Origin of the sequence: Sphingomonas sp. BT-65 (genome assembly GCF_026107375.2) — a bacterium.
Lineage (GTDB): Bacteria > Pseudomonadota > Alphaproteobacteria > Sphingomonadales > Sphingomonadaceae > Sphingomonas.
Genome location: NZ_JAPCIA010000001.1, coordinates 112,275 through 169,945 on the forward strand (window position 1 = coordinate 112,275; position 57,671 = coordinate 169,945).

Annotated in this window: 47 protein-coding genes, 1 tRNA gene, 1 pseudogene and 1 riboswitch (2 of these 50 cut by a window edge); of the genes and pseudogenes, 27 read left to right on the forward strand and 22 right to left on the reverse strand. The window is 67.7% G+C overall.

Annotation, left to right across the window (positions count from 1 at the left end):
- Both addA and trxA read left to right on the forward strand, forming a co-directional pair.
- Positions 1-2,051: the 3' portion of a double-strand break repair helicase AddA gene (addA, locus tag OK349_RS00555; protein WP_265115890.1), read on the forward strand. The gene continues 1,357 nt to the left of window position 1, outside the view; the window shows 2,051 of its 3,408 coding nt (coding positions 1,358-3,408); the start codon falls outside the window, past its left edge; its stop codon occupies positions 2,049-2,051.
- Between the two features lie 52 nt (positions 2,052-2,103).
- Complete coding sequence (gene trxA / locus OK349_RS00560) at positions 2,104-2,430, forward strand: thioredoxin (protein ID WP_265115891.1); 327 nt, start codon at positions 2,104-2,106, stop codon at positions 2,428-2,430.
- A gap of 73 nt (positions 2,431-2,503) precedes the next feature.
- Here the strand turns inward: trxA and OK349_RS00565 are convergent, their stop codons facing one another.
- The 5 genes from OK349_RS00565 to OK349_RS00585 all read right to left on the reverse strand — a co-directional run bounded on the left by OK349_RS00565 (position 2,504) and on the right by OK349_RS00585 (position 7,816).
- A complete protein-coding gene (locus tag OK349_RS00565) occupies positions 2,504-2,788 on the reverse strand; it encodes a hypothetical protein (protein WP_265115892.1) in 285 nt (94 codons plus the stop codon).
- Positions 2,789-2,950: 162 nt separating this feature from the next.
- Positions 2,951-4,174: a bifunctional glutamate N-acetyltransferase/amino-acid acetyltransferase ArgJ gene (argJ, locus tag OK349_RS00570; protein WP_265115893.1), complete on the reverse strand. Its 1,224-nt coding sequence runs from the start codon at positions 4,172-4,174 to the stop codon at positions 2,951-2,953.
- Between the two features lie 134 nt (positions 4,175-4,308).
- Entirely contained in the window at positions 4,309-5,973 is a 1,665-nt protein-coding gene (leuA, locus tag OK349_RS00575; RefSeq protein WP_265115894.1) for a 2-isopropylmalate synthase, read from the reverse strand.
- Between the two features lie 266 nt (positions 5,974-6,239).
- Positions 6,240-7,202, reverse strand: a complete 963-nt coding sequence (locus OK349_RS00580; RefSeq protein WP_265115895.1) for a formylglycine-generating enzyme family protein — start codon at positions 7,200-7,202, stop codon at positions 6,240-6,242.
- A gap of 110 nt (positions 7,203-7,312) precedes the next feature.
- Positions 7,313-7,816, reverse strand: a complete 504-nt coding sequence (locus OK349_RS00585; RefSeq protein WP_265115896.1) for a hypothetical protein — start codon at positions 7,814-7,816, stop codon at positions 7,313-7,315.
- An 85-nt stretch (positions 7,817-7,901) separates the two neighbouring features.
- Here OK349_RS00585 and OK349_RS00590 point away from each other — a divergent pair.
- Positions 7,902-7,978 (forward strand) — tRNA-Arg (locus tag OK349_RS00590).
- 71 nt (positions 7,979-8,049) lie between these two features.
- Here OK349_RS00590 and OK349_RS00595 read toward each other — a convergent pair.
- Positions 8,050-9,531: a glucoamylase family protein gene (locus OK349_RS00595; protein WP_265115897.1), complete on the reverse strand. Its 1,482-nt coding sequence runs from the start codon at positions 9,529-9,531 to the stop codon at positions 8,050-8,052.
- A 68-nt stretch (positions 9,532-9,599) separates the two neighbouring features.
- On the reverse strand, positions 9,600-12,659 hold the full coding sequence (locus OK349_RS00600) for a TonB-dependent receptor (RefSeq protein WP_265115898.1): 3,060 nt from the start codon (positions 12,657-12,659) through the stop codon (positions 9,600-9,602).
- Between the two features lie 357 nt (positions 12,660-13,016).
- On the opposite strand from OK349_RS00600, the gene OK349_RS00605 reads away from it, so the two are divergent.
- Positions 13,017-14,879, forward strand: a complete 1,863-nt coding sequence (locus OK349_RS00605; RefSeq protein ID WP_372340563.1) for a putative bifunctional diguanylate cyclase/phosphodiesterase — start codon at positions 13,017-13,019, stop codon at positions 14,877-14,879.
- On the forward strand, positions 14,879-16,744 hold the full coding sequence (locus OK349_RS00610; RefSeq protein ID WP_265115900.1) for a sensor histidine kinase: 1,866 nt from the start codon (positions 14,879-14,881) through the stop codon (positions 16,742-16,744). Before OK349_RS00605 ends, OK349_RS00610 begins: the two co-directional genes overlap by 1 nt.
- Here the strand turns inward: OK349_RS00610 and OK349_RS00615 are convergent.
- The 6 genes from OK349_RS00615 to OK349_RS00640 form a co-directional block, all read right to left on the reverse strand.
- Positions 16,741-17,901, reverse strand: coding sequence for an SET domain-containing protein-lysine N-methyltransferase (locus OK349_RS00615; RefSeq protein WP_265115901.1), 1,161 nt, complete (start codon positions 17,899-17,901; stop codon positions 16,741-16,743). The two genes, OK349_RS00610 and OK349_RS00615, sit on opposite strands and share 4 nt — an antisense overlap.
- Before the next feature lie 87 nt (positions 17,902-17,988).
- Positions 17,989-18,708 (reverse strand): 3'(2'),5'-bisphosphate nucleotidase CysQ, encoded by a 720-nt coding sequence (locus OK349_RS00620; protein ID WP_372340525.1) that lies wholly within the window; start codon positions 18,706-18,708, stop codon positions 17,989-17,991.
- Between the two features lie 48 nt (positions 18,709-18,756).
- Positions 18,757-18,924, reverse strand: a complete 168-nt coding sequence (locus OK349_RS00625; RefSeq protein WP_265115903.1) for a hypothetical protein — start codon at positions 18,922-18,924, stop codon at positions 18,757-18,759.
- A gap of 37 nt (positions 18,925-18,961) precedes the next feature.
- Positions 18,962-20,890 carry a sulfate adenylyltransferase subunit CysN gene (cysN, locus tag OK349_RS00630; RefSeq protein WP_265115904.1) on the reverse strand — a complete coding sequence of 643 codons (1,929 nt, stop codon included), beginning with the start codon at positions 20,888-20,890 and terminating at the stop codon, positions 18,962-18,964.
- Positions 20,890-21,786, reverse strand: coding sequence for a sulfate adenylyltransferase subunit CysD (cysD, locus tag OK349_RS00635; protein WP_265115905.1), 897 nt, complete (start codon positions 21,784-21,786; stop codon positions 20,890-20,892). The genes cysN and cysD overlap by 1 nt, the downstream gene beginning before the upstream one ends.
- 366 nt (positions 21,787-22,152) lie before the next feature.
- Positions 22,153-23,478: a UDP-glucose dehydrogenase family protein gene (locus OK349_RS00640; protein WP_265115906.1), complete on the reverse strand. Its 1,326-nt coding sequence runs from the start codon at positions 23,476-23,478 to the stop codon at positions 22,153-22,155.
- Positions 23,479-23,890: 412 nt separating this feature from the next.
- Between OK349_RS00640 and OK349_RS00645 the strand changes: the two genes are divergently transcribed.
- The 3 genes from OK349_RS00645 (at position 23,891) to OK349_RS00655 (ending at position 28,178) form a co-directional block, all read left to right on the forward strand.
- A complete protein-coding gene (locus OK349_RS00645; RefSeq protein ID WP_265115907.1) occupies positions 23,891-25,297 on the forward strand; it encodes an EAL domain-containing protein in 1,407 nt (468 codons plus the stop codon).
- Positions 25,297-27,723 carry an ATP-binding protein gene (locus OK349_RS00650; protein WP_265115908.1) on the forward strand — a complete coding sequence of 809 codons (2,427 nt, stop codon included), beginning with the start codon at positions 25,297-25,299 and terminating at the stop codon, positions 27,721-27,723. Before OK349_RS00645 ends, OK349_RS00650 begins: the two co-directional genes overlap by 1 nt.
- Positions 27,724-27,785: 62 nt before the next feature.
- The gene (locus OK349_RS00655; RefSeq protein WP_265115909.1) at positions 27,786-28,178 is read left to right on the forward strand and encodes a response regulator; all 393 of its coding nucleotides are present in this window, start codon (positions 27,786-27,788) and stop codon (positions 28,176-28,178) included.
- 123 nt (positions 28,179-28,301) lie between these two features.
- Here OK349_RS00655 and OK349_RS00660 read toward each other — a convergent pair whose 3' ends face one another.
- The 8 genes from OK349_RS00660 to OK349_RS00695 form a co-directional block, all read right to left on the reverse strand.
- Positions 28,302-29,000, reverse strand: coding sequence for a 2OG-Fe(II) oxygenase (locus OK349_RS00660; RefSeq protein WP_265115910.1), 699 nt, complete (start codon positions 28,998-29,000; stop codon positions 28,302-28,304).
- A gap of 88 nt (positions 29,001-29,088) precedes the next feature.
- On the reverse strand, positions 29,089-29,997 hold the full coding sequence (locus OK349_RS00665; RefSeq protein WP_265115911.1) for an RcnB family protein: 909 nt from the start codon (positions 29,995-29,997) through the stop codon (positions 29,089-29,091).
- A gap of 104 nt (positions 29,998-30,101) precedes the next feature.
- The gene (locus tag OK349_RS00670) at positions 30,102-30,617 is read right to left on the reverse strand and encodes a (2Fe-2S)-binding protein (RefSeq protein ID WP_265115912.1); all 516 of its coding nucleotides are present in this window, start codon (positions 30,615-30,617) and stop codon (positions 30,102-30,104) included.
- 45 nt (positions 30,618-30,662) lie between these two features.
- Positions 30,663-30,899: a hypothetical protein gene (locus OK349_RS00675; protein WP_265115913.1), complete on the reverse strand. Its 237-nt coding sequence runs from the start codon at positions 30,897-30,899 to the stop codon at positions 30,663-30,665.
- Positions 30,896-31,705, reverse strand: a complete 810-nt coding sequence (locus OK349_RS00680; RefSeq protein ID WP_265115914.1) for a pilus assembly protein TadG-related protein — start codon at positions 31,703-31,705, stop codon at positions 30,896-30,898. The genes OK349_RS00675 and OK349_RS00680 overlap by 4 nt, the downstream gene beginning before the upstream one ends.
- Positions 31,702-32,112: a TadE/TadG family type IV pilus assembly protein gene (locus tag OK349_RS00685; RefSeq protein ID WP_265115915.1), complete on the reverse strand. Its 411-nt coding sequence runs from the start codon at positions 32,110-32,112 to the stop codon at positions 31,702-31,704. Before OK349_RS00685 ends, OK349_RS00680 begins: the two co-directional genes overlap by 4 nt.
- Before the next feature lie 121 nt (positions 32,113-32,233).
- Complete coding sequence (locus tag OK349_RS00690; protein WP_265115916.1) at positions 32,234-32,683, reverse strand: MaoC family dehydratase; 450 nt, start codon at positions 32,681-32,683, stop codon at positions 32,234-32,236.
- 23 nt (positions 32,684-32,706) lie between these two features.
- A complete protein-coding gene (locus OK349_RS00695) occupies positions 32,707-33,597 on the reverse strand; it encodes a LysR family transcriptional regulator (protein WP_265115917.1) in 891 nt (296 codons plus the stop codon).
- A gap of 96 nt (positions 33,598-33,693) precedes the next feature.
- On the opposite strand from OK349_RS00695, the gene OK349_RS00700 reads away from it, so the two are divergent.
- Genes OK349_RS00700 through OK349_RS00715 form a run of 4 tightly spaced genes read left to right on the forward strand, consistent with a single transcriptional unit; the run spans position 33,694 to position 38,607 of the window.
- Entirely contained in the window at positions 33,694-34,845 is a 1,152-nt protein-coding gene (locus OK349_RS00700) for an isovaleryl-CoA dehydrogenase (protein ID WP_301531119.1), read from the forward strand.
- Positions 34,842-36,443 carry a carboxyl transferase domain-containing protein gene (locus tag OK349_RS00705; RefSeq protein WP_265115919.1) on the forward strand — a complete coding sequence of 534 codons (1,602 nt, stop codon included), beginning with the start codon at positions 34,842-34,844 and terminating at the stop codon, positions 36,441-36,443. Before OK349_RS00700 ends, OK349_RS00705 begins: the two co-directional genes overlap by 4 nt.
- Positions 36,443-36,730, forward strand: a complete 288-nt coding sequence (locus OK349_RS00710) for a barstar family protein (protein ID WP_265115920.1) — start codon at positions 36,443-36,445, stop codon at positions 36,728-36,730. The genes OK349_RS00705 and OK349_RS00710 overlap by 1 nt, the downstream gene beginning before the upstream one ends.
- A complete protein-coding gene (locus OK349_RS00715) occupies positions 36,727-38,607 on the forward strand; it encodes an acetyl/propionyl/methylcrotonyl-CoA carboxylase subunit alpha (RefSeq protein WP_265115921.1) in 1,881 nt (626 codons plus the stop codon). The genes OK349_RS00710 and OK349_RS00715 overlap by 4 nt, the downstream gene beginning before the upstream one ends.
- A 444-nt stretch (positions 38,608-39,051) precedes the next feature.
- On the opposite strand, the gene OK349_RS00720 is transcribed toward OK349_RS00715, so the two are convergent.
- Positions 39,052-39,816, reverse strand: coding sequence for a class II aldolase/adducin family protein (locus OK349_RS00720; protein ID WP_265115922.1), 765 nt, complete (start codon positions 39,814-39,816; stop codon positions 39,052-39,054).
- Between the two features lie 94 nt (positions 39,817-39,910).
- Positions 39,911-40,091, forward strand: a riboswitch (yybP-ykoY riboswitch).
- A gap of 12 nt (positions 40,092-40,103) precedes the next feature.
- On the opposite strand from OK349_RS00720, the pseudogene OK349_RS00725 reads away from it, so the two are divergent.
- From OK349_RS00725 to OK349_RS00795, 15 genes and pseudogenes are all read left to right on the forward strand, one after another.
- Positions 40,104-40,687: pseudogene (locus tag OK349_RS00725) on the forward strand (TMEM165/GDT1 family protein).
- Complete coding sequence (locus OK349_RS00730) at positions 40,684-41,589, forward strand: ROK family protein (RefSeq protein ID WP_265115924.1); 906 nt, start codon at positions 40,684-40,686, stop codon at positions 41,587-41,589. The pseudogene OK349_RS00725 and the gene OK349_RS00730 overlap by 4 nt, the downstream one beginning before the upstream one ends.
- A 16-nt stretch (positions 41,590-41,605) precedes the next feature.
- Positions 41,606-42,217: a TetR/AcrR family transcriptional regulator gene (locus OK349_RS00735; protein WP_265115925.1), complete on the forward strand. Its 612-nt coding sequence runs from the start codon at positions 41,606-41,608 to the stop codon at positions 42,215-42,217.
- A 362-nt stretch (positions 42,218-42,579) separates the two neighbouring features.
- Entirely contained in the window at positions 42,580-42,969 is a 390-nt protein-coding gene (locus OK349_RS00740; protein ID WP_265115926.1) for a hypothetical protein, read from the forward strand.
- A complete protein-coding gene (locus OK349_RS00745) occupies positions 42,966-44,243 on the forward strand; it encodes an efflux RND transporter periplasmic adaptor subunit (protein ID WP_372340526.1) in 1,278 nt (425 codons plus the stop codon). The genes OK349_RS00740 and OK349_RS00745 overlap by 4 nt, the downstream gene beginning before the upstream one ends.
- Positions 44,244-44,314: 71 nt before the next feature.
- A complete protein-coding gene (locus OK349_RS00750) occupies positions 44,315-47,488 on the forward strand; it encodes an efflux RND transporter permease subunit (protein ID WP_265115927.1) in 3,174 nt (1,057 codons plus the stop codon).
- Positions 47,489-47,511: 23 nt separating this feature from the next.
- On the forward strand, positions 47,512-48,927 hold the full coding sequence (locus OK349_RS00755) for an efflux transporter outer membrane subunit (RefSeq protein WP_265115928.1): 1,416 nt from the start codon (positions 47,512-47,514) through the stop codon (positions 48,925-48,927).
- A 7-nt stretch (positions 48,928-48,934) separates the two neighbouring features.
- Positions 48,935-49,114, forward strand: coding sequence for a hypothetical protein (locus OK349_RS00760; protein WP_265115929.1), 180 nt, complete (start codon positions 48,935-48,937; stop codon positions 49,112-49,114).
- A gap of 384 nt (positions 49,115-49,498) precedes the next feature.
- Positions 49,499-50,545: an ABC transporter substrate-binding protein gene (locus OK349_RS00765; protein ID WP_265115930.1), complete on the forward strand. Its 1,047-nt coding sequence runs from the start codon at positions 49,499-49,501 to the stop codon at positions 50,543-50,545.
- A 62-nt stretch (positions 50,546-50,607) separates the two neighbouring features.
- Positions 50,608-52,953, forward strand: a complete 2,346-nt coding sequence (locus OK349_RS00770) for a TonB-dependent receptor (protein WP_265115931.1) — start codon at positions 50,608-50,610, stop codon at positions 52,951-52,953.
- Between the two features lie 31 nt (positions 52,954-52,984).
- Positions 52,985-54,031, forward strand: coding sequence for an ABC transporter substrate-binding protein (locus OK349_RS00775; protein ID WP_265115932.1), 1,047 nt, complete (start codon positions 52,985-52,987; stop codon positions 54,029-54,031).
- On the forward strand, positions 54,028-55,131 hold the full coding sequence (locus tag OK349_RS00780; protein WP_265115933.1) for an ABC transporter substrate-binding protein: 1,104 nt from the start codon (positions 54,028-54,030) through the stop codon (positions 55,129-55,131). Before OK349_RS00775 ends, OK349_RS00780 begins: the two co-directional genes overlap by 4 nt.
- Positions 55,128-56,303 (forward strand): MFS transporter, encoded by a 1,176-nt coding sequence (locus OK349_RS00785; RefSeq protein ID WP_265115934.1) that lies wholly within the window; start codon positions 55,128-55,130, stop codon positions 56,301-56,303. The genes OK349_RS00780 and OK349_RS00785 overlap by 4 nt, the downstream gene beginning before the upstream one ends.
- Positions 56,300-57,055, forward strand: a complete 756-nt coding sequence (locus OK349_RS00790; protein WP_265115935.1) for an ABC transporter permease — start codon at positions 56,300-56,302, stop codon at positions 57,053-57,055. Before OK349_RS00785 ends, OK349_RS00790 begins: the two co-directional genes overlap by 4 nt.
- A 1-nt stretch (position 57,056) precedes the next feature.
- Positions 57,057-57,671, forward strand: the 5' portion of a protein-coding gene (locus OK349_RS00795) for an ABC transporter permease (protein WP_265115936.1). The gene runs 162 nt beyond the window's last position; the window shows 615 of its 777 coding nt (coding positions 1-615); its start codon is at positions 57,057-57,059; its stop codon lies off the right edge, out of view.

Here is a 57,671-nt window from a genome sequence, read left to right on the forward strand (position 1 = left end):
GCACCGATCCGGTCAATTTCGCCGCCGCGCACGTCCATTTCCGCGAGCGCTCGGCCGGCGCGCTGGAGACGCTGTCGCTGACGCACTCGTTCCGCTCGACCGCGCCGATCCTGGAGTTCGTCGACGCGGCGGTGGCGGCGCTGCCCGAGCCGGGGATGGGGACCGAGTCCGAAACGCATGCCAGCCGTGTCGCCGGGCCGGGCACCGTGACCCTGTGGCCACCGGTCGTCGCGGGCGGCGATCCGGAAGACGAGGAAGGCTGGATCGACGATGCGACGCGCGAGGTCGCCAGTCGCATCGCCCGGCAGATCAAGGCCTGGGTCGGCACGCTTGAGCTGGAGAGCAAGGGACGGACGCTGCGGCCCGAGGATGTGATGATCCTGGTCAAGCGGCGCGGCGAACTCGCCTCGCTGCTGGTCGCGCGGCTGCATGCCGAGGGGGTGCCGGTCGCGGGGGTCGATCGCCTGCGGCTGAACGCGCCATTGGCGGTGCAGGATCTGCTCGCGGCGGTGCGCTTTGCCTTGCAGCCGGACGATGACCTCTCGCTGGCCGCATTGCTGGTGTCGCCGCTGATCGGGTGGAGCCAGGACGAGCTGATGCACGCCGCGATGCGCGAGCGCGGCAGCCTGTGGCGGCATCTGCGCGCAACCCTGCCCGACGCGCGGCTGGCCCCGCTCTACGGCCTGCTCGCGCGCGCTGACCTGATGACGCCGCATCGCTTCCTCGAGACGATCCTGTCAGGCGAGATGGACGGGCGGCGCAAGCTGTTGCGGCGGCTGGGCAGGGAAGCGCTCGACCCGATCGAGGAGCTGCTAACCGCCGCGCTCGGCTTCGAGGGGCTGGCGACCCCGACCCTGCAGCGCTTTCTCGACTGGTTCGACCGCGGCGATGTCGAGATCGTGCGCGATGCCGCGCAGCCGCAGGACGCGGTGCGGGTAATGACCGCGCACGGGGCGAAGGGCCTGCAGGCGCCTTTGGTGATCCTCGCCGACGCCACTGCCGATCCGCAGGGCGGCAACCGCGGCGGCTTCGTCAAATGGGCGCCCGAGGGGCATGACGGCCCGGCCTTCCCGATCTTCCGCCCGGGCAAGGCCGAGCGCGGCGGGCGGGTGGATGCAACCGTCGCGCTGGCCGATGCGCGCGAGCTGGAGGAGCATTGGCGGCTGTTCTACGTCGCCGCGACCCGCGCCGAGGAGCGGTTGGTGATCGCGGGCGCGATCGGGCCGAAGGCGAAGGGGGAGGCACCGGCGGCGAGCTGGTATGCGGCGTCGCGCGCGGCGTTCGATGCGCTGGGTGTGGCGGACGACGAGAACGAGCGAACCTTCATCGGCAGCCGCCCGCAACCGCCAATCGCGCGCAAGCCGCGCGGGGCTCCGGTGACGGAGGCGGCGGTCGAACTGCCCGGCTGGGTCAGGGCGCCCGCACCGGTCGAGGCTCGCCCGCCGCGTCCGCTCGCGCCGTCTTCCCTGGGGGATGATCTGGTCGCCGATCCGCCGCCCGGACCCGCGCTGCGTGCCGCGGCCGAGCGGGGACGGTTGATCCACGCGTTGCTGGAGCGTTTGCCCGCCGTTGCGATCGAACGGCGTGCCGAGGCGGCCGATCGCTGGCTGGCCGGCGCGGGAGGTGTGGCCGACGCTTCAGCACGTGCCGAGCTCGCCGCGGCGGCGCTGGGTGTGCTCGCTGACTCGCGCTTCGCTGCGCTGTTCGGGTCGGAGGCGCTGGCCGAGGCGCCGATCGCAGCGGTGGTGGCGGGCGGGCATGTCGTGTCAGGCACCGCCGACCGGCTGCTGGTAACCGGGGATCGCGTGCTCGTTGTCGACTTCAAGACCGGACGCCGCGCGCCGGCTTCGCTGGATGAGGTGCCGCCCTATCACGTGCGCCAGATGGCCGCCTATGTCGCGGCGCTGGAGGTGGTGTTTCCGGGTCGCCGGGTCGAAGCGGGGCTGCTTTACACCGCCACGCCGGTGCTGTTTGCGCTGCCGGACGATCTGGTTGCGGCGCACAAGCCGGGCTTCGTGGCCACGGAGCAAAGCTTGAGCTCAAACGCTTGAGAGGCGCGGGCCGCCTCCCTAGGTTGGCGCCAACCGAACAGGAGATTTGAAAATGGCCAAGGCCGTTACCGATGCAAGCTTCGAAGCCGACGTCCTTCAGTCGGACAAGCCCGTCCTCGTCGATTTCTGGGCCGAGTGGTGCGGGCCGTGCAAGATCATCGGGCCGAGCCTGGAGGAATTGGCCGAGGAACTGGCCGACAAGGTGACGATCACCAAGCTCAACATCGAGGAGAATCCGGACACGCCCGGCAACCTCGGCATTCGCGGTATCCCGACTTTGTTTGTCTACAAGGATGGCGAGAAGGTCGCACAGCAGATCGGCATCGCCGAGATCTCGACCAAGTCAAAGCTCAAGGCGTGGATCGAGAGCGTGGTATGACGGCAGCCACCTAGCGATGCTGAACGAAAGCGGGCGGAGTCATCGTGGCCCCGCCCGTTTCGATTCCGATCGCTCAGTAGCGGCGATCGTAGCGGTCGCGGCGATCGTAACGATCGTAGCGGTCGCCGCGGCGGTCATAGTCGCGATAGCCGGCGCGGGCGCGGGCGATCTCGCGGCGGCATTCGCGCTGCTCGCGGCGATATTCGTAGCGGTTGCGGGCGCGGCGCAGTTCGCGGGCGCATTCGCGCTGCTCCTGACGGACCTCGCTGCGGCGCGATCCATAGCGCTGGGCCTCGGCGGGAGCGATGGACACCAGCAGACTGGCACCCAGCGTCGCTGCAAGAACGAAGATTCGCATTTCGGCTCTCCATGTGCTCATCCGGGGACGTTCCCCAGGCGGATGATCATAGATACGCAACGCTACATGAACCCGTAGCGACGGCCGGCTTATCCCGCGTTCAGGACAGCGGTGGTCGATGACGGCGGCAAGTATATCCTGCCGGGAAAACGGCAGGCAACGCTAGCTGCGATAATCGGCGTTGATCGAGATATAGCCATGGGTCAGGTCGCAGGTCCACACGGTGGCGCGGCCCTCGCCAAGATCCAGATCGACGCCGATCTCGATGTCCTGGCCCTTGAGATGCGCGGCGACGGGGGCTTCGTCATAGCCCTCGACCGCGAGGCCCCCCTGCGCCACCTGCACCCCGCCGAAAGTGATCGCGAGGCGGTCGCGGTCGGCGGGCTCGCCGGCCTTGCCGATCGCCATGACGATGCGGCCCCAATTGGCGTCCTCGCCCGCGATCGCGGTCTTGACCAGCGGCGAGTTGGCGATGCTGAGCGCGATGCGGTGCGCGCTGCGGTCGCTCTCGGCGCCGTCGACGTCGATGCGGATGAACTTGGACGCGCCCTCGCCGTCGCGCACGACGAGATGGGCGAGGCGGAGGCAAAGGTCGGCGAGCGCGGCACGGAAGGCGTCGGCGCCGTCGTCATCCTCGTCGGCGAGCGGCGCATTGCCCGCCGTGCCGGTGGCGAAGGCGAGGACGGTGTCGCTGGTCGAGGTGTCGCTGTCGACGGTGATGCACGAGAAGCTCCTCGCGTTCGCGTCGGACAGCGCGCGCTGGAGGAAGGCGGGATCGACCGCAGCGTCGGTGAAGACATAGCCGAGCATCGTCGCCATGTCGGGCGCGATCATGCCGCTGCCCTTGATGATGCCGACCAGGCTCACCGTCTTGCCGCCGACGACCGCGGTGGTGACCGCGCCCTTCTCGAAGGTGTCGGTGGTGCCGATCGTCTTTGCCGCATCCTCCCAGCCGCACGGCGCCGCGGCGAAGGCGGCGTCGAGGCCCGCCTCGGCCTTGTCGATCGGCAGCGGCACGCCGATCACACCGGTCGAGGAGACGAACACGTCCGAGGGCTGGCAGTTCAGATGCCCTGCGACCCGCGCCGCGATCGCCTCGACCGCCGCGCGGCCGCGGTTGCCGGTGAAGGCGTTGCTGTTTCCGGCGTTAACGACGAGCGCACGCGCCTTGCCCAGCACCAGCGCCTCGCGGCACCATTCCACTTCGGGCGAGGGGCATTTGCTGGTGGTGGTGACGCCCGCCACCGCCGTGCCCTCGTCGAGCGTGACGAAGGTCAGGTCGCAGCGGTCCCATTCCTTGTAGCGCGCGCGGGCGACGCGCAGGGTGACGCCCGCGATCGGCGGGAGATAGGGGAAGCCGAGCGGGGCGAGGGGCGAACGCTGCATTGATGATCCTATATTCTCACCGTCACCCCGGCCCTGTGCTGGGGTCCACGGTTGGGCAGCCAATGCCCTGTCACCTTGACCGCAGCATCTGCCGCGCGGTGGACCCCGGCACAAGGCCGGGGTGACGAACTGGATTACTGGACCGCCCCAGCCGCACTCAGTACCGCACGGACGCTGGCGGTGGCGACGTCCTCGTCGATGCCGACGCCCCAGACGGTGCGCCCGTCCGCGGTGCGGCATTCGACATAGGCGGCAGCCTGCGCGCCCGAGCCGTGGCCGATCGCGTGCTCGGCATAATCGGCGATGTCGAGATCGACGCCGAAGCCCTCGCGCATCGCCGCGACGACGCTGGAGATGAGCCCGTTGCCGCGGCCGCTCACCGATTGCTGCGCGCCGTTCACCTCGATCGCGCCAGCGAAGATGCGGTCGCCATTGGGCGCGCGCGTCTCGTCATAAGCGCCCAGCGTGAAGCGCTGCGGATGCTCGAGGCGATAGGCTTCGACGAAGGCGCGCCAGATGTCCTGCGCGTTGAGCTCGCGGCTGCTCTCGTCGGCCAGGCGCTGGACGTGGCGGCTGAAATCGGCCTGGAGCCGCTTGGGCAGCTTGAGCCCCTTGTCCTGTTCCAGCACCCAGGCGACGCCGCCCTTGCCCGATTGCGAGTTGACGCGGATCACCGCCTCGTAGCTGCGGCCCAAATCGGCGGGGTCGATCGGGAGATAGGGCACCTCCCAATATTCGTCGTTGCGCGCGTCCTGCGCCGCGAAGCCCTTCTTGATCGCGTCCTGATGGCTGCCGGAGAAAGCGGTGAACACCAAGTCGCCGGCATAGGGCGTGCGCGGGTGGACCTGGATGTTGGTGCAATATTGCACCGTGTTCACGATCTCGTCGATGTCCGAGAAATCGAGCCCGGGGTTCACCCCCTGCGTGTACAGGTTGAGCGCGACGGTCACGAGGTCGCAATTGCCGGTGCGCTCGCCATTGCCGAGCAGGCAGCCCTCGACACGGTCGGCGCCGGCCATCAGGCCGAGCTCGGCGGCTGCCACGCCGGTACCGCGATCGTTATGCGTGTGCAGCGACACCACCACCGCATCGCGGCTCGGGATGTTGCGGCAGAACCACTCGATCTGGTCGGCATAGATGTTGGGCGTCGCTGCCTCGACCGTCGCGGGCAGGTTGAAGATGATCGGCTTGTCCGGGCTCGGCTGCAGCACGTCCATCACCGCCGCACACACCTCGACCGAGAAGTCGAGCTCGGCGGTCGAGAAGGTCTCGGGCGAATATTGGAAATGCCAGTCGGTGTCCGGCTGGGCGGCGGCGCAGTCGCGCAGCACCTTGGCGCCCTCGACCGCGATGCCCTTGATCTCCTCGCGGCTCATCCCGAACACGATCCGCCGCCACGCGGGGGAGACCGCGTTGTAGAGATGGACGATCGCCTTGGGCGCGCCGCGCAGGCTCGCGAAGCTGGTCTCGATCAGGTCGCGGCGCGATTGCGTCAGCACCTGCACGATCACGTCGTCCGGGATGCGGCTGTCGCGCACCAGGCTCGAGATGAAGTCGAACTCGGTCGCCCCGGCGGCGGGGAAGCCGACCTCGATCTCCTTGACCCCGACGCGGCAGAGCAGCTCGAAGAAGCGAGTCTTCTTCTCGGCGTCCATCGGATCGATCAGCGCCTGGTTGCCGTCGCGCATGTCGGTGGAGAGCCAGCGCGGCGCGCGGGTGATGGTACGGTTCGGCCATTGCCGGTCGGGCAGGTCGACCTGAGGGAAGGGGCGGTATTTGACGCTGGGGTCGCGCAACATTTGCGGTCTCGCTTCGAAATCGTGGCGTTCGGGGTTCGGTCTAGCCCTTAGGCCGTGTGCGCGGCACTGCGGCCACGCAAGGTCACGCGCCTAAGGGCGCGTAAGTCGAAGCAGGCGAAGGCGAAGCGTGCGCAACATCTGACCGTGCAGATAGACCGTGATCGCACACCCTGTCCAGTGCGTGACGGTGGCGGCGAGCCTGTTTGATCTTGCATGGGCGCAAGCCGCGCTTGGCTAGCGAGCGTGATCTGCCGGTGTGCCCTCCTTCAATCCAGCGCGCGCACGACTCGAAATCCGAGCCCGCCGCTGCGGTACATATCGAGCGTGTAACCGCGCGCCGGTGCAAAATTTCGCGCCGACGAACGCAGAAAGGAGGGAGGGTTGCCCCAGTCGCCGCCGCGTAGGACGCGATAGGCGCACGTCGTCGTTCCGGTCAGCCAGGCGAAACGGCCCTCGACCTTGAGCATTTTGTCCTGGCTCGCCGGGCTTCCGTCGGGCGGCACCAGCGACAGGTCGGGTGCGTAGCAATCGGCGGTCCATTGCATAACGTTGCCTTGCATGTCGTACAGACCGAACGGATTGGGCGGAAAGGCGCCGACTGGCGAGGTGTATTCCCATTTGTCCGCCCCCTCGGCCAAGCGCTTGGGCGTGCAGCAGGTGTCTGCGCCGAAATTCGCGTGATCGTGCGACAGCTTGGTGCCCTGCGGGTAAGGTGTCGTGCTTCCTCCGCGCGCGGCATATTCCCATTCCGCCTCGCTGGGCAGGCGATAGCGCTTTCCCGTGCGTTTGCTCAGCCATGCGGCATAGTCGGTCGCATCGGCAAAGGTCACGCAAACTACCGGATGGCGTCTGTCTTGGCTGAACCAAAGGCGTTGCCACGATGCTTCAGGGTCCATCTCATGCCCGGTCCGACCGCTATAGGCGCAGCCGGCTTGCAGCGGCCGTCCGGTATCGGCCGTGAAACGTTCATAGTCTTCCCGGGTCACGTGGTAGCGGCCCATCGCGAACGACCCGATCGTTACCTCGCGCCTGGGCAATTCGTCGGGCCGCGCCTCGCGATCATCGAGCGACGCGCCCATCGTGAAATGGCCGCCAGGAACAACCACCATTTCCGGACAATCGGGGCAATCGCGAACGATGCGCGACGCATCTCTGGCGATCGCCTGCACGGATGCACCGGCGGCGAGGCATATCGCGAACTGCGGAACAAATGCGAAGAGCGCTCGCATCCAACGGGTCCACCCTCGGGCACATCCTTAGCATGGGCGCGCGACCCCGAGAATTGATTTCTCCCGGTTCACCAGCCTGCGCGTGCCGGTCTGTGGCATCGCGCGGGTGATCAGCGCGCGAGCGCGTCTTCCAGCGCCTTGGCCCGCTCGGCCTGGCTCGTCGCCAAGCCGCCGATCTCGGCGATCGCGGCGTCGAGCGGGGGATAGGCGGGCGTGCCGGCCTGCGCGCGCTTCGAGGCTTCCTCCTCGAGGTCGCTGACCAATTGGACCGTCTCGCCGCGGATCGCGTCGAGTTCGGCGAGCGCGGTCTGTGCCGCGACCCAGGCCTCGCTTCCCTCCTGTACGCCGCGCGCGACCGCGACGCGCGATTCGGTGCCGATCGCGGCTTCCTGAAACCGCTTGGCTGCTGTAGCTGCGGCCTCGCGCTTCTCTGCGATCCGCGCGTCGAGTGCTGCATCGGGCGTCACGATCGGATCGGGCCGCACCGGCTCGGTCTCGTCGCGGCTCTCGATCGGGCGCGGCAGCAGCGAGGGGTAACCGTCATTGGCCAAGGTGCAGGCCGCGAGCGGCACGGTGGCAAGGACGAGCGCGGCGAGGGCAGGGAGGGATCGCATCGCTGGCCGGTCTATGCCGCGAAGAAAGCGTGTGCAACGGGCTTGCGTTTCCCGGAAAGCGCTTCTATCTGCGCCCCTCCACTGCGCGCCCGTAGCTCAGCTGGATAGAGCATCAGACTACGAATCTGAGGGTCGGACGTTCGAATCGTTCCGGGCGCGCCATTCAAAGCCCCGCTTTCCTGACCGGGAAAGCGGGGCTTTGTCGTTTCCGGACTTGCGGCGATAGCGGCAGATCAGTCGGGTGTCGCGGCCTTGTCGAGCCAGCCACCCTTGAAGCCGATGCGCTTCAGGCCGCGCACGATGTGCGGGTTCTTGCGCATCACCTTCCACACCAGGCCGCTGCGGTGGTTCTCCATCATCGCCAGGATCGGCCCCTGGTCGATGCCGAGATAGTCGTTCGCCACCCAGCCGCGCACCGGATCGACCGTGCCGCTGCGCGAGCCGACATCGGCGAAGGTGAAGCTCGGGTTGAACGCGTCCTTGAAGCCGTAGCGCGCATAGAGCCGCTCGCCCTGCGTCGTGCGCATCGCCATCAGCGCGGGGATCGTGACCTCGGGCGCGAACGGGATCGAGCCGCCGGCCGCGGTCGGCACGATCGTGCCGTCGTCGACCACGCGGGTCGCGCTGACGCCGCGCGCGGCATAGCCCGTGAACTTGCGCGCGACGCCATTGACCTCGCGGCCGCTCCCGCTCGCGGTCGGGCCGTCGGACGCGGTCCAGCCCCAGATGCTGTTGCTGTAGCCAGTCCATTTGTCGGGATTGTCCGCGCCATAGGCACGCTGCGCCAGCGTCGCGCGGCGGCTATTCTCGAAATAGTCGATGCCCTTGCCGGCCATGAAGGCGTCGCGGATGCCGCGGAAATCGACCCAGACATGGCTGTACTGGTGGCCGAACAGCGGCTCGAACTGGAGATGTTCCTGGCCGTAATAGCTGCCCCAGTCCTTCTCCAGCTCGGCGGCCCAGCCCTTGTCCCATGCTTCCTTGCCGACTGGATGCGTGGGCGAGCCGAGCGCCAGCACATAGACCAGCATGCCCTCATTATAGCCGACCCAGTCGTGGGTGAGCCATCCGGTGCCCGGCTTCCAGCCCATCGCGATGGCGGGCGAATTGGCGAGGTTGCGCGCCTGCGTGCCGGTGCGGCTGCGCTGCGCCCAGGCCCAGTCGACGCGGCGATAGATCTTCTCGGCGAGGTCGCGGATCTCCGCCTCGACCGCGTCGTCGCGATCGAAATAGCTCTGCGCGAACAGCGCCCCGCCGAGGAACAGCGAGGTGTCGACCGTCGACAGCTCGGTGTTGGCGTGGCGGGTGCCGTCGGCGTTCTTGAGGAAATGGTAGAAGAAGCCCTTGTGGCCGGTGAAGCCCGCCGCAGCCTCGCCCTGCGGCGCGTTCCAGTAGAAGCGCAGGCAGTCGCGGGTGCGCACCGCCGCCGCCTCGCGCGTGACATAGCCGCGCTCCGCGCCGATGCCGAAGGCGGTCAGCGCGAAGCCGGTCGCGGCGATGCTGGAGAAGGGGTTGCTCGGCCACCGGTCGGGCGCGAGGCAGCGTTCGCGGCTGGTCGTCTCCCAGAAATAGTCGAACGTCCGCCGGGTCAGGTCTTCGGAGAATGCCGCTTCACCCGGCGCAGGCGCTCGGACAGCGGTCGCAGCAGAGATGGGAGTGCAGGCGGCAACCAGCGGCAATGCCGCCAGGCCGAGCGATACGCGACGCAAGGACATGGGATACTCCAGAAGAAAAAGGGCGCGCGGCCCGGGAAGATCGGCCGCGCGCCCCGTTGGTCAGCCGGTTAGAACGAGAAACCTGCCGACAGTTTGATCGTCCGCGGCGGCCCTTCCATGTTGTAGGCCGTCGGATTGCGCTTCCCGGTCGTCGCGTTGAAGCTGGCGAAATTGTAGTCGTTGAACAGGTTGATGATGTCGATGCGGAACCGCAGCCGCGCCTCCTCGCTGAGGAATTTGATCGGGACGTATTTCGTCGCCGACAAGTCCATCTGGCGATAGCCCCACAGGTCGCCATTGCCCGCGGTCTTCGTCGAGACGATCGTCCGCTGCGGCGGCGTGCCCGCCGTATGGATGAACGCCGCGAGATATTTGGGCGACGCGATCTGGAACTTGCCCGCCAGGGTGATGCCCATCGGAATATCGCCCGTGGCGGCGATCACGAAGCGATGCTTGCGCGTCCCGGTCGCGGTGATCCACGGATAGTCATCGATGCTCGGGAAATCGAGCGCGAAGACCTCGCCCAGCTGTCGGTTCTCCTCGGCGTCGGTGAAGGTATAAGTCGCGTCGACGCTCCACGGCGAGGCTTGGGTGTAGCGCTTGGTCAGCTTGAAATAGGCCGTGTTGGCCTTCGTCTCGATCCCGTTGGTGCCCAGGATGATGCTGCCGAAGGGAGCCGGCCCGAACCCGAACGGCGAGTCCGGGTTGCCGGACGGCGGGAAGAAGCTGCCGTCGGGCCGGCGATTGCCCAGAATATAGGCGAAGCCGTCCTTGCTCTGCACGTAGCTATAGCCGACTTCGAGTTCGAGCAGGTTGAAATTGCCCCGCACGCCCAGGCTGAACTGGTCCGAATACGGCACCTTCAGATCGTTGTTGATGAAGCGCAGCTCGCGGCCGGCGCCGACCGGCAGCCCGGCGATCAATGCCGCGCGTCCCTCCGGCGTCAGATAGGCGGGATTCCAGGCGATGCAGGTCGCGCTCGGTGCGCAGACATTGAGCGCGTCGCCCGGATTGTTGAAGTTGAAGGTGCGGTTGGCGAACAGCCCTTGCGCCAGCTCCTGCTGGATGAAGTCGAACTGGGTTCGGTCGTAGGAACGGCCATAGCCGCCGAACAGCACGAACCGTTTGTCGGCATCGAACGCATAGCTGAAGCCGATGCGCGGCTGCCACGCGCCGGTGAATGCCTTGCGCTCCTTGCCGGTCGAGATGAAGTCGTCGATGTCGAAATTGGCGTTCGCCAGGTTCATATACGGCGGCGTGACGGTGCCGTTCGGCGCGGTGTAGGACGCGCGGCCGGCGACGAACTCCGCGATGGCCGGATCATGCACATAGTCGAGGTACGCCGGGGTCCGCTCATAATCCCAGCGCAGGCCGAGGTTGAGCGTCAGGCGATCGGTGATCTCCCAATCGTCCTGCGCATAGATGCCGAGCTGGAAATTGTCGGACACGATATTGGGATCGCCGCTTCCGACCGGCGCCGCGAATTCCATGCGGTAGGGAATGTCGTCGTTGAACGTGCCGCCGCCCGGATTGTAGTTCACATTGTAGGTGAAGATCGGGTTGACGCCGTTCTGCGTGTTCGTGTTCAGCGTGATCCACTTCGCCTTCACGCCCACCTTGAAAGTGTGGCCTTCGAAACCCGTGTAAGTGAAGTCGTCCGAGACCTGCCAGCCCTTCTGCCCCTTGTCCTGGAAGTTCCGGCCAGCGCCGGTGACCAGGATATCGCCGCGCCGCGTGCCGGTGAGCGGCGGCGTATTGGGAACGGTCGCGTTGAACCGGAAGGCGTTGCCGAAGGTCACCGGCCGCGGGCTCCATGACACGTCCTCATAGGCGACCTTGAGGTCGTTGACCCAGGTATCGGCTGTGTGCTCCCAGCGCGCCAGGCCGCGCCACTCTTCGACCTTCGCCAGGCCCCGGGTGCTGTACGCGTTGATGCCGGTGTTGAACTGTTCGCCGGTCTCGTCGCGATACTTGACCGAGAATTCGAACAGGTCGCGCGACGTCGGCGTGAAGTTGAGCTTGCCGAAATAGAGGTTCTCGTTGAACGTCTCGTTCTGCGGCCCGAAATATTGCTGATACTCGGTCGGGAAATAGCTCGGCGCCAGGTCGAGTCCCGGGATCACGTCGCGGGCGCGGATGATCCGCTTGCCCTCATAGGTACCGAAGAAGTGCAGAACGTCCTTGATGATCGGCCCGCCGAGTGCGCCGCCGAACTGCATGTCCCGGGTCTTGATCTTGGGAATGCGACGCGGGAAATTCTCGCTGGGCAGGCGATCGCGCAGATCCTGATTGGCGAAGTCGAAGAACGCTTCGCCGTGGAACTCGTTGGTGCCTGACTTGGTCACCGCGGTGATCGCGACCGAGCTGACCTGGTCGAACTCCGCCTTGTAGTTCGAGCTGATGACGCGATACTCGCCGATCGCGAGCTGCGGGAAGGGATTGCCCTGCGTCGAATCCTGGCCGGTGACGCCACCCTTCAGAACATAGTCCTTCTGCCCGATGCCATCGATGAAGATGTTGACCGAATTGGCGCCCTGTGCGCCGCCGCGCAGGCTGGTCTGATCGCTCTCGTTGGTGACGAATTGCACGCCGGGCGCAAGATCGGCGAACGACATGAAGTTGCGATTGGTCTGCGGCAGCTGCTCGATCAGCCGCTGGGAGATGTTGCGGCCAACCTCGCCGCCCTGCATCGAACGGATGCGGCTTCCCGTGATGATGATCGCATCGCCCGCGCCCTCGGCGATATCCGGCTGCGAGAAATCGAAATCGAGCACGGCATTCTGCGCGACATTGAGCTTGAACTCATCGGTGCGGCGCACGCCGTTCGGGGTGGTGAGTTCGAGGCGATAATTGCCGACCGGGAGCGAGGCGAACTGATAGCCGCCATCCGCATCGACGGTGGACGTACGCGTGAAGCCCGTGTCGACGTTGATCGCAGTGACTTGCGACACGCCGCCTTCGGCCTTCACCGTGCCCCGCAGCGACGCACCCGATACCTGCGCATGGGCAGGGGCGGAGACGCCGATGGCGAGCGCGGCAGCGCCGCTCGTCCAGGCGAGCGCGGCGGCGGCGGCGCGAACCCGCGAACGCCCAACGAAATCGGTTTTGGTGATCTGGAGCAACTTCACTGCATCCCCCCTGCAAAGTCGGTGACAACGTTTACCTTCGCCGTGGCGTCCCTCTTGGCGGGCGACTCGGCGGGGCGCTTTTATGTTCTTCGCGCGAGAACTGTAACCGGTTTCATTGAGAGCGTGTAGCCTTCGAACAACGGGTGAACGTTCACAACGTCATATCATCGTCATAGTGTTGCCCACGGGTCACGGTGGCCGGGCAGCGGCCCGCCATTCGCGGACCGCAAAAAAGGGGCGGCGGGACGGCAGCGTTAACCCTTTTACGGCCCCTTAACCCTGTGTGGTTACGCCATCGCAAGACTGAAAGAGGGGGAGCTCGCCTTGCGCATTCTGATCGTGGACGACGAGCCGGGGATGCACGAATCCTATCGCCAGTGTTTCGGCGGCGCGAGCCGGGAGCAGGGCGCGGTGCTGGACGCGATGGCGGCGGAGCTGTTCGGCGAGGGCGAGGCCACCGCCGCGCGCGAGGAAGCGGTCAAGTTCGAGACGGTCCATTGCATGCAAGGCGCCGAAGGCGTCGCCGCGGTTGCGGCAGGCCTCGATCGCGGCGAGCGCTTCGCGGTCGCCTTCATCGACATCCGCATGCCGCCGGGGATCGACGGCAAGGAGACGGCGAAGCGGATCCGCGAACTCGATCCCGACATCAATCTTGTCATCGTCACCGGCTTCTCGGACTTCTCCCCGCTCGAGATCAGCCGCGCCGCGGGACCGGCTGACAAGATCTTCTATATCGCCAAGCCGTTCCAGGCCGAGGAGGTGGTGCAGACCGCGACCGCGCTCGGCAAGCGCTGGCAGGTCGATCGCGAGCTGGCGGCGGCGATGGTGCTGCTCGAGGAGCAGAAGGCCGAGCTCGCCGCCAACGAGAGCAAGGCGACGCACCTCGCCAATCACGACAGCCTGACCGATGCGCCCAACCGGCTCGCCTTCATGCGCGCGCTGACCGATCATGTGCGCGGGCCCGACATCTTCGCGATGGCGATGATGGACCTCGACCGGTTCAAGCTGGTCAACGACACGTTCGGGCATCTCGCCGGCGACGAGCTGATCCGCATGGTGTGCGGGGTTGTGCGCGAGACCATGCAAGATGCAGTACCGGGGGGCGGCTTCGTCGCGCGGCTCGGCGGCGACGAGTTCGCGGTGCTGATCAAGGTGACCGGCGAGGACGAGGCGGTGATGGCGGTCGAGCGGCTGCTGCTCGCCTGCGCCACCACCTTCACCGTGTTCGGCCATTCGGTGCAGGGTTCGGCCTCGGCCGGCCTGGTCATCGTCCAGCCCGGCATGCAGCACGACCCGATCGACGTGATGCGGCGCGCCGATCTCGCGCTCAACGAATCCAAGAAGGCCGGCCGCGGCGTGGTGCGCGTGTTCGACGAGAGCATGGACGAATCGATCCGCTTCCGCCGCCGGATCGAGGGGGGGCTCAGCCAGGCGATCGCAAACGGCGAATTGCGCCTCATGTACCAGCCGATCGTCGCGCGCGACGAGATGGAGGTCGTCGCGTTCGAGGCGCTGCTGCGCTGGAATAGCCCCGAATATGGCCATATCTCCCCAGGCCTCTTCATCCCGATCGCCGAGGAATCGAACCTCATCCACGAACTCGGCGACTGGGTGCTCGACGCGGCGCTGGCGACGCTCCGGCAATGGCCGGGGCAATATGTCTCGGTGAACTTCTCGCCGCGCCAGTTCCGCCGTCAGAATTTCGTCGGCCATGTCGTCGAGCGCGTCCAGCGCGCCGGGATCGAGCCAGGCCGGTTGCAGATCGAGATCACCGAGACCGCGATCTTCGACGACGCCGAGCGCGCCGCCGACACGCTCTACCGCCTGCGCCAGATGGGCTTCCGCATCGCGCTCGACGATTTCGGCACGGGCTATTCCTCGCTCTACAACATCCGCAAGTTCGCGCTCGATTGCCTCAAGATCGACAAGAGCTTCATCGACGGCATGGGCAAGGAGCGCGAAAGCGCGGCGATCGTCCACTCGATCATCCATCTCGGCCGCGCGCTCGGCATGGAAGTGGTGGCCGAGGGCGTCGAGACCGACGCGCATCTCCAGGCGCTCCAGCTTGCCGGGTGCAGCCACTATCAGGGCTATTACCTCGCGCGGCCGCTGGAGGCCGAGGACGCCGCCGAGCTCGCGCACGAGCGGTTCATGGCGCCGGCCGTGCCCGGCCCCGCCCGGGTCGAATTGGCGGTGCCGGGCAACGGCACCGAGGGCTGATGCCGGGTCTTCGCGCAGCACTCGCGCGGCTGCGCCGCCGCGTTCCCGTTTCGCTCGGTGCCAAGCTGGTCGCGATCCTGACCGGGGTCGCGCTGGTCGGCGCGGGCGCGGTGACCTTGCTACTCGCGCTCGTCATCACCCCGGGCTTCGACAAGCTCGAACAGGCGGCGGTCGACGCGCATATTGAGCGCACGCGCGCCGCGCTGACCGAATACGCCTCCAAGGTGGAGGCGTCGGTGCGCGACTATGGCGACTGGAACGAGAGCTACGAGTATATGCGGGCGCCGAACAAGGCGTTCGAGGAGGATAGCTTCGCGACCTCGGCGATGGTCAATCTCGGCGTCAACGGCATGGCCTATGTGACGCCGCAGGGCGAGGTGGTGATCGCCCGCTGGCTCGACATGGAGAGCGGCCGCGACCTTCCGGCGATGCGCGCGCGCCTGCTCGCCGCAATCGCGCGGATCGACCTCGCCAGGGTGCTGGCCAGCGACAACTCGGCGAGCTTCTACGTCCGCCTCGGCGACCGGATCGCCGCGATCGGCGTCGCCCGGGTGCGGCGCACCGACGGCAGCGGATCGCCGCGCGGGCATGTCGTGATGGCGCGCCTGATCACCTCCCAGCAGCTCTCGACCCTGCTCCAGCTCAAGGCGGTGCTCGACGTGCCGCACCCGGTGCCCGATGCGACGGTGATCCGGCACGAGCATGCGCTCGCCGTGGCGGTGCCCGTGCGCGGCGCCGACGGGGCGCCGGTCGCGAGCGCCACCTATCAGGTGCCGCGCGACCTGTCCGCGCTGGGGCGCAACATGCTGATCCTCGCGGTCGGCGGTACGATCCTGCTGCTGCTGATCGTGATGGCGGTGCTGAGCCTGATGATGGCGCGGCTGGTGCTGCGCCCGCTCCATCGCGTCGAGCGCCACATGGGCGTGGTGCGGCGCTCGGGCGACCTGGTGCCGCTCACCGAAACGCCCCGCGGCGACGAGATCGGCAGCCTCGTCACCAACTTCAACGCGATGCTGAGCCAGCTCAAGGATCTGCGCGAGCAGGTCGAGGTGCAGTCGTTCGAGCTCGGCCAGTCCGAAAGCGCGGTCGCAGTGATGCACAATGTGCGCAATGCGCTGAACCCGGTCAGCACGGTGTTGAGCCAGGGGCTCGACCCCGCACCGGTCGCCGATCGCGGACTGCTCGACCGCGCGCTCGCCGAACTCGCCGACGAGGGCATTCCGGCGGCGCGGCGGCAGAAGCTCGCCGCCTTCCTCGCCGCGGCGCTCGAAAGCGAGGCCCGCGCGCGTTCGGAACGCAATGCGCAGATGGAGATCGGCCGCGAGGCGCTCCATAATGTGCTCGAGATCATCGGCCGCCAGCAGGAACAGGCGCATGAGCGCCCGCCGCTCGACAGCTGCAACGTCACCGAGATCGTCGCGCGCAACGCCACGATCGCGCGCTATTCGGGGGGCAGCTCGATCGCCTTCCACTTCCCGTCCAAGCCGCACTGGGTGATGGCCAACCGCGTGCTGCTGAGCCAGGTGGTCGGCAACCTCTTCGCCAACGCCGCGGAGGCGATCGCCGCGACGGGGCGGGAAGGGGGCACGATCTCAGTCACCATCCGCGAGCTTGACGGCAAGGTCGAAGTGACGATCCGCGACGATGGCGAGGGCTTCGATCCCGAGACCGCGGCGCGATTGTTCCAGCGCGGCTATTCCACGCGCGCGCAAAAATCGGGCGGGCTCGGGCTGCACTGGTGCGCCAATTCGATGGTCGCGATGGGCGGTAGCCTCGCGCTGCGCAGCGACGGCAAGGGGCAGGGCGCGCGCGCGGTGCTGACGCTGCCGGCGTCGGAGACGGCGCGCGAGGGAATGGCGGCCTAGGCGACCGACGACCTCCAGCGCGCGCGTGCCGAGGGCGCCACATCATCCTTGCGCCGCAGATAGGGCGCAACCAGGTTGCGGGCGCGGAAGAATTCCTGGCGGTCGGGATCGAGTGTGTCGAAATTGCCGATCACGCGGCGGCATGCGTCCGACCGGCACTGGCAGATCATGTGCCAGTTCGATTGCGCGAGCGTGGTCGAATAGTCCCAGCTGATCTCGTCGCCCGCCGCGATCGGCCGGAGCGCGACGAGGATCACCCCATCCTCGGTGAAGCGCAGCCCGGCATTGGGGTCGCAGCTGTGATTGACCAGATCGTCGAGCTGACCCGATGGGCCCATATAGTGATCGGGCGTCACCTGCACGAAGCGATCGTCGCTGCCGCGCATCAGGCTCGGTACCTCGGTGACATGGAAGCGGCGGCCGGTGAAGCGCATCAGCTCCGCCCCCTCGGCGAAGCGGCAGGTGGCATAGACCGCCTTGCCGAGATGGTTCTCGCCCACCGCGAACAGGTTGCGCGCGGGACGATAGCGATCGAGGATCAGGAAGCCGCCGCGTTTCCAGCCGAGCGAACGCAGCGGATTGATCGTGGCGAGCCCGATTATGAACCAGATGCTGGCATGGCAGGCGAGCTCGACGAAGATATAGGCGAACTCGTCGAACCCGGTGCCGCCGGCGCGCGCTGCCACCAGCAGCGTGGCGAGATCGCCCATCGTCCACAGCCCCCAGGCGGGCGAACGCTCATGGCTGCGGTCCTTCCACACGCTCGCCCAGGTCGGCCAGAAGCTCACGGGCACCGCCGCGACCACCAGCATGTGTGCCCAGAACGCTTCGCGGAACGCAACCCAGATGATCAGCGCGACCAGGCACGTCGCCATGCACGCCGACTCGACATTGGTCGGTGGCGCCCAGTTGGAGCGGCGCCACAGCGCGATGGTGACGACGATGCAGCAGGTGGCGGAGAGCAGGAACACCCAGCCCTGCGGCGAGCCGGGATTGACCGCGTGATAGGTCAGCGCCTCGATCGCGGCGGATGCGCTCCAGATCAGCCAGGAGGCGCGGTTGGGCTGGACGATCTCCCGCCGCATGCCGAGCAGATAGATCGCATAGGCCGCGAAGCTGAATCCCATCGCCAGCACGAACCAGAAATCGGTCGTCATCAGCCCCCCTTGCCCAAGGAGCCGTTTACCCTATCCGGTAACCTTCGTCAAAGCGCGACTCGCGCTGAATCCACGAGTCGCGGCGATTCACAATTCGTGCTTGGCAACCTGTGCAAGCACCGAGGCCGCCAATTCGCTGCGGCAGATCAGCAGATCCGGGAGGCTCGATCCCGGCTGATTATAGACCAAAGGCGAACCGTCGATGCGCGAGGCGTGGAGCCCCGCGGCGAGCGCCACCGCGACCGGAGCGCAATTGTCCCACTGATGCTGGCCGCCCGAATGAAGGTAGATCTCCGCCTCGCCGAGCACGACCGCCATCGCCTTGGCGCCGGCCGAGCCCATGCCGACCGTTTCCGCGGGAAGCGCCCGCGACACCGCGGCGCAAAGCGCACTGGGCCGTGTCCGGCTGACCAGCATGCGCGGCGGCGACACTGCGGGCTGGAGCGTGGGGGGCGCATCGCTCGTCAACGTGATACCGCGGCGGGGCAGGGCCACCGCGCCGATTGCGGGCGCGCCGTCGATGGCGAGCGCGATATGCACGGCCCAGTCGTCGCGCCCCTCGGCGAACTCGCGCGTGCCGTCGAGCGGATCGACGATCCATACGCGGCGCGATGCCAGCCGTGCCGGATCGTCGGCGGATTCCTCCGACAGGATCGGATCGGCAGGGCGCGCCCCGCGCAGCATGTCGAGGATCAGACGGTTCGCCTCGCGGTCGCCGCGCGCACCGTCGGCATCTTCGGTCTGGATCTGCAGCAACAGCTTGCCCGCGGCTTCGGCGACGGCATGCGCCAGGCGCGCATCATCCATGCACGTCATCCACGGCCGGTTCCGTCGGCGGTCGAGGAGATCGGGAAGTCAGTTGCGACGCTGAAATTCGCGGCGCTTGGCTTCGGAACTGCCGGCCATGCGCAGCCTGCGCCAATGCGCCTTGTGGCGATAAACGAGCGCGGCTGCCGCCGCACCGACGAACAGGGTAGCGAGCATGCCATAGGCGATCCACTCGCGGACCTCGAGGTCTGCCAATACTCTACTCCACTTACAGACGCGGCCAACATGCGCGTCAAAGCACCGGAGACCAGATACCGACGATATGTTCGATGATCAATTCCGCAGCTGCCTCCGGACTGGTCCGCGTGGTGTCGATCCGGATTTCTGGACTCAACGGAGCTTCATACGGGCTTGAAATACCGGTGAAATTTGCGATTTCTCCAGTGCGTGCTTTTTTGTAAAGCCCCTTCACGTCGCGGCGTTCGGCCTCCTCGATCGGCGTGTCGATGTGGATCTCGAAGAACTCGCCCTCGGGCAGCATGTTGCGTACCATCTCGCGCTCGGCGCGGAACGGCGAGATGAAGGCGGTGAGCACGATCAGGCCCGCGTCCGCCATCAGCTTGGCGACCTCGCCGACGCGCCGGATATTCTCGACCCGGTCGGCGTCCGAGAAGCCGAGGTCGCGGTTGAGTCCGTGGCGGATATTGTCGCCGTCGAGCAGGAAACTGTGCTTGCCCATCGCGTGCAGCTTCTTCTCGACGAGATTGGCGATGGTCGACTTGCCCGAGCCCGACAGGCCGGTGAACCACAGCAGGCGCGGATGCTGGCCTTTTTGCGCGGCATGAAGGTCGCGGGTGATCTCGACCGCCTGCCAGTGGACGTTCTGCGCGCGGCGCAGCGCGTTGCGGATCATCCCCGCGGCGACGGTGGCGTTGGTCAGCTTGTCGATCAGGATGAAGCCGCCCAGGTCCCGGTTCGGACTCTCCCGGTCCCGTTCATAGGGCTCGAACACGATGCCGCGGTCGGTCGCGATCTCGGCGATCCCGATATCGTTGAGGTTGAGCGTCTTGGTGGAAAGCTTGGCCAGCGTGTTGACGTCGATCGCGTGCTCGGGCTCGCGCACCATCGCGCTCACCGTCTGCGTGCCGAGCTTGAGCCAGTAGCTGCGGCCGGGGAGGAGCTCCTGCTGGTCCATCCAGACCAACGTCGCGCTGAACTGGTCGGCGACCGCCGGCGGATCGCCTGCCGCTGCGATCACGTCGCCGCGCGAGCAGTCGATCTCGTCGGCGAGCGTCAGCGTGACCGACTGGTCGCGCCCGGCCTGGTCGAGGTCGCCGTCGAAGCTGACGATGCGCGCCACCGTCGTGGTCCGGCCGGAGGGCAGGATGCGCACCGGATCGCCCGGCTTCACCGTGCCGCCGGCGATCGTCCCTGCGAATCCGCGAAAGTCGAGATTGGGCCGGTTGACCCATTGCACGGGCATGCGGAACGGACGCGCTTCATCCTCGCCGCCGACCGGCACCGCCTCGAGATGCTCGATCAGTGCGGGCCCTTGGTACCAGGGTGTGCTGGCGCTGGTGGCGGTGATGTTGTCGCCCTTGAAGCCCGAGATCGGGATCGCGGTGAATTCGTCGATGCCGATACTCGTCGCGAACTCGCGATAATCGGCGACGATCTCGTCGAACACCGCCTGGTCATAGCCGACCAGGTCCATCTTGTTCACCGCCAGCGCGACGTGGCGGATGCCGAGCAGGTTGGCGAGATAGGAGTGGCGCCGGGTCTGGGTCAGCACGCCCTTGCGCGCGTCGATCAGGATCACGGCGAGGTCGGCGGTCGACGCGCCGGTGACCATATTGCGCGTATATTGTTCGTGGCCGGGCGTGTCCGCGACGATGAATTTGCGCTTCCCGGTCGAGAAGAAGCGATAGGCGACGTCGATCGTGATGCCCTGCTCGCGCTCGGCGGCAAGGCCGTCGACGAGAAGGGCGAAGTCGATCTCCTGCCCCTGCGTGCCCACGCGCTTGCTGTCGGCCTCCAGCGCGGCGAGCTGATCCTCGAAGATCATCTTGCTGTCGTAGAGCAGGCGGCCGATCAGCGTGGACTTGCCGTCATCGACGCTGCCGCAGGTGATGAAGCGCAGCAACGACTTGGACTGATGCTGCGCGAGATAGGCACCGATGTCGGAGGCGATCAGCGCGTCGGGTCGGTAGGAGGAAGACATCAGAAATACCCCTCCTGCTTCTTCTTCTCCATCGATGCGGCCTGGTCGTGGTCGATCGCGCGGCCCTGGCGCTCGCTGGTGGTGGTGAGCAGCATCTCCTGGATCACGTCGTCGAGGGTCGCGGCCTCGCTCTCGACCGCACCGGTCAGCGGGTAGCAGCCCAATGTCCGGAAGCGGATCGAGCGTTCGACGGGCGTCTCGCCCTTCAGCGGGAAGCGCTCGTCGTCGACCATCAGAAGGAGGCCGTCGCGCACCACGGTCGGGCGCGGCGCGGCGAAGTAGAGCGGGACGATCTCGATCCCCTCGGCGCGGATGTACTGCCAGATGTCGAGCTCGGTCCAGTTGGAGAGCGGGAAGACGCGGATGCTCTCGCCCTTGGCCTTCTTCGCATTGTAGAGCCGCCACAGTTCGGGCCGCTGCGCCTTGGGGTCCCAGCGGTGGCTGGCCGAGCGGAAGCTGAACACGCGTTCCTTGGCGCGGCTCTTCTCCTCGTCGCGCCGCGCGCCGCCAAACGCCGCGTCGAAGCCATATTGGTCGAGCGCCTGCTTGAGCCCCTCGGTCTTCCACATATCGGTATGCAAGCCGCCATGGTCGAACGGGTTGATCCCGCGCGCCTCCGCCTCCGGGTTGCGGTGGACGAGCAGCTCCATGCCCGCATCGCGCGCGGCCTTGTCGCGCAGCGCATACATGTCGCGGAACTTCCAGGTCGTATCGACATGGAGCAGCGGGAAGGGCGGCGGGGCGGGGTAGAAGGCTTTCCTGGCGAGGTGGAGCATCACCGCGCTGTCCTTGCCGATCGAATAGAGCATCACCGGGCGCTCCGCCTCGGCCACGACCTCGCGCAGGATATGGATGCTCTCGGCCTCGAGCCGGGCAAGATGGGTAAGCGACTGCATGGCCGCCGATCTAGTCACACGAACCGGGGGCTGCGATCTAGATAAAGTTTAGCGCCCACCAGCCGGGCGGGGGGCGGGGATCAGGCCCAGAGTCAGGTCCCAGAGTCAGGTCCCAGAGTCAGGTCCCAGAGTCAGGTGGCGTGTTTCTCGCTGCCAGCCAGCCGGGCCCTTGACCATGGCTATGCCACAACCCTTGCATCGGCCATGGTGGAAGCGGCTGCCGATGACGACGCTGCCGCGGTCACGCGCATGATGGCCGAGCGCACAGCGCGCGAGCTGAACGATGTCCATGTTGACGCCAATCCTTCGCTGGAATGGTGACGCCATACGATCCGATTCTTTCGAATTGAGGACAGCGCAATCCGGTCAGGCGTTGCTCTTCTGGTGCGGCTTGCCGATGCCGACGAGCTCGAGCCCGGCACGCTGCGCCTCGGCCGCGGTATAGATGTTGCGCAGGTCGATCAGCAGCGGCCGCTTGAGCAGCGACTTCATACGGCCGAGGTCGAGCGCGCGAAACGCGTCCCATTCGGTGACGATTACCAGCGCGTCCGCGTCCTCGGCGGCGGCATAGGGGCTGACGGAGAATTCGACGTCGTTCAGCACCTGCTTCGCCTGTTCGACGCCCTCGGGGTCATAGGCCTTCACCCGCGCGCCCGCGTCCTGCAGCGTCTGGATCACCGCGATCGACGGCGCGTCGCGCATGTCGTCGGTATTGGGCTTGAAGGTGAGGCCGAGGATCGCGACGGTCCTGTCGCGCACCTCGCCGCCCATCGCCTTGATGACCTTGCGCCCCATTGCGCGCTTGCGCTGGTCGTTGACCTGCACCGTCGCCTCGACGATGCGCAGCGGGGTCTCGTTGTCGTCCGCGGTCTTGAGCAGCGCCAGCGTGTCCTTGGGGAAGCACGAGCCGCCATAGCCGGGGCCGGCGTTGAGGAACTTGCGGCCGATGCGGTTGTCCATGCCGATGCCGCGCGACACTTCCTGCACGTCGGCGCCGACCTGCTCGCACAGGTCCGCGATCTCGTTGATGAAGGTGATCTTGACCGCGAGGAAGGCGTTGGCGGCATATTTGATCAGCTCGGCGGTACGGCGGCCGGTGAACAGCAGCGGCGCGGACTGGTTGAGCGAGAGCGGGCGATAGATGTCGCGCATCACCTGGCTCGCACCCTCGTCCTCGCTCCCCACGACGACGCGGTCGGGGCGTTTGAAATCCTCGATCGCCGCGCCCTCGCGCAGGAATTCGGGGTTGGAGACGACCTTGATCCCCTTGTCCGGCGCGATCCGCGCGACGATGCGCTCGACCTCGTCGCCGGTGCCGACCGGCACGGTCGACTTGGTCACGATCACCGCTGGTCCCTCGAGCGCGGCGACGATCTCCTCGGCGGCGGCGAAGACATAGGACAGGTCGGCATGGCCGTCGCCGCGGCGGCTCGGCGTGCCCACCGCGATGAACACGGCGTCGGCGCCCTTCACGCCCTCGGCCAGATCGGTGGTGAAGGCGAGGCGTCCCGCCTCGACATTCGACGCGACGAGCTCCGCCAGGCCCGGCTCGTAGATCGGCATCACATTCTGGTGCAGCAGCTCGATCTTGCGCGCGTCCTTGTCCACGCACACCACGTCATGCCCGAAATCGGAAAAGCACGCCCCCGAAACGAGGCCGACATAGCCGGTGCCGATCATCGCAATGCGCACGCCAAAGCCCTTTCGCTGAGAGTTACGGCGCTCTTAGCGGAACATGGGATGACGGCAAGTGGGAGGCGGCAGGCGTACCGAGCAGGCACGAAAAAACGCGCTACCTCAATAAGGTGCACGCGAACGTCATTCTAGAACATAGCCCGGGCAGACCGTTGTCACGGCAATCCGTGATGGCGGCGGCCCGGGCTAGGAGCGCTTACCAGGGGCGAAGGGTTTCGCCGTAGGACTCGCGAAAAAGCAGATCGAACATTCATTTTCTCCCATCGTGCGCAGTACACGCACAGCTTTTTCCTTAATCGAAAATTAATGATGAAGCAATGTTTAACGACACTGCTGGACAATGCTCGGCTGCCCGTGCCGATCGTTTCGTCCTTAAGAGTTCCTTCAAGAGTGGGGATTATTCGCGGACATGATGTCCGAGCGTGTCGAACCAGCCGCTGACGCCGCTCCGCCGATCCCGGCGGCCGGGAAGCTGTCGGCCGGGCGTCCGGCCCGGCTCGACATGTCGCGAACCATCGTACTGCCGCGCAACCGGCACGCGCTTCGCGGCAGGGACGCGGGCGATGGCACCGCCATCGGCCTGTGGCGCGCCCTGTCGCTGTGCGAGATCGTGAATTTCCAGACGCTTCGCCGGCATCTCGGCCGCTCGCGTGCGGACACGCTGGTGCACGACCTTGCCGATCATATCGCCGGGCTGGAGCCCGATGTCCGTCCGGCGCCCACGGGCCGCTCGCAGCTCGAGCTCGCGTTCGAGGCCGATTCAGCTGAATCGGCGACTGCGCTGGTCGAGCGCATGGCGCGCGCGTTTACGCGGGCGGTCGATCTCGACGGCGAGCGGCATCTCATCCAGTTGCGCTGGGGCGTTGCGGTCGCCCCGGTGATGGATGACGACGATGTGCGGCTCGCCGAGGCCGCGGAGTCGGCGCTGGCGCAGGCGCGCGCCGAATCGCGGATCGTGACGCTCGACCTGTCGCGGACCGACGTGGCGTTCGACCGGCTGGCGCTGATGCGCGAGCTGCCGCGCGCGATCACTTCGGGCCAGCTGTTCCTGCAATATCAGCCCAAGGTGCATGTCCGGAAGGAAGCGGTGGTCGGCGCCGAGGCGCTGGTGCGCTGGCGCCATCCGGTGCGCGGCCTGATCCTGCCCGGGGATTTCATCTCGGCGGCGGAGGAAGGCGGCGAGATCGCCGGCCTCACATTGTGGACGCTGCGCCAGGTGATCGCCGACCAGCAGGTGCTGGCGGCGCATGGTTATGACATGCCGGTGTTCATCAACATCTCGGGCGTGTTGCTGGCCGACGGAGCCTTCGTGAACGAAGCGTGCCGGGTCATCCAGGAATCGGGCGCCAAGATCGGGTTCGAGATTACCGAGACCGCAGTGATCCGCGATCCCGAGAGCGCGATCGGACACCTCAAGGCACTCGCCGAAATCGGCATCCCGCTGGCGATCGACGATTATGGCGCGGGCCTGTCCTCGCTCGCCTATTTGAAGCAGCTGCCCGCGGCCGAACTCAAGATCGACAAGATGTTCGTGATGCAGCTCACCAGCAGCAATCGCGATCCGCTGATCGTGCGCTCGACCATCGACCTCGCGCATGCGCTTGAGATGGAAGTGACCGCCGAGGGCGTCGAGACGCCCGCGGCGCTGGCGCTGCTCAGCGTGATGGGCTGCGATATGGTGCAGGGTTTCCTGATCAGCCGCCCGATCGCGCTCGACGCATTCATCCGCTTCCTGGACGAAGACGGCCACAAGGCCGCGTCGGCGATCCGGCCGACCTTTGCGCGGCCGGAAGGCTTCCGGCGCAAGAGCGGTTGATGCGCAGCCTGTCCATTGCCGTTGCGGCGCTGGCCCTCGGCCTGACCGGTCCGGCCCTCGCGCAGCAGGCGCCAGCCGATGCCCTGATCGACCGCGCCAAGGCCGCGATGATGGCCGAGCCGGGCGATGCAATGAAGCTCGCTGGCGACGCGGAGCGCCGTGCCGCCGCGATCCCGGATCCGCGCGCCCGCGCGATGACGATCGCGAGCGCGCTGTGGCTGCAGAGCGAGGCGTTGATCCGGTCGGGCGACGAGGTCGGCGCCGGGCCCAAGATCGCGCGCGCGCTGCGCTTGATCAGCCCCTATCCCGAACCGAGCAAGCTGCGCGGCGACCTGCTGATCGCGCGCGCCGGGGTACAGAAGGCGCAGCTGCGTCCGGCGGAGGCGCTGGCGTCGCTGCAGGATGCCTTCAACATCTTCGGCGCGGTGGGAGAGAAGCGGAGTCAGTCGATCGCGCTCCAGTCGATCGCGAACCTCTATACCGAGGCGAGCGACTTCGCCCGCGCCGACCGCTATCTGAAACAGGCGTCGGAAGTCTATGAGGGCGATCCGCGCCTCTCGTTGTTCCTCTACAATAACCGCGGCAGCGTGCTGCTGCGCTTCCAGCGGAATGCGGAGGCCGTCGCGCAATATCGTCGTGCCCTCGCGCTCGCGCGCAGCCTGCGCAGCGAGCCGCTGCTTCCGCCGATCCTCGCCAACCTGGCCCGGGCGTTGATCGCCAGCGAGTCGCTCGACGAGGCGGATGCGGTGATCAAGGAGGGCATGGCGATCGCCCGCCGCAACGGAAGCAAGGGGGCTGGGGCCCAATTGCTCGCGCTCGCGGCGGATTCGGCCTATCACCGCGGTCAGCTCGCGCGCGCCCGCGGGCTGATCGAGCGCAGCTTCGACGGCGTCGACATCGCCGATACCCCGGTCGCCTATCGCGATGCGCATTTGACCGCCTACAACATCTATCGCGAGCTCGGTGAAGGTGCACGGGCGCTGCCCCATCTCGAGCGCGTGCGCAAACTGGGTGACGAGGCGGCGCAGCTCGCGACCTCGACCAACCTTGCGCTGATGGCGGCGCGCTTCGACTATGCCAACCAGGAGCTGCGCATCGCGAACCTCAAGGCCGAGGAGGCCCGCCGTGAGGCCGCGTTCCAGCGCACCTTGCTGTTCGGGGTCGGCGGCGCGACGCTGATCATCATCACCTTGCTCAGCATCGGCCTGTTCACGATCCGCCGCAGCCGCAACCAGGTCCGCGCCGCGAACACCGAGCTCAACCTGACCAACGTCGCGCTGGAGAAGGCGCTCAAGGCCAAGACCGAGTTCCTGGCGACGACCAGCCACGAGATCCGCACGCCGCTCAACGGCATCCTCGGCATGACGCAGATCATGCTGCGCGACCCCGCCGTTCCCGCCGAGACGCGCGACCGGCTCGGCATCGTCCATGGTGCCGGCATGACGATGCGCGCGCTGGTCGACGACATCCTCGACGTCGCCAAGATGGAGACCGGCAACTTGACCGTCGAGCTGGCGGCGACCGATCTGCATGCGATGCTCAAGGACGTGACGCGGATGTGGGACGAGCAGGCGCGCGGCAAGGGGGTCGGCTTCGTGCTCGACACCGGCGACGCGCCGCGCTGGATCAAGACTGATTCGGGTCGCCTGCGGCAGATGCTGTTCAACCTCCTGTCGAACGCGCTCAAGTTCACCGAAAAGGGACAGGTCGCGGTCAAGGCGGAGTCGGCCGACGGGCGGCTGCGGATCGCGGTGTCCGACAGCGGCATCGGCATCCCGGCGGAAAAGCACGAAGAGATCTTCGAATCCTTCCGCCAGGTCGATGCCGGCACGACGCGCAAGTTCGGCGGCACCGGGCTCGGCCTCGCCATCGTGCGCAATCTCGCCCGGGCGCTGGACGGCGAGGTCTCCGTCGCCAGCGTCGAAGGGGAGGGAACGACCTTCACCATCGACCTGCCGCTGATCGAGGCCGAGGCAGCGGACACGGGTGCCGCGGCGAGCAGGACTGGCGAAGCCGCGGTGGTGCTCGACCGCAACCCAATCGCGCGCGGCATGCTGCGCACTCTGCTCGAGCCGAACTTCGCCAGCGTGCAGTTCGCGGCGACGCCCGACGAGATCCTTCCGCTGCTGCCCGAGAGCGGCCCCGCGCTACTGCTGGTGGACGAGGCGACGCTGAAGACGGCGGGCGACGATGTGCTCGCGGTCCTCGCCGAGTTGGCGGCTGCCGCGCATGCGAAGCGCGCGCGCGTTGCGCTATTGTGGGCTAAGCCGGATGAGACGATGCTGAGCGCGCTCGCAGAGGCCGGTGCCGATCTCGTGATCGCCAAGCCGGTCGCTGGCGCCGCATTGATAGAAGCCCTAATTGCCGGACGTGCAGAAAATTGTGCATCATCGTCCCCCTCGACGCTTGTGTCGCAAGCAGCTTGAGACGATAGCACACATATGATCTCATCGTTCCGGGACGGTAACGACATGGGCACGGCCCGCACATGAATATCCTGTTTATCGAGGATGACCCGATGAACCGGCGGGTCGTGCGCGACATGCTCGATGTCGCTGGCGCCTCGATGGCCGAGGCCGAGCATGCCGAAGAGGGGCTGCGGCGGATCGAGGTCGAGGATTTCGACGTCATTCTGGTCGACCTGCGCATGCCCGGGATGGACGGGATCGAGGCGATCGAGCGCATCCGCGCGCGCGAGGACGCCAAGGCCGAACTGCCGATCATCGTGGTAACTGCCGATACCGCGATCGACCTGCGCGAACGCTGCCTCACCGCCGGCGCTGACGAAGTGCTGTTTAAGCCCGTCGCGATGGACGCGCTGTTCGACACGATCGGCCGCGTGCTCGCGCTGCGCAGCGGCGGCGACGGGATGCTGCTCTAGCTTTTGGTTGCGGTTCGGCGATGCCGAACCGTGCGGCACCAGCCCGCTCCCCCAACCGGCCACCCACGAGAGTAACCTGATTGGGTGGCCGGGTGGGGCAGCGGGCTGGTGCCGTTGCCTAGCTCAGTACGTCCGTATCGGCATGTTGATCCAGGGGTGCTCCCGGAACCATTTGGTGATGATGTATTTGACGCCCTTCACTACTGCGGTGCCCTCGTGCAGCGTCGCGGGATTGGGCGCGCCGTCGGGCTTCATGTTGTTCCAGGCGAGCAGCAGCCCGCGCTTGGGCGCGACGCGCACCCCGGCCTGCGGGAACCAGGTCGCGCCGCCTTCCTCGACGTCGTTGAGGTAGATCATCGTCGTCCAGGTGCGCTGACCGCCCGATGCTTTCATCGCCGCCCAATATTCCTGGTTCTCGCTGAACCAGTCATAATGCGCGCGGAATTGCTGGCCTGGTGCGTAGCGCTGGCCCTGCATCGTCTCGCCATGTTCCGGCGGCAGGCCCAGCAGGTTCGCCATCCGCTCGTCGATCGGGCGCACCTCGGGCGACCAGCGGTCGAGGTCGCAGCTCTCGCTCGTGCGGAAATAGGGGTCGTCGGACGCGGCGAGCAATGTCGAGGGACGCCGGTTGGTGTCGATCAGCCCGATCAGACTGTCGCACTCGGCGTCGCTCAGAAAGCCCGGATAGTAATAGACCTGCGCCGCCTCGATCTTGGCCTTGCGCAGCGCCGGATTGGCCTCGAGCCGGGCCGCCACCTTTTGTGAGGTGCGCGCGCGGGCGATCGAGGCGCCGCCCTGCTTGGGTTTCGCGAAGATGCTCATGGCTCGCAACTTGCCGAGGCGGGCCCGAAACGCAAGAGGCCCGGCCGTTGCCGGCCGGGCCTCCGCTCGTGACGAATTCTTCGAGCGCTTACCAGAAGATGTCGTATTCCACGTCGACCACCTGGCCGGTGTAGATGTCCACCAGCAGCGCATCGTTATAATAACGCACCCAGCGATACGGGCCGTAGGCCGGGGGCAGGCGATAGTAGAACGGATCGTCGATCCAGTAGTTCGACGAGAACAGCATCGAACCCAGGGTCAGGCCGATCGAGAAGCGGCGATAGCCATAGTTCCACCCCGACGGCGCATAGTAGCGCGGCAGCCGGTAGATGTTCCGGTTGCGCGAGCGATAGCTGCCCCAGTCATAGCGGCGGTCCTGGCGCCAGCCGCGATTCCAGTTGCGGTTGTCGCCCCAGTCGCGGCGATCCCAATCACGACGATTATTGTCGCGGCCGTTCCAGTCGCGGCGGTTGTCGTCGCGGCGGTTCCAGTCGCGGCGATCATTGTCGCGCCGGTCCTGACGCCAGTCGCGGCGGTCGTCGCGGCGATCCGCGCGGAAATCCCCGCGATCGTCGCGGCGATCCCGGCGGAACTGCTCGGGAGTCACCTGACCCCGGCGCAGCTGACCGCGATCCTCCCGCCGCTCCTGGCGGAAGTCCTGGCGGTCGTCGCGGCGCTCCTGACGGAACTCGCGGCGCTCCTGGCGCCACTGCGGGGCCGCGCCCTGCTGGCCGAACTGGCGCTGCGGACGCTGCGCCTGCGGGACCTGCGGCTGGCGTTCGGCACGGAGCTGCTGGCGCTGTTGGCGCTCGGCCGGGGTAAAGGCGCGCTGCTCCTGCCGCTCGGTGCGCTGCTGCTGACGCTCGGCCCGCTGCTGCTGACGCTGTTCGCGCCCTTCGCCGCCGCGATTTTCCCATCGGCCGCGGTCCTGCGCAATCGCCGCGGCGGGGGTCAGGATGGTCGCGCCGATCAGCGCGGCCAGAATAAACTTCTTCATATCGATCCTCCGCTCCGGCGGAGCGCCGGCGTTCAGAATATCGCTGAGATGCCACGATTCGGCTGACACGCGTCTGAATCGCCCTGACAGCATTGCGAAAGGAATCATGCCCCTTCGTCGGTCGCCAGTGTCTGCTCGGTCTGTTCCTCGGGTGCGCCGTCATCCTCGCCGCGCGCCAGCCGTGCCGCGCGCCCCACCGCCTCGATCAGCCGCGGATAGATGCCGCAGCGGCAGAGGTTGGTGATCGCCGCCGCGATCTCCTCGTCCGTGGGGTTGCGGTTCTTGCGCAGCAGCACGGAGGCGGCCATCACCATGCCGGGAACACAGTATCCGCACTGGCCGACATTGGCGGCGAGGAAGGCGCGCTGCACGGGATGCGCGCGATTCTCCGCCAGTCCCTCGATCGTCGTCACGAAGCTGCCCTCGATCGCGCCGATCGTCACCTGGCAGGATCGCACCGCCGTACCGTCGATATCGACCGTGCACGCCCCGCAATCGCCCGAGCCGCAGCCATATTTGGTGCCGGTGAGGTTGGAGGCGTCGCGCAACGCCCAGAGCAGCGGCGTGCGCGCATCGAGCTTGTATTCGACGGGCTGGTTGTTGACGGTGAAGCGGGTCATGCGGCGCATACCCTAGACCGGATGCCCCGCCAAACCCAAGCCCGCTCAGCGCGGCAGCAACCGGCGAAGCATTCGCCGCCAGGCAGCCCCCGGCCAATCGGATCCCCAATCCGCCTTCGCTTCGAGCAGGTCGGCGACCGTCTCGTAATGCTCCGCCATCTCCTCGTGCACGATCCGGGCGCGTTCGCTGCCGGCATGGCCGACGCGGCGGCGTTCCTCGCGCGCGCGATCGCGGAAGAGGCGAACGTCGCATGGCTGCACCCGGTCCATTTCCTCGCTCATGCGACGAGCATCGGTTTGCCGCAGCGATAGCCGTCGACGCGGACATGCGCCGTGCCGATGCTGAGCCCGGCGAACGACAGCAGCTGGAACAGCGCGGTCTCCAGCGCGGGTGCGGCCTGGAGCAGCTTGGCGGCGATCTGCCCCTCGCCGGGCAGGCCGACGCCGAGCCCGAGGCCGAGCAGGTTCACGTCGATCTGAGTCGATGTCAGCAAGGTGGCGAGCAGGTTGGAGACCCCGTCGGTGGTGGCGATCGCCTTGGCCTGGTGCGCCGCGATCTCGGCCTTGGTGAAGCTCAGATTCTGCCAGTTCGATGCCTCCAGCGCACCGAGTGCCTTGGCGTTGACCGAGAGCAACGCCGCCAGCCCCGATCCGATCGAGATCGCGCCCAGGTTGCGCCGGCTCGCCACCGCGGTGACGGTGGCGTCGTTGAAGCGCAGGCCGAGCGCGCGGATGAAATAGGACGGGTTGGGATAGGTGGCGGAGACGCGCACCGCGTCGCCCGCGCCGCCCGGAGTGAAGCTGCGGTTCTCGCCGCTGCCCGAAACCGATCCGGTCGCGATCTGCGCGACGACGGGCGATTCCACGCGGTTGGCGGTGAGCACAGCGCGGGCGCGCGTGTCGGCGCTGGTCAGGTCCTGCGCCGCGGTCAGCGCCGCGGCGTCCACCGCGCCCTGCATCCGCCGCCGCTCGAGCGCGATCGCGCCGACATCGACCGCGGCGGCGGTGGCGGCGAGCACGAAGGGCAGGGCGGAGGCGACCAGCATCGCGGTGGCGCCGCGGCGGTCCGTCCATAGCGCGCGGCTCACGCTCCGGCTCCCAGGATCACGCAGTCGCGGGTGATCGTGGCGGGCGGCAGCGGCAGCACGCGCGAGAAGCCGAAGATCGGTAGCCAGGTCGCGTCATAGGCGATGCGCACGCGCAGCCGCCCGCCGCTCTGCTCGGTCGCGCTGACTTCGCTCAGCCGCTCGGGACGGACGAGGAAATAGGACGGGCCGTGGGTGGTGACGAAGCCGGTGACCATCGTCCGGCGCTCGGCGAGCGTCTCCCCGGCGATGCTGTGCCGCGCAGCATCGGCGGCGAGCTGCTGCACCGAATGCGCCGCGCCGAAATAAAGGCCGAAGCACAATATTCCCGCCAGCAGCGAGATGTGCACCGGCAACAGGATCGCGAATTCGACGATCGCCGTGCCGCGCTGGTCCGAAACCATACGCATTGACCGTTCCCCCCGGTTACGGGAAGGTTATCCGGCCGGGTTGGTTAACGGCGGTGAAGGAAAACCGGGACTCTGCTCCGCATCGGATGCGGAAAACCCTCCGGAACGGATCGAACGGCGGTCAGCCGCGCGCCTTGAGCAGCGCGCTGCGCAGCATGGTGCACACCGTCTCGTCGCGCTGGTTGAGCATGATGTGGCGGAAGGTGACGATGCCCTGGCCGGGGCGCGACCGGGAGGGGCGCAGCTCGACGACCTCGGTCTCGGCGCGCAGCGTGTCGCCGATGAACACCGGCTTGGGCATGCGCACCTCGTCATAGCCGAGATTGGCGACCAGCGTGCCGAGCGTGGTGTCGCCGACCGAGATGCCGACGAGCAGCGCGAAGGTGAAGGTGCCGTTGACGAGGATCCGCCCGAACTCGCTCGCTCCCGCGGCTTCGGCATCGAGGTGCAGCGGCTGCGGATTGTGGGTGAGCGTCGAGATCAGGAGGTTGTCGGTCTCGGTCACCGTGCGGCGCAACTCGTGCACGATCCGGTCGCCCACCTGCCACTCGTCGAAATAGCGACCCGCCATGCCTGCTCTCCCTTGTTGTGACCTCACATAACGTGCGCGCCACGGCTGTCAGCCCCGAACTGCGCGCGCAAGGCCGTCACGATCGGTGCCGCCGCCTCCTGCATCGCGGCAGTGTCGTCGCCCCAGGCGAGCATCAGGGTGCGCGAGAGGCCGAAGCCGAGCAGCGCCGGGCTCGCCACGCCGTCATGCCGGTGCGAGGCCGGGATCACGGTCACGCCCAGTCCCGCCGCGACCATCGCCAGCGCGCGGTCGTCATTGGTCGTGCGCAGCGCGAAGAACGGCCGGATGCCGCGCCGGGTGAAGTAGCGGCTGGTCTCCGACAGCGCCTCGCAATTGCGGCGGACGATCATCGTCTCGCCCGCCAGCGCCTCGCCGGGGACCGCCGCTTCGCCCGCCAGCGGATGCGAGGCAGGCAGCGCGAGCACATAGGCTTCGCTGCGCAGCGCCTTGACCTCGGGTCCGGGCTCGCCATGCGTCGCGGTCAGCGCGAGGTCGATACGCCCGCGCGCGAGATGCTGCGAAAGCGCCGCGGCATTGCCTTCGACCAGCTCGATTGCCAGCTGCGGCGCGGTCTGTGCAGCGCGCGCTGTGAACGCCGCGAGATCGGCGGTGGCAAGCGTGCTCAACACCCCCAGCCGCAACGTGCCTGCCGCGGTGAGGCCGCCGATCGACGCCTGCGCCAGGTTGAACTCGCGCTCGATCCGCCGGGCATGCACCGCGAAGCGCGCGCCGGCCTCGGTCAGCTCGACCCGCTGGCTGTTGCGGCGGAACAATTTGGCACCCGTCTCCCGCTCGAGCTTGGCGATCCCCGCCGAGAGGGTGGGCTGCGAGACATTGACTTGCGCCGCTGCCGCGGTGAACGTCCCGCTATCGATGACGGCAAGGAAATAGCGCAGCAGATAGCGGTCGATCATAGATACGGTCTATGCTCTTGCGCGCCGCCTTTCAATTTTTCTCTGCGGCGATGTCCCGCTAAGCTGCGTGCAAAATCCCAGGAGAGCCTGATGAGCCTGCCCCAGATGGATTTCGCGCTCGGCGAGACCGCGGAGATGATCCGCGACACCACCCAGCGCTTCGCGAGGGAGCGGATCGAGCCGCTCGCCGCGCGCATCGATGCCGAGGATTGGTTCCCGCGCGACGAGCTGTGGCCAGCGATGGGCGAGCTCGGCCTGCACGGCATCACCGTCGACGAGGAATATGGCGGCCTCGGCCTCGGCTATCTCGAGCATGTCATCGCGTGTGAGGAAGTGTCGCGTGCCTCCGCCTCGATCGGTCTCAGCTACGGCGCCCACTCGAACCTCTGCGTCAACCAGATCCGCCGCTGGGCGTCGCCGGAGCAGAAGGCGAAGTATCTGCCCAAGCTGATCTCGGGCGAGCATGTCGGCAGCCTCGCAATGTCCGAGGCCGGGGCGGGCAGCGACGTCGTCAGCATGAAGCTGCGCGCCGAGCACAAGGGCGACCGCTACGTCCTCAACGGCACCAAATTCTGGATCACCAACGCCGCCTATGCCGACACGCTGGTGGTCTATGCCAAGACCGGCGAGGGTAGCCGCGGCATCACCACCTTCCTGATCGAGAAGGACATGCCCGGCTTCAGCATCGGGCAGAAGATCGACAAGATGGGCATGCGCGGATCGCCCACCGCTGAGCTGGTGTTCGACGATTGCGAGGTGCCCGAAGAGAACGTCATGGGCCCGCTCAACGGCGGCGTCGGCGTGCTGATGTCGGGCCTCGATTACGAGCGCACCGTGCTCGCCGGCATCCAGCTCGGCATCATGCAGGCCTGCCTCGACGTGGTGCTGCCGTATCTGCGCGAGCGCAAGCAGTTCGGCCAGGCGATCGGCAGCTTCCAGCTGATGCAGGCCAAGGTCGCCGACATGTATGTCGCGCTCAACTCGGCGCGCGCCTATGTCTATGCGGTGGCGCAGGCGTGCGACGCGGGCAAGACCACGCGCTTCGACGCCGCGGGCGCGATCCTGCTCGCCAGCGAGAACGCCTTCAAGGTCGCGGGCGAGGCGGTGCAGGCGCTGGGCGGTGCGGGCTATACCAAGGACTGGCCGGTCGAGCGCTTCCTGCGCGACGCCAAGCTGCTCGACATCGGTGCCGGGACCAACGAGATCCGCCGCATGCTGATCGGCCGCGAGCTGGTGGGGGCGGCGTGAGCGCTCCGATTCTGAAATCCGCGCTGTCGGCGGAGGACGAGAGTTTCCACGTCAATGCAGCGCACAATCGCGCCCTGGCGGAGAAGCTGCGCGCCGACGTCGCGCTGTCCGCGCTCGGCGGCAACGCGAAGAGCCGCGAGCGGCATACCTCACGCGGCAAGCTGCTCCCGCGCGAGCGGGTCGAGCGGCTGCTCGATCCCGGCGCGCCGTTCCTCGAGATCGGCCAGCTCGCCGCGTGCGACATGTACGAGGGGGAGGTGCCCGGCGCCGGCATGATCGCGGGTATCGGCCGTGTCTCGGGCCGCCAGTGCATGATCGTGTGCAACGACGCGACCGTGAAGGGCGGCACCTACTATCCGATGACCGTCAAGAAGCATCTGCGCGCGCAGGAGATCGCCGAGGCCAACCGCCTGCCGTGCATCTATCTGGTCGATTCAGGCGGCGCCAACCTGCCGCACCAGGCCGAGGTGTTCCCCGACCGCGACCATTTCGGCCGCATCTTCTTCAACCAGGCCAACATGTCGGCCAAGGGCATCCCGCAGATCGCCTGCGTGATGGGCAGTTGCACCGCGGGCGGCGCCTATGTCCCCGCCATGTCCGACGAAAGTGTGATCGTGCGCAATCAGGGCACGATCTTCCTCGCCGGCCCGCCGCTGGTAAAGGCCGCGACGGGCGAGGAGATTTCAGCCGAGGACCTGGGCGGTGGCGACCTCCACGGCCGCAAGTCGGGCGTGGTCGATCACGTCGCGGAGAATGACGAGCACGCGCTGACCATCGTCCGCGACATCGTCAGCCACTTGCCGCGCGATCGCACCCCGGACATCGCGATCCAGGACCCGCGCCCGCCCAAGTTCGACGCCGAGGAACTGTATGGCATCGTCCCGACCGACGTGCGCGCGCCCTACGACGTGCACGAGGTGATCGCGCGCCTCGTCGACGGCTCGGAGTTCCACGAGTTCAAGGCGCTATACGGCAGCACGCTCGTCTGCGGCTTCGCGCACATCTGGGGCATCCCCGTCGCGATCCTCGCCAATAACGGCGTGCTGTTCAGCGAGAGCGCGGTCAAGGGCGCGCACTTCATCGAGCTCGCCTGCCAGCGCCGCATCCCTTTGCTGTTCCTCCAGAACATCTCGGGCTTCATGGTCGGCGGCAAGTACGAGGCGGAGGGGATCGCCAAGCACGGCGCGAAGCTCGTGACGGCAGTCGCCACCGCCAGCGTACCCAAGGTCACCGTGCTGATCGGCGGATCGTTCGGTGCTGGCAATTACGGCATGTGTGGCCGCGCCTACAGCCCACGCTTCCTGTTCAGCTGGCCCAACAGCCGCATCAGTGTGATGGGCGGCGAGCAGGCGGCGTCGGTCCTCGCCACGGTCCACCGCGACGCTGAGACATGGTCGCCGGAGCAAGCCGAGTCCTTCAAGGCCCCGATCCGCCAGAAATACGAGGACGAGGGCAATCCCTGGCACGCGACGGCACGGCTATGGGACGACGGCATCATCGATCCGGCGCAGACGCGCGACGTGCTGGGGCTGGCCTTCGCCGCGTGTTTGAACGCGCCGGTGGAGGAGGGGTCGCGCTTCGGCGTGTTCCGGATGTGATGGCGATGCGCGTGCATCTTGATGGAGACCTCATCACGACCGAAGCCGAATTTCATTCGGCGTTGCGCGATGCGTCCGGTATCGACTGGTATGGCGGTAATCTGGATGCGCTGTTTGACCTGCTGGTCGGTGTGGTTGACCCGCCGATCGAACTTCATTGGACAAGCGCTGAGCGGTCGCGGGCAGCGATCGGCGAGCGTTTCGACCGTATTGTCACCGTGATCCTCGACGCGGTCGCCGAACGTGGAGCCGACAAGCTCCGCTTCACACTGGAAGCCGGGCAATGATCAACTCCCTCCTCATCGCCAATCGCGGCGAGATCGCGTGCCGCATCATCCGCACCGCGCGGCAACTCGGCATCCGCACTGTCGCGGTCTATTCGGACGCCGACACCAACGCGCTTCACGTGCGCCAAGCCGACCAGGCGGTGCATATCGGCGCTTCCCCCGCCCGCGAATCCTACCTGCTCGGCGAGCGCATCATCGCCGCCGCGCAGGAAACCGGCGCCGAGGCGATTCACCCCGGCTACGGCTTCCTCTCGGAGAACGCCGATTTTGCCGAGGCGGTGATCGCCGCCGGCCTGATCTGGGTCGGCCCCAATCCCGACAGCATCCGCGCGATGGGCCTCAAGGATGCCGCCAAGAAGCTGATGCAGGACGCTCGCGTCCCCGTCACCCCCGGCTATCTCGGCGAGGACCAGTCGCTCGAACGCCTGCAGCGCGAGGCCGGCAGGATCGGCTATCCCGTGCTGATCAAGGCGGTCGCGGGCGGCGGCGGCAAGGGCATGCGCCGCGTCGATGCTGCGCAGCAATTCGCCGACGCGCTCGCCGCGTGCCAGCGCGAGGCGGCCTCCTCGTTCGGCGACGATCGCGTGCTGATCGAGAAGTACATCCTCACCCCGCGCCATATCGAGGTGCAGGTGTTCGGCGACACCCATGGCAACATCGTCCACCTGTTCGAGCGCGACTGCTCGATGCAGCGCCGTCACCAGAAGGTGATCGAGGAAGCGCCCGCGCCGGGGATGAGCAAGGAGGCGCGCTTCGCGGCGTGCGAGGCGGCGGTGAAGGCCGCGCGCGCGGTCGACTATGTCGGCGCGGGCACGATCGAGTTCATCGCCGACGCGTCGCACGGCCTCCACGCCGACCGCATCTGGTTCATGGAGATGAACACGCGGCTGCAGGTCGAGCATCCGGTGACCGAGGCGATCACCGGGGTCGACCTGGTCGAATGGCAGCTCCGCGTCGCCTCGGGCGAGCCGTTGCCGCTGCGGCAGGAGGAGATCGCGATCAACGGTCATGCCGTCGAGGTGCGGCTCTATGCCGAGGACCCGGCGCGGGGTTTTCTGCCGTCGACCGGCAAGCTCGAGGCGCTCGACTTCGCCGGCACCGTCCGGGTCGATACCGGGGTGGAGGCAGGCTCGACGATCTCGCCCTTCTACGATCCGATGATCGCCAAGCTGGTCGCGCATGGCGAACATCGCGACGACGCGATCGCGCTGCTGCGCGCGGACCTGAGCTATCTCACGGTTTGGCCGGTGCGCACCAATGCCGGCTTCCTGTTCCGCCTGCTCGGCGACGAGGGTTTTGTGCTGGGCCAGCTCGACACCGGCCTGATCGAGCGGCGCGGCGAGACGCTGACCATCGATCCGCTGCCGACCGCGGCGGATCTCACTTATGCCACCGCGTGGTTCGAGCAGGATCTGCCGGACGACACGGCGAGGATGCCGCGCGGTCTCGAAGGTTTTCGTCTCAATCGCGCCCCAGCCACCGGGCGCGTGGTCAGCGTGAATGGCGAGCGCGTGACGTTCGAGGCGGATCGCGGCATCCTCGCGTCGCATTTCTACCCGCATGCGCGCGACGGCGCAGCGCTGCTGGTGCATGGCGGTGCGACCTTCCGAGTGAGCGAGGCTCGAACCGACGGCGCTGCTGGCGCCGCAGCCGGCGACGGCTCGATCCTCGCGCCGATGCCTGGCCGCATCGTCTCGGTCGAGGTGATGGAGGGGCAGGCGGTGACCGCCGGCCAGAAGCTGCTGGTGCTCGAAGCGATGAAGATGGAGCAGGCGCTCACCGCCCCGTTCGATGGCACGATCGAAACCCTCAACGCGACGCCGGGGGCGCAGGTCCAGGTCGACGCGTTGCTGGTGAAGGTGGCGAAGTTGCCGTGACCGGCCTGCGCAGGTCGCCACGTCCGCCAGCGGTCATCCTCCTTCTCCGTCATCCCGGCCTTGTGCCGGGATCCACGGCGCCGCGGACGGCGCGATAAAGCCTCTTGCTCCAGCTCGCCTCCCGGTGGATCCCGGCACAGGGCCGGGATGACGGTTTATTTGCGATAACAGCAAATGAATCGATTGTGGTCGCCCCGAAACAACTTTCCTACAGCCCCCGATCCGGCATATCTAACCGGTCCCATGCTCCACACGGGACATCTCTTGCGCCGATCCGAGAGGCAATCGCAGCATCCGCCCGCTTCAGGGCGCCGCGAGTCTGTCAACTTCGTCAGCCGGACAAAGATGACAATGGCGACAGAATCGCGCGCCTTGTGCGTAATTTGGTCAACTTTCGATCGCTATTCGGCTTGTCCCAGCCGATCGCCGGCCATCAGACGCCTCTCACTCCCGCCAGCTCTTGTCGGTGCGGTCGACCAGCCGCACCATCGCCGCGAAGTCCGCCGCCCCGGGTGCGATCGAGGCCTGCGCCATGTGCAGGTCGCGCTGGTGCACCGCGACCACCTCGTCGGACACCACCAGCGGCTTGCCCATCGACAGCGTCGCCAGCTGGATCTCGCATGCGCGCTGCAGCGCCCAGTGCTTGACGAACGCCTCGGGCAGGGTGCGGCCCATCGCGACGATGCCGTGGTTGCGCAGCAGCATCATGCGCTTGTCGCCAAGATGCGCGATCAGCCGCTCGCCTTCCTCGTCGCGCACCGTCACGCCCTCGAAGTCGTGATAGGCGATCTGCCCGGCGAAGTTGCAGGCGTAGAAGTTGATCGGCTGCAGCCCGCCCTCCAGGCTGCTCACCGCCATGCCGGCGGTGGTGTGGGTGTGCATGATGCAATGCACGTCGGGCAGATGGCGATGGAACACCGAATGCTGCACGAAGCCCGCACGGTTGACGAGATAGGGGCTGCCGTCGACCTTGTTGCCGTCGATGTCGATCTTGACCAGGTTCGACGCCTTCACCTCGCTGAAGTGCAGGCCGAACGGGTTGATCAGGAAGGCATGGTCCTCGCCGGGCACCTTCAGCGTGATGTGGTTGTAGATCATCTCGGACCAGCCGAGCATGTCGAACACGCGATAGCAGGCGGCGAGCTGCTGGCGCGCCTCCCACTCGGCGTCGGACATGACGCGGGTCGTTGGGGCGGCGGCGGTGGCCATGGTGCTCTCCGTCTTTTTTCGTGGTTGCGGTATGTATGCCACGAACGGGCGGGGCAGGGCAACTTGCGCCGTGCGCGCGAAGCGGCTAGGGGCGGCCGCAGTCATCTGGGGAGTAGCCAGCCGTCTTCGGACGGGCCTCCGCGTCAACATACTTGGTCGAGAGACCGTGGCGCGAAGGGAGCCGGCAACGGTTCGGGCGAGACCAATGGCGCCATGCTTTCCCCTCCGGCCGGGCGGGAGGGCGTGGTGTCGTTGGAGCTTCGCACCGCCCGGCCCGGAGACCTTGCTTGGAAGCCTTCCTGACTTCGACCGCGCTGGTCGCGCTCGCCGAGATCGGCGACAAGACCCAGCTGCTCGCGATCGTGCTCGCCACGCGGTTCAAGCGGCCGGTGCCGATCATCCTCGGCATCTTTGTCGCGACGCTCGCCAATCATTTCCTCGCGGCGCTCGTCGGGCAGCAGGCGGCGGCGATCCTCGAGGGGACGTGGTTCCGCTACCTCATCGCCGCGTCGTTCATCGTCATGGCGGCCTGGACGCTGATCCCCGACAAGCTCGACGACGTCGCGGACAAGCCCGCCCGCTTCGGCGCGTTCCTCACCACCACCGTGTGTTTCTTTCTGGTCGAGATGGGCGACAAGACCCAGGTCGCGACCGTCGCGCTCGGCGCGCGCTTCGCAGATGTGGGCTGGGTCACCGCCGGGACGACGCTCGGCATGATGCTCGCCAATGTGCCCGCGGTGCTGCTCGGCAACGAATTGGTCAAGCGCGTGCCGCTCCGCATCGTGCGGATCGCCGCGGCACTCTTGTTCCTCGCGATCGGCATCTGGATGCTCGCGCAGACGATGCGGGGTGGATAGGCTCGCGCGCATGACGGACTCGCGAACCTGGCTGGCGATCGAGACGGGCGGCACCAAGCTGCTCGCCCGGCTGGTCCGCGGCGACGCCGTGCTCGCGGAGGAACGCTGGCCCACCACCACGCCCGAGGCGGCGGAGGCGGCCCTGCTCGGCTTCGTCGCGGAGCGGCTGCGGACCGGGATGGTCCTGAACGGCGCAGGTATGGCGGCGTTCGGGCCGATCGTGGTCGATCCCGCCGCGGCCAATTATGGCGAGGTGCTCGCGACTCCCAAGCCCGGCTGGACCGGCGCCAACCTCCGTGCCGCGCTCGAACGCCGGCTGGGTGTGCCCGTCGCCGTGGATACCGACGTCAACGCTGCGGCGCTTGCCGAACGCGAGTCGGGCGCGGGCAGGGGGTGCGCCAGCGTCGCCTATGTCACGGTCGGCACCGGCCTCGGCGCCGGGCTCGCCCGTGCCGGCGGGACGCTCGCCGGCGTGCTGCATCCCGAGATGGGGCATGTTCCCGTGCTGCGGCTCGATGGCGACTCGGCCTCCAGCACGTGCCCCTTCCATCTCAGCTGCGCCGAGGGAATGGCGGCGGGCCCGGCGGTGCAAGCGCGGCTGGCGGGAGGGAGACTGGAGGACTCACCCGGCGATTTTGCCGCGATCGCCGACTATCTCGGCCAGCTTTTCGCGACCATCGTCCTCGCCTGGTCGCCGCATCGCATCGTCGCGGGCGGCGGGGTGATGGCCGTGCCGGGGCTGCGCGAGGCGGCGGCGGCGCGCATGATCGCTGCGCTCGGCGGCTATGGGGTGGGGGAGGCCGCGCTCGCGCCCGGATTCGTGCGCGCGCCGGCGCTCGAACATGCCGGCCTCGAAGGCGCGCTGCTCCTCGCCCAACAGGCCGCCGCAAACCCGTTGCGTCCGGCAACCGAATGATTATATACCGACCGATATGGAAACCCTGACCGCCCCTGCCGTCAAAGGCCGTCCGCGCGAATTCTGCGTCGATGCCGCACTCGCCGCTGCGCTGCGCGTGTTCTGGAGCAAGGGCTATGAAGGCGCGTCGCTCAACGACCTGACCGAGGCGATGGGCATCACCCGGCCCAGCCTCTACGCCGCGTTCGGCAACAAGGAAGCGCTGTTCCGCAAGACGCTCGACCTCTACGAGGAAGAGAAGCTCTGCTACATCAGCAAGTCGCTGGAGCAGCCGACCGCGCGCGAGGTCGCGCGGCACCTGCTTTGCGGGAGCATGGAGAACCAGACCAGCAAGAGCGAGCCGCATGGCTGTCTCGGTGTGATCAGCTCGGTCGCGTGCGGGGCGGAGGCGGAATGCATCCGTCAGGAAGTGCTCGAGCGCGGCAAGGTCGCGCGCCGTGCGCTGGTCGAGCGGCTCGAACGCGCGCGGGACGAGGGCGATCTGCCCGCCACCGCCGATGTCGAGGGGCTGACCAGCTTCATCTATGCGATCATGCAGGGGATGGCGGTGCAGGCCGGCGCCGGCGCGACGCGTGCCGACCTCGAACGGCTGATCGATACCAGCATGGCGATGTGGCCGTCCAAATAAGGGCTTTGGCTAAATAAGGACTTTGGTGCCCCGTCGATAAAAATTTATCGATCGGTACAGAAAGCCATTGACGCAGCGCAGCAAGGTTTCTATACCGGTTGGTATGGAAGTTGGACTCGCCTCCGGGCAGGTCCCCGCATCGAAAGGGAAAGCCGATGCAGAAACACTGTACCGTTCCCCAGGTCTGACGACGGGCTGACGCCCGCTCATCCGACATCCCCATGACCGGCAGGCGCCCGGCGAACTCGTAGTTCGCCGCGTGAGGGTGCGCGTTCGTGCCGGTCGACAGCCCGAATTCATGCCGCGCTCCCCCGCGACGGCAAACCGCGGTGTTCGCGCCGCGCACAGAGGAGACATGCATCATGGCGTATCTTGCCTTTGCCGAACATGGCGCCGCTTTCGCCACCCCCGGCGCTGTCCGCACCGCCCCCGAATCCGCGCGCTTCTCGGCGCTCGAATGGTCGGTGGTGGCGCTGGCCGAGCGCGACCGGCTCTCGAGCCTGCGTGAGCCCGGCCGCATGGCGGTCGCGCTCGGCAGCCTGTTCGGCGAGCGCCGCAGCACGCGGCTCGCCGACCCCAAGCTGGAGGCGCTGCGCCGCATGGCCGTGCTGACCTGGCACAATGGCTATCGCGTCGCCCAATCCGCCGTGCGCGGCTTCCTCGCCGCCGGCTTCACCCCTGATCATTACGAGCTGCTCACCGGCAGCATCGTCGCCGCACGCGTCAAGCGCGACCGGAGGAATTCCCGATGAACATGATTACCCGTATCGAACCCGTTGAAGACCTTCCCGTGCGCCGCCGCTTCCGCGACTGGCCGCTGTGGCAGCGCGCCTCGATGGTCGTCCTGCCGCTCGTTGCGGTCGGCGCCGGCGTCGGCGTGTTCAATCGCGAGAGCCCGGCGATCGCCGCGCCGCCGCCGCCCACCGTCACCGTCGCCACGCCGCTGACGCGCGAGCTCACCGAATGGGACGACCATGTCGGCCGGTTCGAGGCATCGAAGAGCGTCGAGGTGCGTCCGCGCGTCTCGGGCGCGGTGACCGCGGTGCACTTCACCGACGGCGCGATCGTGCAGAAGGGGCAGCTGCTCTTCACCATCGATCCGCGCCCGTTCGCCGCCGCGCTCAACGAGGCGCGGGCGGGCGTCGCCCAGGCGCAGAGCGATCTCGCGCTCGCCGATGCCGATCTGGCGCGCGCCAGCCGGTTGCTCGCCGAGGATGCGGTGTCGAAGAGCGACTATGACCGGCTCGCCGCCCGCGTCCGCGCGGCGCGTGCCTCGCTCGCCGCGGCGCAGGCCCGGGTCGGCGGCCGTGCGCTCGACGTGCAGTTCACCCAGGTCCGCGCGCCGATCACTGGCCGCATCTCCGACCGCCGCGTCGATGCGGGCAACCTCGTCTCCACCGCCGATGCCGGCGGGGGCACGCTGCTCACCACGATCAACGCGCTCGACCCGATCTACTTCACCTTCGACAGCTCCGAGGCGCTCTACCTCAAGACGCAGCGCGAGCGGACCAGGTCGGGCGCCGCCGCGCAGCAGGTTGAGGTACGGCTGCAGGACGAGAGCGGCTATAACTGGAAGGGCAGGGTGGACTTCACCGACAACGGGATCAGCGCCCAGTCGGGTACGATCCGCGCGCGTGCGGTGATCGACAACCCGGATTACTTCCTCGCCCCCGGCATGTTCGGCAACATGCGCCTGACCGGCGGCTCGCCCGAGCGCGCGCTGCTCGTTCCCGATGCAGCGGTGCGCACCGATCAGGCGCGCAAGGTGGTGTTCGTGGTCGGCAAGGACGGCACGGTCGCCGCCAAGCAGGTCACGCCCGGGCCGCGCATCGGCAACCTCCGCACCATCCGCGCCGGCCTCGCGCCGACCGACAAGGTGGTGATCCAGGGGCTGCAGATGATCCAGCCCGGCGCCAAGGTGACCGAGCGCGTCGGCAAGATCGAGGCGCCGCGCTCTCCAGTCGCGCCACCGTCCGCGCCGATCAACGAACCCGCGGCCTCGCAGGCGACCATCGCCACGCGCTGACGCCGCCGCACTGACGACGAAACAACCTCCGCCCGCTGACTAGCGGGCGGAGCCAGCCAAGGCTTTGCCCGATGCGCTTCAGTCATTTCTTCATCCGCCGCCCGATCTTCGCGGGCGTGATCGCGATCCTCATCACGATCATCGGCGCCTTCGCCTATTTCGGGCTGCCGGTATCGCAATTCCCCGCCGTGGTTCCGCCGACGGTGACGGTCGCCGCCAACTATCCCGGCGCCTCGGCCGAGACCGTTGCGGACACCGTTGCCGCGCCGATCGAGCAGCAGATCAACGGCGTCGACAACATGCTCTACCAGTCATCGCAATCGACCGGCGACGGACGCGTGACGATCACCGTCACCTTCAAGCTCGGCACCGATCTCGATACCGCGCAGGTGCTGGTGCAGAACCGCGTCGCGCTCGCCGAGCCGAGCCTGCCCGAGGAAGTCCGGCGGCAGGGCGTGGTGGTGCGCAAGACCTCGCCCTCCTGGCTGATGGCGGTCAACGTCCTCTCGCCCGACGGCTCGCTCGATCGCGGCTATGTCTCCAACTATGCGCTGACCCAGATCAAGGACCGGCTGACCCGCGTCGACGGGATCGGCGACGTCCAGGTGTTCGGCGCGCGCGACTATGCGATGCGCGTGTGGATCGATCCCGGCCGCACCTCGGCGCTCGGCCTCACCGCCGGTGAGGTGGTCGCTGCGCTGCGCGCGCAGAACATCCAGGTCGCCGCCGGTACGGTCGGCCAGCCGCCGTTCGACACCGGCGCCGCGCAGCAGCTCAGCGTCGAGACGCAGGGCCGCTTCAAGACCGCCGACGAGTTCGCCGACATCATCGTCCGCACCGATCCCTCGGGCGCGATCACCCGCGTTCGCGATGTGGCGCGTGTCGAGCTCGGCGCCGAGGATTATGGCGTCAACGCCTATCTCTCGGGCCAGGACTCGATCATCATGGGCGTTACCCAACGTCCGGGCACCAATGCGCTCGCCGCGGCGGAGGGCGTCAAGGCGCAGCTTGCCGAGGCGGCGAAGAGCTTCCCCAAGGGGCTCGAATACCGGATCATCTGGAACCCGACCGAGTTCATCAGCGAATCGATGAACGCGGTGGCCGAGACGCTGCTCGAGGCCGTGCTGCTCGTCGTGCTCGTCATCCTCGTCTTCCTGCAGAGCTGGCGCGCCGCGATCATCCCGATCGTCGCCATCCCGGTGTCGCTGATCGGCGCCTTCGCGGTGCTGGCGGCGCTGGGCTATTCGCTCAACACGCTGTCGATGTTCGGCCTCGTGCTGGCGATCGGCATCGTCGTCGACGACGCGATCGTCGTGGTCGAGAATGTCGAGCGCAACCTCGAGCATGGCCTGTCTCCGCGTGAGGCGGCGCACAAGTCGATGGACGAGGTGTCGGCGGCGCTGGTCGCGATCGTGCTGGTGCTGTGCGCCGTGTTCGTGCCGACCACCTTCCTCACCGGCATCACCGGCGAGTTCTATCGCCAGTTCGCGGTGACCATCTCCGCCGCGACGATCATCTCGCTGATCCTCTCCCTCACTTTGTCGCCCGCGCTCGCCGCGCTTTTGCTCCGCCCCAAGGCGGCCGAAGCGCCGGCAAGCGGCTGGCGGCGCTGGGCGTGGCGCGCGGGCGACTGGTTCAACCGCAACTTCGATCGCCTCGGCGACTGGTACGCTGGCATCACCCGGCGCTTCGCCTCGGCGCCCAAGCGGATGTTCGCGACCTATGGCGGCCTCGTGGTCGCTACCGGGCTGATCTTCACCGCGACCCCGGCCGGGTTCATTCCCGCGCAGGATCAGGGCTATGCGCTCGCCGCGATCCAGCTGCCCCCGGGCAGCTCGATCGAGGAGACCGACCGTGTGCTCAAAAAGGCAGTGAAGAAGCTGCTCGCGGTGCCCGGCACCGAAGCGGCGGTGATGTTCTCGGGCTTCGACGGCGCGTCGAGCACCCAGGCGTCCAATGCCGCCGCGGCTTATGTCACCTTCAAGCCGTTCGAGGAGCGCGCCGGGACCGACCGGACCGAGCTCAACATCGAGAACGACATGCGCGCGGCGCTCGCCGACATGAACGAAGCGTTCGTCTTCGTCATCCCGCCGCCCGTCATCCAGGGCGTCGGCAATGGCGGCGGTTATCGCATGATGGTGCAGGACCGCAGCGATGCCGGCTACCAGGCGCTCGAACAGGCGGCTGGCGGCGTGATCGGCGAGGCGCACAAGAGCAAGGAGCTCGCCAACGTCTTCACGCTCTACAACACCGCGACGCCGCGCATCTACGCGAACATCGACCGCGCCAAGTCCGACATGCTCGGCGTGCCCGCGAGCCGCGTGTTCGAGGCGATGCAGGTCTATCTCGGTTCGTCCTACGTCAACGACTTCAACCTGCTCGGCCGCACCTTCCGCGTGACCGCGCAGGCGGATGCGCAGTTCCGCGACGATCCGGCCGATATCGCTCAGCTCAAGACGCGTTCCAACGGGGGCGGGATGGTGCCGATCGGCGCGGTCGCGACCTTCGAGGACCGCACTGGGCCGTATCGCGTGACCCGCTTCAACCTCTTCCCCGCGGTCGAGGTCGATGGCGACACCGCGCCGGGCTACTCGACCGGCCAGGCGCTGGCGCGGATGGAGGTGATCGCCAAGAACCTGCCGCAGGGCTTCTCGGCGGAGTGGACCGATCTCGCCTTCCAGCAGAAGGCGGCGGGCAATGTCGCGGCGCTGATCTTCGCGCTGTCGGTGGTGTTCGTCTTCCTCGTGCTGGCGGCGCAGTTCGAAAGCCTGATGCTGCCGATCTCGATCATCCTGATCGTGCCGATGACGCTGCTGGCTGCGATGCTGGGCGTCAACTTCCGGGGGCTGGACAACAACATCCTGACCCAGATCGGCCTGATCGTGCTGATCGGCCTTGCCGCGAAGAACGCGATCCTGATCGTCGAATTCGCCAAGCAGGCCGAGGAACGCGGCGCCACCGCGCTGCAGGCGGCGGTCGAGGCGGCGCGGGTGCGGCTGCGGCCGATCCTGATGACCAGCTTCGCCTTCATCCTCGGCGTGCTGCCGCTGGTGACAGCGTCGGGCCCGGGCTGGGAGTTGCGTCAGGCGCTGGGCACCGCGGTGTTCTACGGGATGATCGGCGTCACCGCCTTCGGCCTCGTCTTCACCCCGACCTTCTACGTCGCGTGCCGCGCGCTCGCCGACCGGATCAAGCGCCGCCCGCGCGGCGGCGCCCCGGTGGCCGAAGTGCAGCCCGCCGAGTGAACCTGAACCGAAAGGAGCAAGCCATGCTTCGCAATCTGATGACCGCCGCCTCCGCGCTGGCGCTCGCCGCCTGCGCCACCGGCCCCGACTATGCCGCCCCCCAGACGCCCTCCGCCGCGGCGGGCAAGTTCATCGCCGCGACCAGCCCTGCGGTCGACCCGCTCGCGCCGGTGCAGGGCGACTGGTGGCGGCTCTACGACGACGCCGTGCTCGACCAGCTGATCGCTGATGCACTCGCCGCCAACACCGACGTTCGCGTCGCGGTCGCCCGGCTTGCCCGGACTCGCGCCGCGCTGCGCGAGGTGCGCACCGACCGGCTGCCTGAGGTCGGCGTCGGGGCAGGGGCCAATTATGGCCGGCTGCCCGAGAGCCAGCGCGGCGCCGGCGCGCCACGCGAGGATTGGTCGATCGATGCCGGGCTCGAGGTGAGCTATGAGGTCGACCTCGCCGGGCGCGTCACGCGCGGGATCGAGGCGGCGCGCGGCGATGTCGGCGCGGCTGAGGCTGATGTCGAGGCGGTCCGCGTGAGCGTCGCCGCGGAGACCGCGCGCGCCTATGCCGATGCCGCGGCCTCGGCCGAGCGGATCGCGGTCGCCGAACGGATCGTGGCGCTGCTCGACCGCTCGCTCACCGTGACCGAACGGCGGCGCGAGGTTGGCCTCACCACCGGGCTCGACACCGCCCGCATCGCCACGCTGCGCAACCAGCGCCAGGCCGAGATCCCGGCGCTGGCGGCAGAGCGCGACGCGGCGCTGTTCCGCCTCGCCACGCTCACCGGCCGCGCGCCTGCCGACTTGCCGCAAATCGCGCGCGAGCGCGTGGCGACGCTGCGGCTCGACCAGCCGATCCCGGTTGGCGACGGCGCGCAGCTGCTCGCCCGCCGCCCCGACATTCGCGCGGCCGAGCGCCGCCTCGCCGCGGCTACTGCGCGGATCGGCGTCGCCACCGCGGACCTCTATCCCCGTATCACCCTCGGTGGCTCGATCGGCTCGACCGGGCCGAATATCGGCGACGTGTTCGGCGGCGGGCCGCTGCGTTGGCTGCTCGGCTCGCTGATCAACTGGTCGTTCACCGATCAGGCGCGCGGCCGTGCCCGCATCGCCGGGGCGGAGGCAGACACCCAGGCCGCGCTCGCCGAGTTCGACGGCACCGTGCTGCGTTCACTGCAGGAGACCGAGACCGCGCTCTCGGCCTATGGCCGCGCGCTCGACCGGCGCATCGCGCTCAAGGCCGCGCGCGACGCCGCCGAGCGTGCCGCGCGCATCGTCCGCGCGCAGCAGCGCGAGGGGCAGGTCGACAGCCTCGCCCTGCTCGACGCCGAGCGCACCTTCGCCGAGGCGGAGGCGCAACTCGCGGCGATCGATGCGGGTATCGCCGACGCACAGATCGATCTGTTCAAGGCGCTGGGCGGCGGCTGGGGAGAGCGGGCGGCAGGCTGAGAGGGCGGTGCATTACAGCGACGGCCTGCGCGGGTTGCAGATCGCGGCGCGGTTGGATTCGCTTTCGGGCGCGGACGCGGCGGTGAGCGCATGGGACGGGCTCGGCCCGCAGAGCTCGAGCACGACCGCCATGGCAAAGCTGGTTTTTGTCCGCCACAAGGAAAGCTGTTTGCCAAATTCCCATTAGACAAGTATGTATTGAGTCCACGGCGCTGGTCACGCCGTGCGGCGCTTCGTCGCCGACCCCCGACCCGCGGTTTTTGACGGAATGCAGATTGCGCCGCGTCACCAATTGCTAAAGCGCACGGTGTTGCCGATGGAGCCCGGCGGCCTCGTGTTTCCGAGTTGAAAGGAACGACGATGAGCCAGTGTATCTCCTCCGCAGCCCCGCCACGGCCTTTGGGCCGGATTCGTTCAGCGCACGGCTGATCCCACCCGACATCTGCAACTGACCGCCGCGGGCTGACGCTCGCGGTCACCGATCTGCGCGCCGTTCGGGCGCGACGGACGGCGGCGCTTGGCGCGCTTCCGGACGCGGCGGTCGCTTGCCCAATTGAGCAGGAAATTCCCCATGACCGCTGCGATCACGGATCTTTGGTACACACGCTGCCCGGTGCCCACCGGGCTCGGCATCGCCGTCCAGCTCGGCTGGTTTGCCGACGAGTTCCGCGGCGACGGGATCGGCCTCAAGTCGATCCAGGAAACCGCCGACCTCAATGCCCGCGAAAGCCATTTCGATCACAGCCTTCCCAGCTCGTTCCGGCAGGGCGGCAACATCCCGGCGATCTGGGCGCGTTCGAAAGGCCGCGACACGCGGGTGATCGGCCTGTCCTGGACCGACGAGTTTCAGGCGATCCTCGCGCTGCCTGCGTCGGGCATCCGCGCCGCGCGCGATCTTGCCGGACGGCGGATCGGGCTGCCGGTCAATCCGATCTCGATCGACTTCAACCGTGCGACCGCGCTCAAGGGCTTCGCCAGCGCGCTCGAGCTCGAAGGCCTGACGCTCGCCGATGTCGAGCGGATCGACACGGTCAGCGCCGATCCCGCGGGCAGCGGCACCGAAGGCATCGCCACCGGCGAGCGCACCCGTGCGCGCACCCGCCACGGCTATCGCGCCGAAGTGCTGGCGCTGGTGCGCGGCGAGGTCGATGCGATCTACGTCAAGGGCGCGCTGGGGCTCGAGACGGCACGGCTGGCGGGGGCGCATATCGTCGCTTCGCTCGGCGACCATCCCGATCCCTGGGTGCGCGCTAACAACGGCACGCCGCGCACACTCACCGTCGACGCGGCGCTGATCGAATCGCGTCCCGATCTGGTCGAGCGTTTCCTGGCGCGGGTGATCGCGGCGGGCGATTGGGCGCGCGCGCATCCCGACGAGACCATCGCCTATATCGCGCGCGAGACCGGATCGACCCCCGACTGGGTGCGCCGCGCCTATGGCGCCAACGCGCCCGCCAGCCTCGGCACCTTCCTCAATGACGAGGCCGCCGGCGCGCTCGGCCGGTACAAGGATTTCCTGTTCGAACACGGCTTCCTCGCCAGTGATTTCGACATCGCCGCGTGGATCGATCCCGCACCCTTCGCAGCGGTCGCCGGCCGCGCGCGCCAGGCGGCCTGAGCGCCCAACCCACAACTATCACCAGACGCAGGCCCGTGAGGCCGCGCAGGGGGGAATTAAGCGTGAAGTTTAAGTCTGAACATCGCACACGAAAGAAGACGGCCTGGCTGGTCGCGGCATCGCTCGCCGCGCTGGTCCCGGCAGCACATGCCGAAGAGGGCGAGGCGAGGGGAGACACTGCCGCGGCCGACCCCGCAGACGACGCCGCCGACCCGGTCGAGATCGTCGTCACCGCGGGCAAGCGCGAACAGTCGATTCAGGACGTCCCCACCGCGATCACCGCGCTGGGCGAAGACGTGTTCACGCTGCGGGGCGTCGGCCGCTCGGCGAGCGAAGTGCTCGCGCTCGTCCCCAACGCCTCGGCCGGGACTCAGCAGCATGGCCGGCCGCGCTGGTGGATCCGCGGCGTCGGCGCCGGGCAGCAGCAGATCGACCTCGCCAACCCGGTCGGCTTCTATCTCGACGAGGTCTATATCAGCAACGCCAGCGCCACCGGCCTGCCGCTGTTCGATCTCGAGCGTGTCGAGGTGCTGCGCGGGCCGCAGGGCACGCTCTGGGGCAAGAACACCACCGGCGGCGCGATCGCGGTGGTGACCAAGAAGCCGAGCTTCTCGCCGACCGGCAACGAGAATTACGTCAAGCTCGACTATGGCAGCTATGACGACAAGATCGTCCAGGCCGGCGTGGGCTTCGTCATCGCGCCCGACGCGCTCGCCGCGCGCATCTCCGGCCATATCGAGAACCGCGATGGCCGCTACACCAACCTGTTCACCGGCGACAAGGACAACGCCGTCGAGGACAGCGTCATTCGCGGCCAGTTGCTGGCGCGGGCAGGCGGCAATTTCGAGGCGCTGCTCGGCGTCCATTACCGCAAGTACAAGACGACCGGCGGCTATTGGACGATCGGCAGCTATCGCGCCGACGGCATCTATCGCAACGGCTATGCCCCGCCGACCGACCGCGACGCGGTCAACACCAATGCCGACGAATTCAGCGACACCGAGCAATATGGCGGGTCATTGAAGCTCGATTGGGATTTCGGCGCGGCGACCCTCACCTCGATCACCGGCTATGAGCGCTACGAGGTCACCTCGGGCGGCGACAGCGACTATACCCCGCTCGAAATCGCGCGGAACCACACCGAAGCGCGCAGCGAGCAGTGGAGCCAGGAGCTGCGGCTCGCCTCGAACGGCTCGGGCCGGCTCAAATGGATCGTCGGCCTCTATTATTTCAATGAGAAGATCGATTCCGACGCTGCCACGGCAACGCTGCCTGACGGTACCGTGCCCGCCCAGCCGGGCGACACCGCGCCGAACGCCTTTAGCCGCACGCTTTACGACCATCGCGCGGAAAGCGGCGCGGCGTTCGCGAATCTCGGCTACGACTTCACCGATACGCTCAACCTGACGGTCGGCGCGCGCTTCACCCGCGAGACGAAGACGCTGGATTTCAGCCGTATCGCCAACGCCAGCGCGGCGGGCGCGACATGGAGCAATTATGCGCGCTGGTGGGACAGCTATACCGGTACCTTCGGCCCCGCCGGCACCGGCGGCAATTTCTCCGGCAGTCTCAAGCGGACATGGGACAATTTCACCTATGACGTGACGCCGTCGTGGCGGATCGCGCCCGATCACCTGCTTTATTTCAAATATGCGCATGGCGTGAAATCAGGCGGCTTCAACACCGCCGCGCAGGTGCTCGCAGCACTGCAGGTGGTGGAGCCCGAGAAGCTCGACGCGTTCGAGATCGGCTACAAGTCGAGCTGGTTCGACGGCGCGCTCACCTTCAACGCCACCGCCTTCCACTATCAATACGACAATGTGCAGATCAACGTGGTCGGGCCGAACCCCGGCGCGGTCGCCGGCACCACCACGTCCTACCTCCAGAATGCCGAGGAAGCGCACGTCAACGGCGCCGAGTTCGAGCTGACTGCGCGGCCGGTGAAGGGCCTCGCGCTCAACGCCGCGCTCGGCCTGCTCGACACCAAATATGACAAGCTCCAGGTGGTGAACGGCGGCGCCAACCTGTCCGGCGCGGAGTTCGTGCGCGCGCCGCATGTCACGCTCAACCTCGGCGCATCCTACGAGTTCGAGCTGGGCAGCTCAGGCAGCCTCCAGCTCGGCGCCGACGCGCGCTACCAGTCGCACCAATATTACTACATCACGCCGCAGGACCGGGTGAACCGCTTCCTGCTCAACCAGCCCGGCTACACGCTGGCCAACGCGCGCGTCGCCTACACCACGCCCGACGACCGCTTCACCTTCACTGTCTACGTCAGCAACCTGTTCGACGAGGCGTACCGCAACCACGCGCTGCCGCAGTTCAACGCGGCGAACGGCGTGAGCGGCGACACCATCCAATGGGGCGATCCGCGCACCTGGGGTGCCTCGCTCGTGGCGCGCTTCTGATGGCGCATTCCCTCAACTTCCGGAGGCTCGCATGACCGCCTTTCCCAAGGAAATCTGGTACACACGCTGCCCGGTGCCGACCCCGCTCGGCATCGCGATCAATCAGGGCGTGATCGACCGCGATCTCGCCGAGCTCGGCATCACCGTCCGCTCGATCCAGGACACGACCGACCCGGACGTCCGCGCGAGCCACTACGACCATCATCTCGCGCACAGCTTCCGCCAGGGCGGCAGCGTGCCGGCGATCTGGGCGCGCGCCGCGGGCGCCGACACGCGCGTGATCGGCCTCAGCTGGATCGACGAGAGCCAGCTGATCCTGACGCTGCCCGGCTCAGGCATCCGCACGGTCGAGGATCTCAAGGGCCGTCGTATCGCGCTGCCATTCCGTGCGAACCAGAAAATCGACATCTTCCGCGCCACCGCGCTCCGTGCGCTGCTTGCGGGGCTGTCGCTCGGCGGCGTCGACGAGGACGAGGTCGAATGGGTCGATGTCGATGCCACCGATCTCGCGCCTGAGGGGCTCGAACTGGTGGGCCGCGGCAACTGGGGCGGACGCCCGCTCTACACCGCCGAGTTCCATGCGCTGGTGCGTGGCGAGGTCGATGCGATCCATGTGAAGGGCTCGCTGGGCCACGAGTTCGCCTTGCTCGCGGGCGCGCATGTCGTGATCGACACCGGCTTCCATCCCGATCCCAAGATCCGCATCAATAACGGCGCGCCGCGCCCGCTCACCGTCGATGCGGCGACGCTGGAGCGTTACCCGGCGGTCGCGCGTCGTCTGCTGTCGCATGTCGTGGCAGCGGGGGAGTGGGCCGAGGAACATCCCGAAGAGACCTTCGCCTATATCGCGCGCGAGACCGGCTCGCCCGAGCAGTTCGTCCGCGCCGCTTATGGCGGGGACACGCTCCACCGCCGGCTCAAGACCGATCTCGACGATGCCTCGGCCGCGGCGCTGCAGGATTTCAGCAACTTTCTGTTCGAGCGCGGCTTCCTGCCCGCGCGCGTCGATGTCGCGGCCTGGATCGACCGCCGGCCGTTCGACGCGCTCGACTTCACCCAGGCGCTGGACGCCGCATGAGCCGCAAGACGATCCTCATCGCCGTTGCGGCAATCGGCGTGCTGGCGGCGCTGGTCTTCTACCAGTTCCGCGGCGGCGCGGCGAGTGAGCCCGCACCGGGCCAGCTTCCGGCGACGCTGACCATCGCCGCGATCGCCTATCCGTTCGAAGGCCAGCAGCGCTATCAGGGGCAGAACGCGATCATCCAGCAGCAGGGCTGGCTGGAGAGCGAGCTGGCGAAGCGCGGGGTCAAGCTGCAATGGTTCCCGGTCTCGACCGCGGTCGGCGGTCCGGTGATCAACGAAGGCTTCGCCGCCAGGCGCATCGACTTCGCGAGCTATGGCGATTTCCCCGCGATCATCGCGATCGCGGGCGGGGTCGATCTGCGGCTGGTGGTGCCGGTGGGGCGGGGGCAGAATGCCTATCTGGTCGTGCGCGACGGCGTTGCCGCGAACAGCATCCAGGATCTGAAGGGCAAGCGTATCGCGCTGCACCGCGGCCGCCCGTGGGAGCTGCCCTTCGCCAAGCTCGCCGAGGCCAACGGGCTCAAGCTTAGCGACTTCCGCATCCTCAACATCAATCCTCCCGCCAGCCACGCCGCGCTCGCCTCGGGCGATGTCGATGCGGTGTTCCTGCTGTCCGACGCGCATCTGCTGGTCGAGAAGAAGATCGGACGGATCATCTGGTCGACCAAGCAGGCGCCGCAATCGTGGAAGATGCGCGCCGAGCTGTTCGGGCGCGGCGACTTCGTCGACCAGCATCCCGAGCTGACCCAGCTCGTCGCCGACGCCTATGTCCGCGCGCAGGCCTGGTCGTCGGACCCGGCGAACCGCGAGCAAGTGATCCAGATCACCTCGCGCGCCGAATCCCCGCGCAGCGTGATCGAGGCCGAGCTGGACGAGCCGCGCGTCGCCTGGGGCGACCGTTATTCGCCGCTCTACGACGACTTCATGGTCGCGCATTATCGCGACGCCGCGGCCTATACCTTCGAGCAGAAGCTGGTCCGCAAGAAGATCGACGTCGACAAGCTGCTCGACCAGCGCTTCGCGGCCAATGCGCTCGACCGGCTCAAGCTGCAGCGGCAGTGGAAGCCGGCCTCGGCGGAGGCGGCCGCGCGATGACCGATACCCGCTTCATGGCGAACTTCCTGCTGCTGGCGCTGGTGAGTGGACTCACCGTCGGGCTCGGCAAGGTGGTGACGACGATCTTTGCGATCGATCTCGGCGCCACCGCCTTCCAGATCGGGGTGATCGGGTCGATGGAATCGATCGGCATGGTGCTGGTCACCGTGCCGGCCGGCTTCATCATCGCCCGCTATGGCGCGCGTGGCATCTATTTCGCCTCCAGCCTTGGCCCGCTGCTGGTCAACCTCGCCATGCCCTTTGCGGCGGGCTGGGCGGCGCTCGCCGGCGGGCGCTGGCTGATCGGCCTGTGCATCCCGTTCCGCATGGTCGCGATGAACAGCGCGTTCCTCGAACGGCTGCGCGGCCGCGGCGAGACGCGCGGCGGCTGGTATCGCGGCGCGCTCACCGCCGGCATGGCGATCCTCGGTCCGGCCGCCGCCGGCATCCTGGTCCTCAACGCGGGGGTCACTGCCGCATTCTTCATCGTCGCCGCACTGTTCGGGGTGATGGCGGTGTTCAGCCTGTCCTTTCTCCCCGCACGCCAGCCCGCGGTCGAAGAGAGCGCGAGCTTCTTCGCGGAGATCGGCGCGCTGCTCGGCAACCGCGCGGTGGCGGAAAGCAGCTTCGTCGAGTTCCTGAGCTCGGCCACCGGCTCGCTCTTCTCGACCTTCATCCTGCTGCTCGCCGCGGCGCTGCCCCCGCTGACCAAGGAAGACGGCATCACCGTGCTGCTGGTGCAGGGCGTGAGTACGGTGGCGCTGCTGTTCCTCAGCGGCAGCTTCGTGGCGCGGCTCGGGCGCGGTACCGCCTATGCGCTAGCGCTCGCGCTCGCTGCGGCGGCACTGGTGTTGCTCGGTTTCGCGCACGGATTTCCGGCGCTGGCGGCGGGCGCGGTGTTGCTCAGCGCAGCCTCGGCGGTGGTCCATCTCATCAACGTGCGTATGCTCGCGGCCATTCCCGGCGCCAAGAGTAAGGCGGCGGGCCTGTACAACCTCGCCTCGATGACCGGCTCCTCCGCCGGGGCGCTCGGCGGCGGGCTGCTGACCAAGATCGTGCCGCTCCAGTCGGTGTTCCTGCTGTGGCTGCCGCTGCTGTTCGGCGCCGCCGCGATCGCCTTCGCGCGTCATCGCCTGGCCCGCCCGCTTACCCCGCAGGAGGTTCTGCCATGAACCACGTCACCCGCGTCGCCGCCGGTCTGGCGCCGCTGCTCGGCCTGCTTCTCCTCTGGCAGCTCGCTTCGACCAGCGGCGTCTTCCCGCCACAGGTGCTGGTCCCGCCGAGCGAGGTGGCCACGACGCTCGGCCAGCTGTGGCGCAACGGGGAACTGACCGGTCATCTCGGCACCAGCCTGTTCCGCCTCGTCTTCGGATTCCTCGCGGGTGCGGCGATCGGGCTCGCCTTCGGCACGTCGATGGCCTTGTCGAAGCTGTTCGAAGCGCTGTTCGCGCCGTTGTTCCAGGCGGTGCGGCAGGTGCCGGTGCTCGCCTTCATCCCGATGCTCGTGCTGCTGCTCGGGATCGAGGAGCGGTTCAAGATCGTCGTGGTCGCGGTCGCGGTGTTCTTCCCGGTCGCGCTCGCCACCTTCGATGGGGTCAGGGCGATCCCGCGATCCTATTTCGAGGTCGCGCGGCTCTACCGCACGCCGCCGCTGCCGTTCGTCGCGCGCATCCTGCTCCCCGCGGCGATCCCGCCGGTGCTCACCGGGCTGCGCCTCGGCCTCACCCGCGGCTGGCTGGTGCTGGTCGCGTGCGAGCTGCTCGCGGCGGACAGCGGCATCGGCCAGATGATGGAGATGGGGCGCCAGATGTTCCGCATCGACGTCGTCCTCGCCGGCGTGTTCGTCAGCGGGCTGGTCGGTTTCTTCCTCGATCGCTCGGTCAAGCTCGCCGAGCGCCGCTTCGTCCGCTGGAAGGAGGCCTGAGATGGCGCGCCTGAACACGCCCGCCGCCCGCATCCTGCTTGGCCTTGTCGTCCCGGTGCTGATCCTCTTCTGGTGGCAAGCCCAGTCGGCGCAGGGCGGTGCCCGCGCGCTCGCCTTCGTGCCGTTGCAGGAGGTCGGCGCGACGCTGGCGGCGCAGCTTGCCAGCGGTTTCCTGCTCAATGACGCGCTGGCGACGCTATCGCGCGCGGTCACCGGGCTGCTGCTCGGCGGGCTCGCCGGTACCGCGCTCGGCGTCGCGATGGCGATGTGGCGGCCGCTCGATCGCGTGGCCGGACCGCTCTACCACGCGGTGCGCCAGGTGCCGCTGCTCGGCTGGCTGCCGCTGATCGGCCTCTGGGTCGGCAATGGCGACGAGGCCAAGCTGCTGATCGTCAGCCTCGCTGCCTTCTACCCCACCGTGCTCAACAGCTATGAGGGCGTCCGCGCGGTCGAGCGCCGCTATGTCGAGGTGGGCGACCTGCTCGGCTTCTCGGCGGCGCAGCGTTTCGCGCACGTCCTGCTGCCCGCCGCGCTGCCGCTGATCCTCACCGGTGTGACTCAGGCGCTCGCCTTCGCGTGGATCGCGACGATCGGGACCGAGATCCTGTTCGGTGCG

Coding starts and splice junctions, on each gene's coding strand:
- OK349_RS00565 (WP_265115892.1), bottom strand. CDS start 2,788: ATGCGAATCTTCGTTCTTGCAGCGACGCTGGGTGCCAGTCTGCTGGTG.
- trxA (WP_265115891.1), top strand. CDS start 2,104: ATGGCCAAGGCCGTTACCGATGCAAGCTTCGAAGCCGACGTCCTTCAG.
- OK349_RS00765 (WP_265115930.1), top strand. CDS start 49,499: ATGACCGCTGCGATCACGGATCTTTGGTACACACGCTGCCCGGTGCCC.
- OK349_RS00715 (WP_265115921.1), top strand. CDS start 36,727: ATGATCAACTCCCTCCTCATCGCCAATCGCGGCGAGATCGCGTGCCGC.
- OK349_RS00790 (WP_265115935.1), top strand. CDS start 56,300: ATGAACCACGTCACCCGCGTCGCCGCCGGTCTGGCGCCGCTGCTCGGC.
- OK349_RS00620 (WP_372340525.1), bottom strand. CDS start 18,708: ATGGATGATGCGCGCCTGGCGCATGCCGTCGCCGAAGCCGCGGGCAAG.
- leuA (WP_265115894.1), bottom strand. CDS start 5,973: ATGTTGCGCGACCCCAGCGTCAAATACCGCCCCTTCCCTCAGGTCGAC.
- OK349_RS00580 (WP_265115895.1), bottom strand. CDS start 7,202: ATGCGAGCGCTCTTCGCATTTGTTCCGCAGTTCGCGATATGCCTCGCC.
- OK349_RS00750 (WP_265115927.1), top strand. CDS start 44,315: ATGCGCTTCAGTCATTTCTTCATCCGCCGCCCGATCTTCGCGGGCGTG.
- OK349_RS00605 (WP_372340563.1), top strand. CDS start 13,017: ATGCACGAATCCTATCGCCAGTGTTTCGGCGGCGCGAGCCGGGAGCAG.
- OK349_RS00675 (WP_265115913.1), bottom strand. CDS start 30,899: ATGAGCGAGGAAATGGACCGGGTGCAGCCATGCGACGTTCGCCTCTTC.
- cysN (WP_265115904.1), bottom strand. CDS start 20,890: ATGTCTTCCTCCTACCGACCCGACGCGCTGATCGCCTCCGACATCGGT.
- OK349_RS00595 (WP_265115897.1), bottom strand. CDS start 9,531: ATGTCCTTGCGTCGCGTATCGCTCGGCCTGGCGGCATTGCCGCTGGTT.
- OK349_RS00735 (WP_265115925.1), top strand. CDS start 41,606: ATGGAAACCCTGACCGCCCCTGCCGTCAAAGGCCGTCCGCGCGAATTC.
- OK349_RS00710 (WP_265115920.1), top strand. CDS start 36,443: ATGGCGATGCGCGTGCATCTTGATGGAGACCTCATCACGACCGAAGCC.
- OK349_RS00775 (WP_265115932.1), top strand. CDS start 52,985: ATGACCGCCTTTCCCAAGGAAATCTGGTACACACGCTGCCCGGTGCCG.
- OK349_RS00780 (WP_265115933.1), top strand. CDS start 54,028: ATGAGCCGCAAGACGATCCTCATCGCCGTTGCGGCAATCGGCGTGCTG.
- OK349_RS00650 (WP_265115908.1), top strand. CDS start 25,297: ATGCGCAGCCTGTCCATTGCCGTTGCGGCGCTGGCCCTCGGCCTGACC.
- OK349_RS00615 (WP_265115901.1), bottom strand. CDS start 17,901: ATGACGACCGATTTCTGGTTCGTGCTGGCGATGGGATTCAGCTTCGCG.
- OK349_RS00755 (WP_265115928.1), top strand. CDS start 47,512: ATGCTTCGCAATCTGATGACCGCCGCCTCCGCGCTGGCGCTCGCCGCC.
- OK349_RS00730 (WP_265115924.1), top strand. CDS start 40,684: ATGACGGACTCGCGAACCTGGCTGGCGATCGAGACGGGCGGCACCAAG.
- OK349_RS00660 (WP_265115910.1), bottom strand. CDS start 29,000: ATGAGCATCTTCGCGAAACCCAAGCAGGGCGGCGCCTCGATCGCCCGC.
- OK349_RS00585 (WP_265115896.1), bottom strand. CDS start 7,816: ATGCGATCCCTCCCTGCCCTCGCCGCGCTCGTCCTTGCCACCGTGCCG.
- cysD (WP_265115905.1), bottom strand. CDS start 21,786: ATGCAGTCGCTTACCCATCTTGCCCGGCTCGAGGCCGAGAGCATCCAT.
- OK349_RS00670 (WP_265115912.1), bottom strand. CDS start 30,617: ATGACCCGCTTCACCGTCAACAACCAGCCCGTCGAATACAAGCTCGAT.
- argJ (WP_265115893.1), bottom strand. CDS start 4,174: ATGCAGCGTTCGCCCCTCGCCCCGCTCGGCTTCCCCTATCTCCCGCCG.
- OK349_RS00695 (WP_265115917.1), bottom strand. CDS start 33,597: ATGATCGACCGCTATCTGCTGCGCTATTTCCTTGCCGTCATCGATAGC.
- OK349_RS00690 (WP_265115916.1), bottom strand. CDS start 32,683: ATGGCGGGTCGCTATTTCGACGAGTGGCAGGTGGGCGACCGGATCGTG.
- OK349_RS00665 (WP_265115911.1), bottom strand. CDS start 29,997: ATGAAGAAGTTTATTCTGGCCGCGCTGATCGGCGCGACCATCCTGACC.
- OK349_RS00685 (WP_265115915.1), bottom strand. CDS start 32,112: ATGCGTATGGTTTCGGACCAGCGCGGCACGGCGATCGTCGAATTCGCG.
- OK349_RS00740 (WP_265115926.1), top strand. CDS start 42,580: ATGGCGTATCTTGCCTTTGCCGAACATGGCGCCGCTTTCGCCACCCCC.
- OK349_RS00610 (WP_265115900.1), top strand. CDS start 14,879: ATGCCGGGTCTTCGCGCAGCACTCGCGCGGCTGCGCCGCCGCGTTCCC.
- OK349_RS00655 (WP_265115909.1), top strand. CDS start 27,786: ATGAATATCCTGTTTATCGAGGATGACCCGATGAACCGGCGGGTCGTG.
- OK349_RS00745 (WP_372340526.1), top strand. CDS start 42,966: ATGAACATGATTACCCGTATCGAACCCGTTGAAGACCTTCCCGTGCGC.
- OK349_RS00720 (WP_265115922.1), bottom strand. CDS start 39,816: ATGGCCACCGCCGCCGCCCCAACGACCCGCGTCATGTCCGACGCCGAG.
- OK349_RS00645 (WP_265115907.1), top strand. CDS start 23,891: ATGATGTCCGAGCGTGTCGAACCAGCCGCTGACGCCGCTCCGCCGATC.
- OK349_RS00785 (WP_265115934.1), top strand. CDS start 55,128: ATGACCGATACCCGCTTCATGGCGAACTTCCTGCTGCTGGCGCTGGTG.